The organism is Microbacterium sp. M28 (assembly GCF_025836995.1).
GTDB lineage: Bacteria > Actinomycetota > Actinomycetes > Actinomycetales > Microbacteriaceae > Microbacterium.
Genome location: NZ_CP107546.1, coordinates 2,889,045 through 2,946,715, shown reverse-complemented (window position 1 = coordinate 2,946,715; position 57,671 = coordinate 2,889,045). Strand labels below are relative to the sequence as shown.

Genomic DNA, 57,671 nt, shown 5'->3' with positions numbered 1-57,671 from the left:
TCGATCGCGCTGCCGATGATGGTGCCAGGCATGGTCACGATCTTCCTGCTGCAGTTCGTCGGCATCTGGAACAACTTCCTGCTGCCGTTCATCATGCTCTCGGACGAGCGGATGTACCCGCTCACCGTCGGCCTCTACACGCTGCTCTCGAAGGGCTCGGGCACGCCGTCGCTGTACAGCCTCGCGATCATCGGAGCGGCGGTGTCGATCATCCCGCTGATCATCATGATGCTCGTTCTGCAGCGCTACTGGCGCCTCGACCTCGTGAGTGGAGGGCTCAAAGGATGAGCACCGTATTCGCACCCCGCAGCTTCCTGTTCGGCGGGGACTACAACCCCGAGCAGTGGTCCCGCGATGTCTGGCTCGAAGACATCGAGTTGATGAAGCGCGCACGCGTGAACACCGTGACGCTCGGCGTCTTCTCCTGGGCGATGCTCGAACCCCGCGAGGGCGAGTACGACACGGGGTGGCTCGACGAGATCATCGGTCTGCTCGACCAAGCGGGCATCGGCTTCTTCCTGGCGACCCCGACGGCATCGCCACCGCCGTGGTTCAGCCTCGCGCATCCCGATGCGCTCCCCGTGCGGCCGGATGGTGTCCGTCTGCGACACGGATCGCGCGACACCTATGCGGTGAGCGCGCCCGCTTATCGTGCGGCATCCCGCCGGATCGCACGCTACCTCGCCGACCGGTACGGGGCGCATCCCGGCCTGCGCGGCTGGCATCTGCACAACGAGTACGGCACGCTCGACTACGGCCCGCACGCCGCTGCCGCGTTCCGGCGGTGGCTGCAGAACCGGTATGGGTCGCTCGAAGCGCTGAACGCCGCGTGGTACACCGCGTTCTGGTCGCAGCGCTACGGCTCGTGGGACGAGATCGAGCCGCCGACGGCGACCCAGTATCTGCACAATCCGACCCAGGTGGTGGACTTCCGCCGCTTCTCCTCGGATGAGATGCTGGCCGCCTTCGAGGAGCAGAAGCAGGAGATCCGCGCGTCGGGTTCACCGGCGCCGGTCACCACGAACTTCATGCTGCCGACCTGGAACCACCTCGAGCAGTGGTCCTGGAGCGACGCGCAGGACATCGTGTCGATCGATCACTATCTCGACACGGTCGGACCGGATGCCGAGGCTCATGTCGCGTACGGCTCCGACCTCACCCGGTCCTGGGCCGGCGGGCCGTGGGTGCTGATGGAGCAGAACGCGACCGGTATCCGCGTCGGCGATCGCACGTTCGCGAAGGCGCCGGACCGGATGATCCGCAACTCCCTTGGGTACATCGCGCGAGGGGCGCAGAGCTCGCTGTTCTTCCAGTGGCGGGCCGCAGCGGGTGGGTCGGAGCAGTGGCACGGCGCGCTCGTGCCGCACGGCGGCGGAACGAGCCGAGGGTTCGACACGGTGGTGCAGCTCGGCGCCGCGCTCGAAGCCATCGCCGAGGTCACGCAGCCGCCGGCGAAGGGCCCCCTGGTCGATGCGCAGGTCGGCATCGTGTGGGATGCCGAGGGCTGGTGGGCCCTGGAGACCCCGCATCTGCCGAACGAGTCGATGAACTACTCCGACGAGGTGCGCGCGACTCATCGTTCGTTCTGGCGCTCCGGTATCCCGACCGATTTCGTCCGCCCCGGTGCGGACATCTCGCGGTATCGCCTACTGGTGGTGCCCTGCCTGTATGCCATGGAGGCCGGCGTCGCCGACTGGCTGCGCGCCTATGCCGAAGCGGGCGGTCGCGTGATCGTCTCCTACCTCACCGGTGTGGCGGACGAGAACCAGCATGTGCTCGGCGGTGGATATCCCGGTGTGCTGCGTGATCTGCTCGGCATCCGTGTCGACGAGATCCTGCCGCTCGCGCCAGGGGAGAAGCTCGCCCTGAGCGACGGCCTGACGGCCGAGGAATGGACAGAGCGCGTCGAGACGGCCGGAGCCGCGGTCGTGCACCGCTACGCCGGAGGCCCGCTGGACGGCGCCCCCGCCGTCACCGAGTCCGCCATCGGTCAAGGCGTCGCCGTGTACGTCTCGGCGCGATTGGATCAGTCATCGCGGGACGCTTTCCTTGCGGCGCAGGCCGCTGCCGTCGGCGCGACCGCGACTCTCGTCGGCGCGACGGCGCTCGGCGTCGAGGCGGTGCGACGCAGGGGAGCGGAGGCCGACTACCTCTTCCTCATGCACCACGGCAGCGAGCCGGTGCGCGTGAGCGGCGGGGGAACGGATCTGCTCACGACGAGCGATCTCATCGATGGCCTCGTCATCGCACCCGGTGGTGTCGCCGTCGTGCGGGAGGGTGAGGCGGCGGGCGTCGTCATAGAATCCGTGGCGTGACGATGACCGCACCGAACATCCTCCTGATCCTGTCGGACGATCACGGCTACGCGGACCGCGGCATCCTCGGACTCGACCCTGACGTCCGAACGCCTGCCCTCGATCGGCTGGCGACGGAGGGCATCACGTGCTCGGACGCGTATGTGGCGGCACCCATCTGCAACCCGTCGCGTGCTGCGCTGATCTCGGGCGCGCATCCGGCGCGATGGGGGTCGACGTGGTTCCTGGACACGCGGTTCCCCGACGAGCGGACGACGCTTGCAGAGCGGTTCCGTGAGCACGGGTACCGCACCGGGTACTTCGGCAAGGTGCACTACGGCCAGGACCAACCAGGCGATCGTGCGTGTCCTCCCGAACACGGCTTCGACGTGTCGTACTACGGTCTCGCCGGTCGTCAGCAGGGACGGCTGCACTATCTGCGCCACACAGAGGACGCTGTCGACGAGTACGGCCCTGAGGGCAACTGGCGGATGGCCGTCCAGCCCATGTTCGAGGGGCGCGAAGAGGTCGAGCTGGAGGGCTTCCTCACCGCGGAACTGGGTCGGCGCACTCAGCGCTTCATCGCGGAGGACGATGAAGCGCCCTTCTTCGCCATGCTCGCCTTCAACGCGGTGCACAACTTCTGCTGGCAGCTGCCGCCCGAAGAGCTCGAGCGTCGGGGACTGCCGGTTCGCGAGGATTGGGACGAGTCCGGCGGCGCCACGTACGCCGACTGGTACGACGGGGCCATATCGCCGAATCTCGAGCACGGTCGCGAGTACTACCTCGCCCAACTCGAGCTGATGGATCGCGAGATCGGAGCACTGCTCGAGCAGCTCGACGAGCGAGGAATAGCGGACAACACGATCGTCGTCTATCTGACCGACAACGGTGGCTCGACATGCAACTACGGCAGCAACGGGCCCCTCAGCGGCTCCAAGTACACGCTCGCCGAGGGCGGCATCCGCGTGCCGTTCCTGATCCGCTGGCCGGGAGGCGGCTGGAGCGGGGGCGCCGCACGGGACGGGATCATCAGCTCGATGGACCTCTATCCCACGCTGCTCGCCGCGGCCGGGGTCGACGTGGCGGTGTTCGATGTCGACGGTGTGGACCAGGCGGATCACCTGCGCGCGGGGGCACCGGCGAGGCACGAACTGCATTGGGAGTGCGGTTTCCAGGCGGCGGTGCGCAGTGGTGATCTCAAGCTGCGCGTCACGCACGGGGACGATGCGAACGCACGCGGAATCCGCGTCGTCGAGCACACGGATCCGGGCGACGGCGTGCAGCTCTTCGACGTGCGGCAGGACCCATCCGAGTCGCGCGATCTGCTCGATGCCCGTCCGGACGACGCCGCCCGGCTGTGGGCGCTGCACGCCGCTTGGCTCGACGAGGTCGGTCGAGGCGACCTGGTCGCGCGTCATGCCGAGCGCGTGCGCAGCGCGCTCACCGCATCGGCGCCGCGCGGCGCGCGGGCGCAGGGCTAGGCTGGCGTGGTGTCCGTCTCCTCGTCGGCCGTCGCCATCTGGCCCGGTCTTCCCGACACCGAGCGCCGGGTGCTCCTCGAGCTTCTGCTGCATGGTGAGCAGCCCAGGGTGCGCATCGCCGAGCGCCTCGGTCTGTCGCGCACGAGCCTGACCCGTGTGACGCGCGGTCTGATCGACGGCGGCTTCGTGCTGGAGGGAGCCCTGCACGTCTCGGGGTCACGAGGGCGGCCGGCGGAGATGCTGCGGCTGCGTCCCGATGCGGCCCATTTCGCCGGCGTGAAGCTCACGGCGGACACGATGTACCTCGTCGTGACGGACCTGCAGGCGCGGGTCGTGGCCGAAGCGGAGCATCCGCTGCCCAGTCGCGAGGTGACCGACGTCGTCGACCTGATCGCCCGGTCCGTCCCCGACGTCGAAGGCGGTGAGGTCGTCGCGATCGGGATCGCCGTGGCCGGCGACGTCTCCGAGACGCCGGACGGCGGAGGGATCCTGCATCACTCGAACTTCCTCGGCTGGGATGCGGTCCGACTCGCGGATCTCGTGACGTCGGCCGCGCATCTGCCCGCAGCGATCGTGAACGACGTCCACGCGCTCGCCGGTGCACATCACTGGTTCGGCACGCGCGCACGGCATTCGTCGCTGGTCGTGTACGGCGTGGGAGCCGGCGTCGGCTCGGGGGTCGTCATCGGCGGAGAACTCCACCTCGGGGCCAATGGTCGAGCCGGCCGCGTGGGGCACACCAGGATCGGCGGGCGCGGACGCACGTGCACGAATGGTCACGTCGACTGCGTGCACAGCTTCGTCACGATGCCGGCGATCGCCCATAATGCGGGAGCGGAGCCGGATGACTACGAGCGAGTGCTGGAGCGGGCACGCGGCGGGGACGCCGTGGCGCGGGCGGCGTTCGAGAATGCCGCCCGCGCTCTCGGGGCGGCGATCGCCGAAGCGGTGAACGCGTTCGACCCCGAGGTGGTCGCCGTGATGGGCGAGGGCACGGACATGCTCGAGATCGCGCCTCAGCACGTCCGCTCGGCCCTCGCTGAGTTCCTCGAGGAGGGCTACCCGGACGAGGTGCTCGTGGAGCGCCCCGCTTTCGAGTTCGGGCTGTACGCGCGCGGTGCCGCCGTCGCTGCGATGCGCCGACTGCTCGTCTGACGCGACCGCGGCGTCACTCGGTGCCGCGTCGGTTCGCGTCTTCCGTTCGCCATCGGTATTATGTTTCGTGACATGACAAAATGGGTTCTGTGATCGATCCGCGAGGTGGATTCCGGCCCGCCGAACGGGAGAAGCGATGAAGTTCACCGATGGTTTCTGGCAGCTTCGGCCTGGAGTCACGGCGTTGTACGCGCAGGAGGCGTACGACATCTGGCAGACGGATGCCGCGGCGGACGGCGAGGGGTTGGTCGTCACCGCCCCGACCGCCGTCATCGGTCGCCGTGGTGACACGCTCAACCGTCCGGTGCTGACGGTGACGCTCTCCTCGCCGATGGACGGCGTCATCCGGGTCCGCATCGCGCACCACGAAGGCGGCCGGTGGCACGGAGGGTTCCCGCTCGCCGAGATCGAACCGGGCGCCGAGGCCGAGGTATCCGTCACGGGCGACGGCGGCACACTCACCAGCGGTGCGCTCACCGCTCGCATCACGCCGGGCGCACCGTGGAATCTGGCGTTCGAGGTCGACGGTCGCCGGGTGACCGGCAGCGGGCACAAGGCGCAGGGTTATGTGCGCCTCGCTCCTGACGCGCAGGTCGACCCCGGGATCGTGAGCGTGCCTCGGGCCGACGGCACGATCGCGCGGCCGCACACCTTCGTCCATGAGCAGCTGGACCTCGGAGTCGGCGAGCTCATCTACGGTCTCGGCGAGCGCTTCGGTCCGCTGGTGAAGAACGGGCAGTCCGTCGACGTCTGGAACGCCGACGGCGGCACCTCGAGCGAGCAGGCGTACAAGAACGTCCCCTTCTATCTCTCCGACCGCGGGTACGGCGTCCTCGTCAACGACGCCGGCCATGTCTCCTACGAGATCGGCTCCGAAACGGTGGAGCGGGTGCAGTTCTCGGTGCCCGGCGAGGTGCTGGAGTACTTCGTGATCGCTGGTCCGAACCCGAAGGACGTGCTCACCCGGTACACCGCGCTCACCGGTCGCCCGCCCGTCGTGCCGGCCTGGTCGTACGGCCTGTGGCTCTCCACGAGTTTCACCACCGACTACGACGAGGCGACCGTGACCTCGTTCATCGATGAGATGGCGACGCGCGAACTGCCGGTCTCGGTGTTCCACTTCGACTGCTTCTGGATGCGCGAGTTCAACTGGTGCGATTTCGAGTGGGATCCGCGCACTTTCCCCGACCCGGAGGGGATGCTGTCCCGACTGCATGAGCGGGACCTCCGGGTGTGCGTCTGGATCAATCCCTACATCGGTCAGCGCTCGCCGCTGTTCGCGGAGGCCGCCGCACAGGGATACCTCGTCACCCGGCCGGACGGATCGGTGTGGCAGTGGGATCTGTGGCAGGCCGGCATGGGCCTGGTCGACTTCACCAATCCGGACGCGACGGCCTGGTATCAGGAGCATCTGCGGCGGCTCATGCGACAGGGGGTCGACTGCTTCAAGACCGACTTCGGTGAGCGCATCCCGCTCGAGGTGGACTACTTCGACGGGTCCGACCCCTCTCGCATGCACAACCTCTACGCGCACCTCTACAACAAGGCCGTGCATGAGGTGCTCGTCGAGGAGCGCGGCGAAGGCGAGGCCGTGCTGTTCGCGCGCTCGGGAACCGCGGGCGGACAGACGATGCCCGTGCACTGGGGCGGCGACTCGACCTCGACGTTCCCCTCCATGGCGGAGACGCTCCGAGGCGGGCTGTCGCTGGCGATGAGCGGCTTCGCATTCTGGAGTCACGACATCGGCGGGTTCGAAGGCACACCCGACCCCGGCGTTTTCAAGCGCTGGACCGCGTTCGGGCTGCTCGGCAGCCATTCCCGCTTCCACGGTTCGAAGTCGTACCGTGTGCCGTGGGCGTTCGACGAGGAGGCGGTCGAGGTCACCCGCATCTTCACGCAGCTGAAGATGCGCCTGATGCCCTACCTGTTCCAGGCGGGCCTGGACGCAACCCGCACCGGCGTTCCCCTCATGCGGCCGATGGCGCTCGAGTTCCCGGACGATCCGGCCGTCGCCTATCTCGACCGCCAGTACATGCTCGGCGGCGACCTCCTCGTCGCGCCGGTGTTCACGGCTTCCGGAGAGGTCGAGTTCTACCTTCCGGCCGGGACGTGGACCAGTCTGTTCACGGGCGAGAGCGTGGAGGGCGGCCGCTGGGTGCGTGAGACGCACGGCTTCACCACGTTGCCGCTCTACGCCCGCCCCGGTGCCGTTCTGCCCTGGGGCGCGCGCGCCGACCGGCCGGACTACGACTATCTCGACGGGCTCGTCCTCCGGGTGTTCCCCGGGGGGAGCGGCGTCGCCGAAGTCACCGTCACGGCGCCGGACGGCCGTGCCCAGCAGTTCACGGTCGACCGCGCCGCGGTGACGGGGTGATCCGCCCGCCCGCATGATTCGGGGCTTCGTGCCGAGTACGCTGAGCAGGCACTCGACGAGGAGCGCCATGGCCCATTCTCCAGACCCTGCGCTGGCCATCCACGACGGTTCGATCATGCGCCGCGGACGCCCGCACCGGGTCCTGGCCGGAGCCGTGCACTACTTCCGCGTGCATCCCGACCAGTGGGAAGACCGGTTGCGCCGCCTGGCCGCGATGGGAGCGAACACCGTCGACGCTTATGCCGCGTGGAACTTCCACGAGCGGGCGGAGGGTGATGTGCGCTTCGACGGCTGGCGTGACATCGAGCGGTTCGTGCGGATCGCCGGCGAAGTGGTCTGGACGTCTACATGCGTCCGAGCCCCTACATCTGCGCGGAGTGGTCCAACGGCGGCATCCCGTTCTGGCTGTCGGGTCGGACCAGCGCGCTGCGCAGCAGCGACGCGGCCTATCTCGCCGCGGTCGACCGGTGGTACGACCAGCTGATTCCGCGGCTGGTTCCGCTGCAGGCCGTGCACGGCGGGCCGATCGTCGCCTTCCAGGTCGAGAACGAATACGGCTCGTTCGGCAGCGACGCGGAGTACCTGACTCATCTGCGCGACGGGCTGCGCACGCGGGGAGTCGTCGAGATGCTGATGACGGCCGACGGCACGACCGCGGACATGGTCGCGCACGGCAGTGTTCCGGGTGCGATGACGACGTTCACGTTCGGATCCGGGGTGTCGAAGGCCGTCGAACTGCGCCGTCCGGATGAACCGCTGATGTGCAGCGAGCTGTGGGGCGGCTGGTTCGACCACTGGGGCGAGCGTCATCACGTCCGGTCCGCGGAGAGTGCGGCGGGCGTCGTCCGCGAGCTGCTCGATGCCGGCGGCTCGGTGAACATCTACATGGCGCACGGCGGCACGAACTTCGGGCTGTGGAACGGAGCCAACCACGATGGTGTCCTCCAGCCGACCGTCACCAGCTACGACTCGGACGCCCCGATCGGCGAAGACGGGACGCTGAACGACAAGTTTCATGCGCTGCGCGCGCTGTTCGCGCCGCTCCGCACCGAAGCACTGCCGGAGATCCCCGCCGCCCCTCGGCGGCTGCCGGCGGCATCCGCGGCGCTCACGCCGATCGCATCGTCGCTCGATCACCTGCGCGCTCTGCCGACGGTCGGTGCACGTCCCCCGCTGCCGCAGACGTTCGAGCAACTGGGCGCGGAAGACGGGTTCGTCGTGTACGAGGCCGACGTCTCGTTCGTCGACGGTGCGACGCTCGCCGTCGACGGCCTGCACGACCGTGCTGTCGTCTACCTCGACGACGACCGGCTCGGCACGCTGGAACGCGACGGGGCGACGTCGCTCACCCTCCCGGCGGCCCGTCGGGATGCTCGGCTCGCGATCGTCGTGGAGAGCCTCGGCCGGATCAACTACGGGCCGTACACGGGCGAGGGCAAAGGCATCATGCGCGGCGTGACGATCGGACGTCGCCTTGTCCACGGGTGGCGGCACCGGATCGTGCCGCAGGAGCGGCCGGACACGACGGTCCGCACCCCTGGTCGCGACGGCGTCGCCGTCGCGCACTTCGACATCGCGGAGCCGCTCGACGCGTGGCTCGCCTTTCCCGGCGGGAAGAAGGGCATGGTCTGGCTGAACGGCTTCCTGCTCGGGCGCTACTGGGAGATCGGGCCGCAGGAGACGCTGTACGCCCCTGCGCCGCTCTGGCAGGCAGGGGACAACGAGATCGTCGTGTTCGACGTCGAGCGTCTGGGTGACACGGTCGAGATCCGCGAACGCCCTTCCTTCGGCGATGCCGAGGAGTTCGTCGGATCCTGATCGACTGCTTGCCGCAGGTCGGGTCAGCCGACGATCACTTCGTCACCGACGCGGATGACACCGCCCTGACCGCGATCGTCGACGTCCCCGGAGACACCGGGCAGCAGCAGGAGGCGGCCGAGAGTCGGCTCGCGCTGTCCGACGCGCGTCGTCAGTGTCGTGAGGACTTTCGCGTCGCGGACGCCCGTGTCGGGGTTGGCGTGCGTCGCCAGGCATCGGACGATCGGCCCGGCCGTCAGGAACCGCACCTCGCCGACGCGGACTTCACCGCTCCATTCCAGTTCGTCCCAGGCGTCGACACCGGAGATCACGACGTTCGAACGGAATCGGCGATCATCGATGTCCTGTTCGAGCGCTTCGCCGAGTGCGGCGACACTCCCGGTGCTGTGCACCGATACGTACCCGCGCGGACGGTCCTGGAACCGTGAGCGCTCGCCGTCGCCGACCAGCACGATCGGCAGCTTCCCCGGTCGGTTCAGTCGCCTCGCCTCGGCGGACTGCATCACGAATTCGGTGACGGCGTCGGAGAGCTCGCGTCGTCCTTCGTCGTCCAGCCCAGCCTCCACGAGGAGCGCGCCGGCGTGCATGATCCGTACCCGTCGGCCGGTGTCGTCGTAGGAGAGACGGAGCTCGGCCAGAGTCGGGAACGACTCCAGCGCGAGTCCCTTCGATTTCGGCCAGTACTCCAGCCCGTCGCGATCCTCCGGCGTCGCGGCATCCGCGAACCGGAATGCCAGGACGCGATCGCCGGCCACGCGGCCGTCGGGTTGGATCAGCAGATCATCGCGCGGCTCAGGAGTGAAGCCCTTCACGGGGTGACGGTAGAGGGCGACGACGCGGGGCATCACAGCATCCTGCCATGGGCACGGGTACGACGAAGACCCCGTCGCAGTGCGGCGGGGTCTTCGATTCGCGAACTCAGGGTGTCAAGCCTTTTCGAGTTCGTCCTCGTCTTCGTCTGCGTACTCGTCGGCCCACTTGTCGACGTAGGCGTCTTCGTCCGAGTCGCTCGGGTGAGCCAACTCGCGCTCCAGCGCAGAGTAGTTCACCGAAGGACTGTACGCCTTGAGTTCGCGGGCGATCTTAGTGTGCTTCGCCTTCTGACGGCCACGGCCCATGCGCGAGACCCCCTCACGATCTAAGCTGCGGGCATCTGGGGCCCGCGCATTCACGACACCGGCTGACGGCCGGTAAGAGTAGCATTCAGGATAGCACGGGGGCCAGACTCACTGGCCGCCCGAGACCCGGGGAAGGGAACGATCCGCATGTCAGATGCCGGTTCCACGTCGTCCGAAGAAGCCGTTCAGAACGCCGAGCTGCACAAAGCCGTGATCGTCGGCATGCAGCCGGACCAGAACCCGCGCGTGCTGCAGGAGGCGATCCACTACGCGACGCTCCTGAAGGCGCCGCTCGTGGTCGTCCACGTCGACGTCACGCGATTCGTCACCTACGAGGACCCGGACGGCTACGTGCACTCGGCGCCGATCGACATGAACATCGAGTCCGGTGCGGCCGAGTTCGAGCATGTCACCGAGGCCGCCACGAGGGCGCTCGAGGGCAGTGGGCTGACCTGGACCTCTCGGCAGCTCGTCGGCGACCCCGCCCTGGCGATCAAGCAGCTTGCGGGCAAGCTCGACGCGCAGTTGATCGTCATCGGCACGCGCAAGCGCGGTTTCGGAGAGTCCGTCCGCGAGTTCTTCACGGGTTCCGTGGCGGCTCGGCTCGCACACCGTCAGCCGCGCTCGATCCTGGTCGTCCCGCTCGATGAGCCGGTGCCGGACGACCAGGCCGAGATCTGGACCGAGTAGCGCCTTCCGCTCGTCAGTCGGTGAGCGCGCGGGTCACGGCTTTCGCCGCCGTGTCCAGGGCGTCCTCGAGATCGCCGACGACGGATGCCGGCAGCACCCCGCCGCGAGCCACGTGCGTCCGAAGGTCGCTGCGGATGCGCGCCCGGAAGGCGTTGACCACGGCATCCGCTCGGCCGAGCTGCTCGCGGCTGGCCACTCGTGGGTCATCCGGCCCTGCTCCGCGCGGACGCGACTGGGAGCCTTTCCGCTCCTCGTTCGCGGCGGCGGCCAGATCGGCGCGGAGACTCTTCATCGCCTCCTGCACGCTCTGGCGCACCTCGTTGGCGATCAGCCGGACCGAGTCGGCCAGGTCGTCCTCGATGCCGGCGAGGTCGTCCTCGCGGGAGGCGAGTTCGGCGCGACCGGCATCCGTGATCGCGTAGATGGTGGTGCGGCCGTCGACGGTCTTGGTGACCAGGCCCTCCTCCTCGAGCTTCGCGAGACGCGGGTAGATCGTGCCGGCACTGGGCGTGTACGTCCCCCCGGTACGGTCCGTCAGCGCTTGGATGATGCCGTAGCCGTGCTGCGGGGACTCCGCGAGCAGCGACAGCAGGTACAGGCGCAGGTCTCCGTGGGAGAAGACGGCGGGGCTCATGCTTCCCACTCCTCGTCGTCGGCGACCGTGCGCACGGGCTGGCGCAGCACCGTGATGTCGCCGGAGACCGAGTTGGTGCGTACGTCGACGAAGCTTCCGGCGAGTTCGCCGGCTGAGCCGGTGTAGTTGGTGGGACCGGAGGAGCCGCGGTCGATGCCGTCGATCAGCACGCGGCCGCTCATCGAGCGCATCACGTAGTTGGCGGGGAGCGTCTCCTCGAGTCGGATCGTGCTGTTGCCGGCGACCGTGTTGAGGTTGATCGTGTTGATGTTCCCGGTCGCGTCGGCCCAGATCGCTCCCGAGACGGTGTCGATCGTGATCTTGCGGACCGAACCGGTCACGGCGACGTCACCGGAGACGCTGTTGGCGTTGATCGATCCCGTCAGCTCGCGGATCTGCACGTCGCCGGAGACCGTGTTCACGGACAGGTCGCCGGTGTGGGTGTCGACGATGATGTCGCCGGAGACGGTGTTGAGCTTCGCGTCGTTCGCGAGTCCGGAGACCAGGGCGCCGGCGTTGACGACACCGAGGTTCAGGGCGATGCCGCGCGGCACCGCCACGCTGACTTCGGCCTTGGGGCCGCCGGAGCCGAAGTTGCGGAACACTTCGAGGAAGTTGTCCCAGCCGATCTGCGGATGATCGATCTCGATCTGCGTGCCGTCGGATTCGATCCGCAGGTCCTTGGTCGTGACGCCGTGCACCTCGATGCGGATGCCGGGTTCGTCGTGCGCGACGACATCGACCTGGCCGCCGACCAGGCCGATCTTCAGCTTGGTCGCCTGGGCGATGTCGATGACGCGTTCCTCGCCGGGGGCGATGAGCCACTTCTCGGTCATGTCGGTCTCTCCTGGGTTTCGGCGATATCGAGATATATCGCGTGTGTCGAGCGTAACACGATATATCTCGAGATTGTCAAGAAGATTCTTCTCGGATCGAGTTGACCTTGACGCAACGTCAACTTCTACGGTGGAGATATCGCAACGAGAGGAGGATGCCGTGGGCACACGCGATTGGTCGATCCAGGAGATCGCACGACTGGCCGGAACGACCAGCCGGACGCTCCGTCATTACGACGAGATCGGGCTGCTGGCGCCGACGCGCATCGCGCACAACGGCTACCGGCACTACGACGAGCAGGCGCTCGTGCGCCTGCAGCGCATCCTGCTGCTGCGCGAGCTCGGACTCGGGCTGCCGCAGATCGCCGAGGTGTTGTCGAGGGAACGCGCCGAGGCATCCGCTCTCGAAACCCACCTCGCGCTGCTGCGCGAGGAGCAGACCAGACTGACGCGCCAGATCGCCTCGGTCGAATCCACCATCAACGCATTGAGAGGAGGTGAAGAACTCATGGCAGAGAACATGTTCGACGGCTTCGACCACACCCGTTACAAGGAGGAGGTCGAGGACCGCTGGGGCAAGAAGGCCTACGCCGACAGCGACCGCTGGTGGCGCAGCATGACGGATGCCGAGCGCGCCGACTGGCAGCAGCTGGTGTCCGACCTCGGACGCGACTGGATCGCCGCCGCCGAAAGCGGCATCGACCCGGCCTCGGACGAAGCGCAGGGCATCGCTCGACGTCACGTCGACTGGCTGACCGGCGTCCCCGGCACGCCGGCGGCCGTGCCGGGCGGTGACGTGAAGGGCTACGTGATCGGGCTCGGCGAGATGTACGTCGCCGATCCGCGGTTCGGCGCGAACTACGCGACGTCCGACGGCAGCACCCGTGGTGCCGAGTTCGTCCGTGATGCGCTCCGCATCTACGCGGAGACGAACCTGTAGGCCCGCGAGACGTACTCTGTGCGGTGAGACTCTGCCAGGCTCGGCAGGTCTCACCGCACAGACCAAGTCTCGCGGCGTGCGGTGCGTGACGTGCGCGTCCGCAGTGGCGAGGCCTATGGTCGACTCATGCGCGACAGACGCCTGGTCACACCGCCGCTGTTCGTGCTGGCCGCACTGAGCTACCTGCTCAACTGCGCGCTCGGTACGGCTGTCGCGACGAAGGCCATCGACACGAGCCGGTTCCGCTGGCTGCATCACGCCCTGTTCGTGCTCACCTGCGCCACCACTGCGGTCGCGCTCGGTTCGGGCATCCGGAGCGGTCGCCGCGCGCCGCGTGGCCGCGCGGCGGTCGCCCTGGCGCCGGCGGTCGTGCCACTGGCCGTGATCCCGTTCGCGGGAACCCGTGGGCGACGCCATCCGCTCGTCGCGCTCTCGGCCGCGCCGTTCTTCGCGGCGAGTCTCGTCGTCCTCGCGCTCGATCCGGACAGAAGGAAGTGAGTCGTATGGAACTGCTCGACGCCATCCGTCGCCGCAAGACCACGAACGGGGCGTTCCTGCCCGACCCCGTCTCGGAAGAGCACCAGCGGGTGCTTCTGGAAGCAGCCGGTCGGGCGCCCTCGCAGCTGAACAGTCAGCCGTGGCGGTTCGTCGTGATCGAGAACCGCGACACGATCCGGCAGATCGCCCGCATCTCCGGCGAGAGCATGACCGAGACGATGTCGAACGGGACGTTCTTCGAACGGTACAAGCCCTACTTCCGCTTCAGCCAGGCGGAGATGGACGAGAAGCGCAGCGGGATGCTGTTCGACAAGCTGCCGGCACCGCTACGACCCTTCACCGGTCAGGTCTTCACCCGGCGGGGGCAGACGCTCATGAACGCCCTCGGCGTGCCCAAGACGCTCGGCGCAGAGAATCGTCGACTCGTGGAGGGGTCGCCGCTGCTGCTCGGCGTCATGCTCGATCGCAGCGAGTACCGTCCCGGCGAGCTGTCCTCCTTCTACTCGGTGTTCAGCATGGGAGCCGCGATGGAGAACGTCTGGCTCACCACGGTCGAACTGGGCATGGGTATCCAGTTCATCTCCTTTCCGATGGAGGCGCCTGGGCGCTGGGACGAGATCGTCGAGCTGCTCCGCGTTCCGGACGACCTCGAGCTCATGGCCGTCTACAGGCTGGGGTACCTGCCGCCGGAGCAGCGCCGTCCGGCGATCGACTGGTCGAGCAGTCAGCGTCGGCTCGCCTCCCAGTACGTGTTCCGTGAGACATGCGACACGCCGCAGCGCGGCTGGGACGAGCAGGGGCGGCCGGCCTGAGTCAGTGCTGCGTCGACCGCGGCAGCCGGCGGAGATCACGCAGTGCAGGCCCCTCGATACGGGTGCCGTCCGGTGCGAACCTCGAGGCGTGCAGGGGGCAGTCCCAGGTGCGCTCGGCGTCGTTCCAATCGAGGATGCCGCCCATGTGCGGGCACACCGCGTCGACCGCGCGCGTGACGCCGTCGACCGTCGAGATCGCGACCGGGCATCCGACGCGATTGCCGACCGAACCGGATCCCTCCGCTGGCCGAGGCAGCGGCGTCGACCGTGCTTCGGCGCCGGCCCAGCCCTTGGCGAGTTGTCCGGCGACTTTCGCACCCTCTGCGCCGGCGCGTGCGAGGTCGGCGGGGACGGTCATCCTGGTGCCGAGCGTCGTCATCCATCGTGGCCGCTCCCGCCGAGGGGCGCCGAGGATCTCGGAGGCGAGCCGCAGGGCAGCCGCCGGTCCGTTCGACAGGCCCCACTTGCCGTAGCCGGTGGCGAAGCGGATGCGACCGAGACCGCGCGGCATCGCACCGACGAAGGGGACGAGGTTGTGCGATTCGTAGTCCTGCGCCGACCAGCGATGCGTCTCCTCCGCCCCGGGGAAGTGCTCGCGCGTCCAATCCACGAGGTCGTCGATCTGGGCCGTCTCCGCATCGGAACGGCCGACGGAGTGGCCGTTGCCGCCGACGATCAGCTGCGCGGAGTCCGGTCCATCCGCGGCTGCGACCGGACGGATCGAGCGGGTCGGACCGCCCGCGGAGATGAACATGCCCTCCGGCGCCGGCCCGGGAATCCGGAACGAGACGCAGTACGACCGCAGCCCGCGGACCTTGGCGAAGTACAGGCCGCGATCGATGATCGGCGTCCCCGTCGCGAGCACGATGTGGCGAGCGAACAACGGTCCGGACGTCGTGTCGACGTGCGGAGTCGGCAGCGCGTGCACCCTCGTGACGCGGATGCCGACATGCAGCGTCCCTCCTGCGGCGACCAGTTCGCGGGCTTGGGCCCGCGCGACCTGCACGGGGTCGATGGCGACCTGATCGTCGAGTGCCACAGCGCCGACGAGCGGGAACGGAACCGGTGGAAGCGCGTCCGGCCCCAGCAGTCTCGTCGCCAGCCCGGCCTCCCGTGCGGCCGCGTGCTGATCCCGCACCGCATCCAGTCCGCCCGGGCTCTGCGCGTAGGTGTGGTCGGTGCGTCGTGAGTACGGCACTCCGACGGTGTCCGCGAAATCGGTGAGCCACTGCATCCCCGCGCGGTTCGCATCGACGTAGGCGCGGACGAGCGACGCCGGATGGTCTCGGCGCAGCCGCGCGAGCTGCTGCCCCTGCAGCAACGAGACCTTGCCTGTGTTCGCACCGGTCGTGAGCTGCGCGATCCCGCCGGCCTCGACGACCGCCACGTCCATGCCCGCGCGCGCCAGCATGAAGGCGGTGGAGAGTCCCGTCAGTCCGGCGCCGACGACGATGACGTCGTGTCGTTCCCCGGGTTCGAACGGGGTCGTCGGGAGCGCAGGCTGGTCGACCTTCCAGAGGGGTTTCATAGGCACAGTCAAGGACCTGCGCTTCCGTCGCCGCCAGCGCCTTGACAGGCGAGCGCCCCGCTGCCAGGGGCCTCCGGACTAGAGTGTCGGCGTGAGCCTTCGCCGACTTCTACTCGTCATGATGGGAGGAAGCCTCGGCACGGCCGGCCGTCTCCTGGTCGGGCTGGCCATCCCGCAGGCCGCCGGCGTCGTGGCGACCCTCCTGGTGAACGTGGTCGGGGCGCTGCTCATCGGCATCCTGGCCGCCAGGCTTCCGGCCTCGTCCGACCTGCGCGTCTTCCTGGCGACGGGGATTCTGGGTGGCTTCACGACGTACAGTGCGTTCGCGATCGGCTCGATCGAACTGTGGCACAGCGCTCCGTGGTGGACGATCGCCCTCGTCGTGGCGAGCCTGGGTCTCGGCGCCATCGCCGCCTGGGGCGGCCTGCGCCTGGCGACGCCGCGGAGCATAGAACGATGACACCGTTGCTCTTCCTGCTGGCATCCGTCGCGGGCGGCCTCGGGGCGGGGACGCGGTATCTCGTCGACGTCGGGGTGACCGCCGCGATCGGACCGAGGCGAGGGCCCCGAACGGGTTCCCCAACGCAGCGATTTCCGTGGGGCATCGTGGTCGTGAACATCAGCGGCTCGTTCGCGCTCGGGCTCGTGACGGCGACCCTGCCGGACGCGCTGTTCGTCGTCGGTGCCGGATTCCTCAGCGGGTACACGACGTTCAGCACGGCGATGCTGGACGCCGTCGGTCTCTGGAAGGACGGCGCCCGAGCGTCGGCCGCCCTCCACCTGCTGGGTACCTTCGGCCTCTCGGCGCTCGCCGCCGGTGCGGGGCTCGCTCTCGGTTCTCTCATGTGACCGATCACCCCCGGCTCAGCCGCCGCACAGACAGATCCTGTACATAAGTACATGTACTCGTGTCCAGAAGGGGAGTCATGGATCAGCGCCGCAGACGCGACCCCGAAGCGCGCCGCCGGTCGATCATCGACGCGGCGGCGGAGCTCATCGTCGAGATCGGCGTCGACGCGCTCACGCACCGCAAGGTGGCGGCGAGGGCGGGCGTCCCCCTCGGAGCCACGACGCAGTACTTCGACACCCTCGACGACCTGCGGGATGCCGCCCTCGATGCACTGGCGACCGAGGTCGACCTGCGCCTCGATGCCACCCGTGAGACCGTCGTCGCCGAGGGCGTGACCCCGGAGGCCCTCGCGCGGCTCATCCATCGCGCGCTCGTCGATGCGCGCAGCATCCAGGCCGAACGCGCGGTCGTCACCGCCGCCGTGCACGATCCGCGCGTGCGCGAACTCGCCCGCCACTGGTCCGATGAGGTCGTCGGCTTCATCGCCCCCGTTCACGGAGTGGACAGCGCCAGGGCGGCGGCCGCTTTCATCGACGGCGTACTGTGGCACTCACAGATCCACGACGAGCCGCTCGACGAAGAGCTCATCCGCGACGCCCTCGCCGGGATCCTCCGCTCCCCGGCGTCGGCTCCGTCCACCACAGCATCCGTCTGATCGACCGAGAGAGAACAGCCTTGTCGAAACTCGCCGTCCTGAGTCTGAAGAACCGCGCACTGATCGCCCTCGTGACGATCGTCGCGGCCGTCTTCGGCGGACTCGCGCTCAACAGCCTCAAGCAGGAACTCATCCCCTCGCTCGAGCTGCCGGCCCTGATCGTCATGACCAGCTACCCCGGCGCCTCGCCCGAGGTCGTCGAGAACGACGTCTCCACGCCGATCGAGACGGCGATCCAGGGTGTACCCGGCCTCGAGTCGACCACCGCGACGAGCACGACCAACGCGTCGATCGTCCAGGCGACCTTCGCCTACGGTGAGAACCTCGCAACGGCCGAGCAGAAGATGCAGCAGGCGATCAACCGCATCTCGCAGCAGCTCCCGGAGGAGGTCGAACCGCAGGTGCTGTCGGTGTCGATCGACGACCTGCCCGTGATCCAGATCGCGGTGACCGGCTTCGACGACGCGCAGACCGCACAGGCCGACCTCGAGAACGTCGCGATCCCCGACCTCGAGGACATCGACGGCGTGAACGCCGCCGAGATCGTCGGCGGCATCGGCCAGCGGATCACGATCACGCCCGACCCTGCCGCGCTCGCCGAGCGGGGCGTCGGGACCGACGCGATCGACACGGCGCTGAAGCAGAACGGCACGCTCTTCCCCGGCGGGTCGATCACCGAGGACGGCGAGACGCTCACGGTGCAGACCGGCGCGAAGCTCGGCTCGGTCGACGAGATCGCGACGCTTCCGCTCGTGGGGTCGGATGCGACGATCGCCGATGTCGCGACGGTCGAGCTCGACTCCGACCCTGTCACCTCGGTCTCGCGCGTCAACGGCGAGGACGCGATCACCATCTCGATCACGAAGCTGCCGTCGGCCAACACGGTCGAGGTGTCCTCCGGGGTGCTGGCCGCGCTGGATGACATCTCCGAGGCGTTCCCGGATGCCGAGTTCACGGTCGTGTTCGACCAGGCTCCGTTCATCCAGCAGTCCATCGAGACGCTCGCGACCGAGGGTCTGCTCGGTCTGGTGTTCGCGGTCGTGATCATCCTCGTGTTCCTGCTGTCGATCCGCTCGACGCTGGTGACGGCGATCTCGATCCCGACCAGCGTGCTGATCACGTTCATCGGTCTGCAGGCGTTCGGCTACACGCTCAACATCCTGACGCTCGGCGCTCTGACGATCGCGATCGGGCGCGTGGTGGACGACTCGATCGTGGTGATCGAGAACATCAAGCGGCATTACGTCGGCGACGCGGACAAGATGAGCGCGATCGTGCTCGCCGTCCGCGAGGTGGCGGGGGCCATCACGGCATCCACGATCACGACGGTCGCGGTGTTCCTGCCGATCGTGTTCGTCGGCGACATGGTCGGGGAGCTCTTCCGCCCGTTCGCGATGACGGTGACGATCGCGATGGCGGCGTCGCTGCTCGTGGCGCTGACGATCGTGCCGGTGCTCGCCTACTGGTTCCTCCGCCCCGGCAAGCCGCTGCTCGACGAGCGTGGTGAGCAGATCGACCCTGAGCACCCCGACGCTCCGCCGTCGAAGCTGCAGAAGGCGTATCGCCCGATCCTCACCTGGACGCTCAAGCACTCCGCCGTCACGGTCGTGCTCGCGGTGATCGTGCTCGCAGGCACGCTCGCCGCGGCACCGCTGATGAAGGTCAACTTCCTCAGCGATTCCGGCCAGAACACGATGACCGTGACGCAGGATCTCGGTCCGACCGCGAGCCTGGAGACCCAGGACGAGGCGGCCGCGGTCGTCGAGGACGTCCTCATGGACGTCGACGGCGTGGAGACCGTCCAGGTCTCGATCGGCTCCAGCGGCTCGTCGCTGCGCGACGCCTTCTCGGGCGGCGCCGGCATCAACTACTCGATCCAGACCGATCCGGACGTCGACCAGGAGCAGCTCCGCGCCGACGTGCAGGATGCCGTCGCCGACCTCGAGGACGTCGGTGAGATCACGGTCGCCGCGTCTGCCGGCTTCGGCTCCAGCGACATCGAGGTCGACATCACCGCTCCGAGCGCCGAGGCGTTGCAGGAGGCGACGGATGCCGTGACCGCCGAGCTCGAGGACCGCGACGGCATCGGCACGGTGACCGACAACCTCGCCGCCTCGCTGCCGTACATCGCGGTCGTGGTGGATCGGGATGCCGCGGCGGCGATCGGCCTCAGCGAGGTCGCGGTCGGTTCGATCGTCTCCAGCACGATGCAGCCGCAGCAGGCCGGATCCATCGAACTCGACGGCACCGCACTGACGATCTACATCGCGTCGCCCGAGCCCCCGACCACGGTCGAGGAGCTGCGCGCGCTGTCCATTCCGACGCCCGCGGGCATGATCCCGCTGCAGGACGTCGCGACGGTCGAGGAGCGCGAAGGACCCACCTCGATCACCACCCAGCAGGGACGTCGCACGGCCACGGTGACGGTGCCGCCGGCATCCGACGATCTCGCGGTGGCGACGGCATCCGTGAACACGGCGCTGGAAGAGGTCGACCTGCCCGACGGCGCCAGCGCCGAGGTCGGCGGTGTCGCCTCGCAGCAGGCCGACTCGTTCTCGCAGCTGGGGCTCGCGATGCTCGCGGCGATTCTGATCGTCTACGTCGTGATGGTGGCGACGTTCAAGTCGTTGCGTCAGCCGCTGCTGCTGCTCGTCTCGGTGCCGTTCGCGGCGACGGGTGCGATCCTGCTGCAGATCGTCACCGGCGTGCCGCTCGGCGTCGCTTCGCTGATCGGCGTCCTGATGCTCATCGGCATCGTGGTGACGAACGCGATCGTGCTCGTCGACCTCGTCAACCAGTACCGCGAGAAGGGGCTGTCGGCACGGGATGCCGTGATGGCGGGTGGCGAGAAGCGTCTGCGCCCGATCCTCATGACGGCTCTGGCGACGATCTTCGCGCTCACGCCGATGGCGCTCGGCATCACCGGTCACGGCGGGTTCATCTCGCAGCCGCTGGCGATCGTCGTGATCGGCGGGCTCGTCTCATCGACGATCCTGACGCTGATCGTGCTGCCGACGCTCTACAACCTCGTCGAGGGTGCGAAGGAGCGTCGAGCGGTCAAGCGCTCGGCGCGCGGCGGAGACGACGACGGTCCTGCAGGCCCTGGGCCCGAGGACGGTCCGGATGCACCTGGACCCGCGACGGATGCCGCGACCGACCCGCTCGTGAGCGCACTGACCGTCGTCGGCGCGAACGCCGCAGCGAGCGGGCGCGATGAGCCGCCCGTGTCGGAGCGTCCGGCCGAGCAGGCCCAGGCGGCGCCCGCTCAACCGTCGAGAGAACTGGAGCGGTCGGGTTCGACCCATCACCGGCTGACCCACTACGAGGAGGAGTCCACGTACTCGGCGCACTCGGCGATGGCTGCTGCTGCTTCGGCCGCTGCGGCGGCTGCCGCGGCTGCGGCGGCTGCGGCATCCGCTGTCGCCGCGTCCGTGGACCAGAGCGAGCAGGCGCGCACCCGTCGCGAGTTGCGGGAGCGCCAGAGCGGCCTGCCGCCGGCGAACCCGCTGCACTGAGCCTGTGCCGGCCTCCGGCCGGGGACCAGCTCCCGTGGCTGATCGCCCGTGGCTGATCGCCCGTGGCCGAGTGCCCGTGGCTGAGTGTCTGAGGCACGAGGTGCAAGGCGTGTCCGGGTTCGTGCGGGTCGGCGAGTCTCCAACCCGCACGGATCCGGACATCCCCTGATGGTGTGTCCGGGTTCGTGCGGGTGTTGCGGAAGAACACCTGCAACAACCCGGACACGCCTGGGCGCTCAGTCGAGTTCGATGCCCCAGTGCAGTGTCCAGCTCTCGCCGGGGAGAAGCCGTCGGATGCCGAGGCCGCTGTTCAGCGCGTCCGCCGGCGCTGTCATCGGTTCGATCGCGACGGCGAGCGGCTGGCCGGGGTACGAGGTCGTCGTGTACACCTGCACGAAGTCGAAGCCCTCACCCTGCCAGAGGGTGACGCTGCGCCCGTCCGGTGCGGCGAGGGTGTGGCGAACGCGTCCGTCGGCTTCCCGGGCCAGGTCGGTGAAGCCGGTGTCGAGCACGGTGTCGCCCAGGCGCACGCCGTCGCGCAGCTCGGCGGGGGCGGCTGTCGTCCCGGTCGGGAGCATGCGGTCGTCGACCTCGAACTGCGTCGCCGCCGGCACGGTGAGCACGAGGTCGTGCGGGTCGACATCGTCGATCGTGACGAACGGGTGCGTGCCGACGGCCACGGGGACCGCGGCATCCGACCGGTTCTCGAGCACGTGCTCGACCGAGATGCCGGCGTCGGTGAGGGTGTACGTCACGCTGGTGCCGAGCTCGTACGGCCAGCCGGTCTGCGGCACGATCGTGGCGCGCAGCTTGGCGCACGATTCGCCCTGCGAGGCCTCGTAGGTGGCGAAGCGGAGCAGGCCGTGACTGGCGTTGTTCAGCTTCGGTTCGGTGATGGCGAGCTGCCTGACCGTCCCCTCGTCATCCCATCGGCCGTCGCGGACGCGGTTCGGCCATGGCGCGAGCACCACTCCGGAGCAGGACGGCGTCGGCTCCCCGAGCGGATAGGGCGGCACGAGGCCGACGCCTCCGACGGTCAGTGACCGAAGGGATGCTCCGACCTGCGCGATCTGCGCCGTGACGGCGCCGCGCTGCAGATGGATCTGGGTGCCGGTGGGGGAGAGAGAAGTCACCCCGACATCGTACGGGGGTCTTCTCAGCTAGTCGCGGTACCCTTGAAGGGTCGGCTTCGGACAGCCGCGCATCGGCGCGGGCGTTTTTGTGTGAAGTGTGAGTCCAGGGGCCGATGGTGAGCGTCGATCGACGCGCATGAACCATCACATGAATGGCCCCGGCCGACGGATGTCCGGATCGCTCTGCGCGTGCGCGCGCAGACGGCTGTTCTCGTGCCGAGAACCCACAAGGACACATCATGCCCAAGAACCACAAGCCCAAGGGTGGACGGCCCGCGCGCAACTTCGAGCCGCGATACGCCAAGAAGACTCCGTTCCACGACCGTCACAACGATGCGCGCCCGTCGCGAGCGGATGCCGGAGACGAGCGCTCGGCGCGCCCGACCGGACCCGGGCACAAGAGCCCCAAGCACCGCGGCTATCGTCCCGCCGAGTCCGGAGCGCCCAAGCGCCGCTGGACCGAGCAGGAGCGCGCTGGCCGGGATGAGGCCCGTTCGATCCGCGGTCGAGCGGAATCCGGACGACGCGACGCGCCCCACCACCGTGACGAGCGCGGCGGATCCGACCGTCCGCGCTTCACCGGGGGAGAGCGCCGTTTCGACGGCGAGCGCCCGCGCTACAACAACGATCGCGGCTCCGAACGCCCTCGCTACAACGAGGACCGCCCGCGTCGTGATTTCAACGACGACCGCGGTGCCGAGCGTCCCCGCTTCGAGAACGATCGGGGCGGTGAACGTCCGCGCTACAACAACGACCGTGGTGGAGAGCGTGCGCGTTACAACAGTGATCGTTCGGCTGAGCGTCCGCGTCGTGATGGCGACCGCCCGTCGTACAACAGTGACCGTGGTGGCGACCGCCCCCGGTACAACAACGACCGTGGTGGCGACCGTCCTCGTTACAACAACGATCGTTCGGCTGAGCGTCCGCGTCGTGATGGCGATCGTCCGTCGTATAACAGCGACCGTGGTGGCGAGCGTCCCCGTTACAACAGCGACCGTTCGGCTGAGCGCCCGCGTTACAACAGTGACCGTTCGGCTGAGCGTCCGCGTCGTGATGGCGACCGCCCGTCGTACAACAGCGACCGTGGCGGCGACCGTCCCCGCTACAACAGCGACCGTTCCGCCGAGCGTCCTCGTCGTGATGGCGACCGCCCCTCGTACAACAACGACCGTGCCGCCGAGCGTCCCCGTCGTGACGCCGAGCGTCCGCGCTACAACGCCGACCGTGGCGCCGAGCGCCCGCGCTACAACGGTGACCGCCAGGAGCGTCCGCGCTACAACGAGGACCGCCCGCGTCGCACCGAGCAGCGCCCGACCCGCGACAACTGGAACAAGACCGCCGCTCCGGTCGAGCAGGCGGAGGACGTCGTGCACGAGCGCCTCGAGGCGAAGACCGTGCAGGCGGCCGAAGTCGAGAACGTGACCTTCGGTGATCTGGGCCTCGGCTCGAACATCGTCGAGACCCTCGCGAACATGGGTGCGGTTTCGCCGTTCCCGATCCAGGCCGCCAGCATCCCGGCCGTTCTCGAAGGACGCGACGTCCTCGGCCGCGGCCGCACCGGATCGGGCAAGACGATCGCGTTCGGTGCGCCACTGGTCGAGAGCATCCTGAAATCGCAGGCCGGTAAGAAGCGCGAGTTCGGCCGCTCCCCGCGAGCGATCATCCTCGCGCCGACGCGCGAGCTCGCCCTGCAGATCGACCGGACGATCCAGCCGATCGCGCGCAGCGTCGGCCTCTTCACGACGCAGATCTACGGCGGCGTGCCGCAGGCGCGTCAGGTCGGAGCGCTCAAGAAGGGCGTCGACATCGTGATCGGCACCCCCGGTCGCATCGAGGACCTCATCAACCAGGGCAAGCTCGACCTCTCGGATTGCCGGATCGCCGTGCTCGATGAGGCCGACCACATGTGCGAGCTCGGCTTCGTCGAGCCGGTGCAGCGGATTCTCCGCCACACCGCGGAGGGCAGCCAGAAGCTGCTGTTCTCGGCGACGCTCGACCGCGAGGTCGCCGCCCTCGTCGAGGAGTTCCTCGTGGACCCGGCCGTGTACGAGGTCGCCGGTGAGAACCAGGAGACCAGCACGATCGAGCACCGCGTGCTCGTGATCGATCACCGCGACAAGGCCGAGATCCTCGCGTCGCTCGTCGACCGCGACGGGCAGACGCTCGTGTTCGCACGCACCCGTGCCTACGCCGAGATGCTCGCGGAGCAGTTCGAAGAGGTCGGTATCGCCGCAGTCTCGCTTCACGGCGATCTCAACCAGGCCAAGCGCACGCGCAATCTGGCGCGCCTCACGTCCGGCAAGGTGCAGGTCCTCGTCGCGACCGATGTCGCCGCTCGCGGTATCCACGTCGACGACATCGATCTGGTCGTGCAGGCCGATGCGCCCGACGAGTACAAGACGTACATGCACCGCTCCGGTCGCACCGGTCGCGCGGGACGATCCGGTCGCGTCGTGACGCTGATCACGCGTCAGCGGCAGCGTCGCATGACCGAACTGCTCCAGCGCGCCGAGATCGACGCGCCCTTCGAGCCGGCCCGCGTCGGCGACGAGGTCATCGAGGAGATCGCCGGTCGCGTCCCGACCACGGCGGATCTCACCGCCTGATCCTCACGCGACCTGCTTTGCGGGGTGAGACGTGGTCAGCCTGGCCAGGTTTCACCCCGCAGGCCACGTCTCGCGGGATGTCAGATCCGGTGCTCGTGCACCGTCGACGACAGTGACGTGCCGTTGAGATCCAGATAGAGCTGCGCCTCGGTGACCGTCAGGGTCGCGGTGTTGCGGCGTTCGAGCACACGCGTGCCTGCGTCGATGAAGCCGGGGTCGAAGCTGTAGACGCGGATGCCGTCGGCATCGTGGATGCGCTTGCCCTCCCACGCTGCGATCACCTTGGTGGGGTCGCGGTGCGTGTAGACGACCGTGCGTTCGGCGAGACGGCTGCCGTAGTGCATGCGCTCGGCATCCGGCGCTCCGACCTCGATCCACGCCGTGGTGAGGCCGGTGAGATCGCGGACGACCACGGCCGGCTCCTCGGTGGACGACAGCCCCTCGCTGAACGCGATGCCATCGGTGTGCTCGAGGCAGTACGCGAGCACCCGGGTGAGCATGTAGGCGTCGGTCTCGGACGGATGCTTCGCGACGCGCAGCGTCAGCTCCTCGTAGACCCCGCGGTCCATGTCGGCGAGCTGCACCGTGAACGTGTGGATCATCGCGCCGATAGCCATAGCTCTCGAGCCTACGCGCCCTGCGGCCGCAGGCCCGCCGCAGTGCTCAGAACAACATCGGCTGTGCCGGAGGAGCGGATGCCGGGGCAGCCGCCGCCGGCCGTGGCGGCAGTGTCCGCATGCCGCGGGGGCTCTCCACGAACAGGTCGTCCTCGTCGCGTCCGTCGAGCCGATGCATCCGGATCAGCGGACGGACCCGTTTCGCGAGCCATTGCCGATAGCCCTTCGGCGCCTCGGCGGAGACCCCGGGGTAGAGCCCGCGGTACGACGCGACCAGGTCGGGACGATGCTCGTCGAGCCACTGCAGGAACCAGGGCTTCACGCCGGGGCGAAGATGAAGGGCGCCGTAGATGACGCGCGCGGCCCCGGCCGCCTTGATGCGCGCGAGGGCGCTGTCGATCGCCGCCACCGAGTCGGTCATGTGCGGCATGATCGGCATCAGGAAGACGGTCACGCGGAATCCGGCATCCGTGAGCGCCCGCACCGTGTCCAGGCGCGCCTGAGTCGTCGGCGTCCCCGGTTCGATCGTCTTCTGCAGATCGTCGTCGTACATCGCGATCGACATCTGCACGTCGATCGGTACATGATCGGACGCCTCGACGAGCTGCGGGATGTCGCGTCGGATCAGCGTGCCCTTGGTGAGGATGGACATCGGCGTCCCGGAGTCCGCGAGTGCCCGGATGATTCCCGGCATCAACCGGTAGCGGCCCTCGGCGCGCTGGTAGGGATCCGTGTTCGTGCCGAGCGCGACGGTCTCGTGCTGCCAGCTGCCGCGGCGCAGCTCGCGCTCCAGCACCTCGACGACGTTGGTCTTCACGACGATCTGGGTATCGAAGTCCGCGCCGCCATCGAGGTCGAGATACTGGTGCGTTCCACGGGCGAAGCAGTTGTGGCTGATCACTCCGTTGGCGATGAAGTCGCCGGTGCCGGTAGTGATGTCGACGAGCTCACGTTCACCGGGAAGCGGGCTGATGCTCACGACCCGCAGATCAGAGGATGTTTTCACCGCCGTGCCCTCGATCGACAGCTTCCGCGTGATCGCGGGACGAGTGAGCTCGAAGAAGCGCCGACGAACCGGAAGCCCGCCGATGGTCCTGACGCTGCGCACTCCGCTGGCACGGGCGGCTTCGACGACGTGCGGAATGGCGAGGGCATCGAGGGCGGCAGTGATGAGATCGACGATCTTCTCGTCCTTGTTGGAGATCCGCAGGACCCCTTGGGAGCAACTGCCCTCGGCATCGAAGATGCCGCCGAGAAACCCGGCATGCCAGTCGAGGCTCGGACATTCGGGAACCTCGATCACCTTCTCGATCGTGCTTACATCGCGGCGCACTGCGGTGTGGATCGCCGTCGCCGCGCTGCGCGTCGCCGTCTGTGCAGCGAACGGACGCGAGTAGGTCGGCGCGCCCGCCTCGGAAAGGAACGCTTGCGTTCGGCCGAGCGCCTCCTCGTCGATCAGTGCCAGTCGGAACCTGTGGACCTCGCGGACGCGTTCGGCACTCGGATAGATGCCGTGGAAGATCATTCCGTCGCCTCGGATCATGCCGGCGAGGTATCCGTCGCGATAGTCGGGACCAGGATGATCGATCGAGAGGGCGGAGCCATTGCCGAAGCCGAGCAGCCGGTTGTTCGTGGTGAGGTGCGGGCGCTGCCCCGATTCCGCATCCGTCACATGTTTCCAGCCCCGATCGGTGAGGAATCGATGATCACCGCTCGCGATGATCTCGGTGCCATCGGCCAGATCAACCCGGTAGGCGGGCTTCATCGTCGTCCACTTCGCCTTCACCACCGTGCGGACGTAGCGGCGGTAGGCGCCCTGCACGACGGTTCCGATGATCTCGTCACCGATCTCGAGTTGTGAAAGCGGCCGTTGTCGTCCATCGGCGCACAGGATCAGGGTGTCGGGAGAAAGGCAGTACACGCACGCATGACTGCAGCCACGGTACGGATTGATCGTCCAGGAGAAGGGCATCCGCGACGGGCCGGGGACCTTGTTCAGCGCGGACTTGGCGAGCACCTCGTGGAACGTCATCCCGGCGAACTCGGGAGTCGTCACGGACCGCATGATCCCGCTGCGGTTCTCCAGTCCCGGCAGCGCGGATTCATCCGCGTCGTCGATTCTCTGTCCCTGCCAGCGCATGCATTCATTAGAACAAATGAACGAAGAAATCACAAGGCCCGCCCGACGAGACTCGAACCTCGTCGTCGCAGGCGAAAAGTACTCAGCCGCACAGGGGAGAATGGACCGGTGAGCGAGGCGATGGCACCCCGACATGCCGCGCCGCGACCCCGGACCCTGGCCTTCGCGCTGCCCATCGGTGTTGCGGTGACGGCGCTCGGTTCGCTGTGGGCGCTCGCCGACGTGCCTGCGCTCGAGGTGGTCGAGCAGCCCGCACCAGCCGTGGCCATGCAGCTTCCGCCTGTGGACGTGGAGGCGACGGTCGCCGCAGACCCGTGCGCGGATGCCGCAGTGCAGACAGCCATCGCCGCCGGCGACGACTCGGGAACGATCGCGGCCTTCGGGGGCGGTGAGGCCTTCCGTGCGTCCGTCGCCGCGGGGAATGCTCCGTGCATCTCTCTCAGCGATCCCGATCGGATCTGGGTCGTGGTCAACAAGGCGCGTCCGCTCGCGCCCGAGTTCACGCCCACCGGGCTCGTCTCCACACGGCTGCAGACCACGACGACAGCAGGCTCGTTGCGTGCGGAGCCGGCGGGGGCGATCAACGCGCTCGCAGCGGGGCTGGCGGATGCCGGTGCCGGCGTGCTGGGTGCGAACAACGCCTATCGTTCCTACGGCATGCAGGAGAACACCTACTCGCGGCACGTGAGCGCGACAGGTCAGCAGGCGGCCGAGGAGGTGTCGGCCAGGCCGGGCTACAGCGAGCACCAGACCGGACTCGCACTCGACGTCGTGTCGTGCAGCAGCGGGTGCGGCGGCATCCGCGCCTTCGGCGGGACGGCAGAGAGCGCGTGGGTGAACGCGCACGCGTGGGAGTACGGCTACATCGTCCGGTACGCCGAGGGCGAGACGCCGATCACCGGCTACGCCCCGGAGCCGTGGCACCTGCGCTACATCGGCCCCGAGCTCGCCGCCGCGTATCACGCGGGTGGCTACACCACGCTCGAGGAGTTCTTCGGTCTCCCCGCCGCGCCCGACTACCCTGGCTGATCCGTCTGGCCACTCCCCACAATCGCGGAACCGAGTGCCACCGATTGTGGGAACGCATCCCACAATCGACTCCTCTCGCGCCCGGCATCCGCATAGAATCGCGGCAGTAACGACGACGTTCGGGAGGACGGCATGGAACGCGACATCTACGACGAGGACCACGAGGCATTCCGCGATCTCGTGAAGGACTTCGTGAAGCGGCACGTCTCGAATGAGGCCATCGAGCGGTGGGATGCCGCGGGTGAGATCGACCGCCCCACCATGCTCGCCGCCGGTGAAGCAGGCCTCATCGGGCTGTCCGTCCCCGAGGAGTTCGGCGGCGCGGGGATGCTGCAGGACTACCGGTTCCGCACGATCGTGATGGAAGAGGTCATCGCGGCCGGTGCCGGATCCCTCGCCGGCGCCTTCGGCATCCAGGACGACCTGGCCGTGCCGTACCTCGTGCACATGGGCACGCAGGAGCAGAAGGAGAAGTGGCTGCCGCGGATGGCCACGGGTGAGGTGCTCGGCGCGCTCGCCATGACCGACCCCGGTGCCGGCAGCGACCTGCGCGGCATCAAGACCAACGCGAAGAAGGTCGACGGCGGGTACATCCTCAACGGCGCGAAGACGTTCATCTCGTCCGGAACGACGGCCGATGTCGTCGTCACGTTCGTCAAGACCGGCGAGGGCAACCGCCCCGACGCGTTCAGCCTGCTCCTGGTGGAGAAGGGCATGGAGGGCTTCGATCAGGGCAAGAAGCTGAGCAAGATGGGCTTCCACGGCTGGGACACGGCAGAGCTCAGCTTCACGGACGTCTTCGTCCCCGACGAGAACCTCATCAGCGGCAAGGAGGGGCAGGGCTTCATCCAGCTGATGCTGAACCTGCCGCTCGAGCGCCTGTCGATCGGTGTCGCCGCGGCCGCAGCCGCGCAGGCCGCCCTCGACTGGACCGTCGCGTACACGAAGGACCGCGAAGCGTTCGGCGAGCGCGTCGCCGACTTCCAGAACACCCGCTTCCGCCTGGCTGATATGGCCGCGACCACGGATGCGATGTGGGCGTACATCGACCGGGCGCTTCTCGCGTACAAGAACGGCACGCTGACGGCCGAGGATGCCGCGAAGGTCAAGTTCTGGGCGACCGAGCGCGAGTGGGAGGTGCTCGACAGCGGTGTCCAGCTGCACGGCGGATACGGCTACATCATGGAGTACTCGATCGCGCGCGCCTTCACCGACGCCCGCGTGCACCGCATCTACGGCGGCACGAACGAGATCATGCGCGACCTGGTCGGTCGCCAGATCGTCGGCAAGCGCTGACGCACAACCCCTGACGAGAACGCCTCGAGATCTTCGGATCTCGGGGCGTTCTCGCGTTCGCGGACCCTGCGAAAAGATTTTGCTATTCAGTGTTGCCAAGTACCGGTACTCAGTGTTACTTTGTACTGGTAGTCAGCGACACAGAGTAGATCGGAGGTGATCGCATGGCAAACCAGATGACCGAGATGCTCAAGGGCTCGCTCGAGGGCATCGTGCTCGCGATCCTGGCCGAGCAGGCCGCGTACGGATACGAGATCACGGCGCGGTTGCGGGACCAGGGATTCGCGGACATCGCGGAGGGCACCGTCTACGCGCTGCTCGTCCGCATCGAACAGAAGGGCCTGGTGGACGTGGAGAAGGTCCCGTCCGAGAAGGGCCCGCCGCGCAAGGTGTACTCGATCAACGCGCAGGGTCGAGAGCAGCTCGCCGAGTTCTGGAGGACATGGAGCTTCCTCGCAGAGCGCATCGACCAGCTCCGCCACACGGACATCAGCAACAGCAGTACTGACAAGGGAGTTTGACATGGCAGCCAAGTGGATCGAAACGATCACCGGATCGCTCGAGCAGAAGAAGCAGTACAAGGAGGACAAGGCCCGCATGGAGGCTCTCCCCGAGCCCTATCGCACAGCGGCCAGCGCGATGCACCGGTACTTCATGTACTACGGCGGCATCACCAACGGCGACACCATCACCCAGATGTTCACGGATCTCGTCGACCTCTGGGAGCGCGCCGCCGTCGACGGCACCCCGGTGCAGGACATCATCGGCGACGACCCGGTGGACTTCACCGAGACCTTCGCCAAGTCCTACCAGGGCAAGGAATGGATCGACAAGGAGCGCGCGCGTCTGACCAAGGCGTTCGACGAAGCCATCGGAAAGGCGAACCGCTCATGACCACCGCAGCCATCCAGGTCCGCGGCATCCGCAAGTCCTTCAAGGATCTCGAGGTGCTCCGCGGCGTCGACTTCGACGTCGCGCGGGGCAGCATCTTCGCCCTGCTGGGCTCGAACGGAGCCGGCAAGACGACAGTGGTCCGCATCCTGTCGACGCTGCTGAAGTCGGATGCCGGCACGGCATCCGTCCACGGCTTCGACGTCGCGTCGGCACCGAACGAGGTGCGGGAGTCGATCAGCCTGACCGGGCAGTTCGCCGCGGTCGACGAGGTGCTCACCGGACGGGAGAACCTCGTGCTGATCGCGAAGCTCCGCCACCTGAAGAACGCGGGAGCCATCGCGGACGACATGCTCGCCCGCTTCTCGCTGACGGATGCCGGTGGGCGCAAGGCGGGGGAGTACTCCGGCGGCATGCGCCGTCGGCTCGACATCGCCATGAGCCTCGTGGGCAACCCGCCGATCATCTTCCTCGACGAGCCGACCACGGGTCTTGACCCGCAGTCGCGCATCGAGGTGTGGGACACGGTCCGTCAGCTCGCGAAGAACGGCACGACGGTTCTGCTCACCACCCAGTACCTCGACGAGGCCGAGCAGCTCGCCGACCGCATCGCCATCCTCCACCGGGGGACCATCATCCAGAACGGCACTCTCGACGAACTCAAGCGCCTGCTTCCCGCAGCGAAGGTCGAGTACATCGAGAAGCAGCCCACGCTCGAAGAGGTCTTCCTCGCCCTCGTCGGCGAGGACGCCAACACGGAAGGGACCGCATCATGACCTCGCACGCTCTCGCAGACACCGGTGTGCTCACCGGTCGCTCGCTGCGGCACATCCTGCGCAGCCCGGACACCATCATCACGACGGCGGTCACGCCCGTCGCCCTGATGCTGTTGTTCACGTACGTCTTCGGCGGTGCCATCAACACCGGCACCGACGAGTCCTACATCAACTACATGCTCCCCGGCATCCTGCTGATCACGGTCGCATCCGGCATCGCCTACACGGCGTACCGGCTGTTCCTCGACATGCAGGGCGGCATCTTCGAGCGGTTCCAGTCGATGCCGATCGGGCGGTCCAGCGTGCTCTGGGCGCACGTGTTCACGTCCCTGGTGTCGAACATCGTCTCGATCGCCATCGTCATCGGCGTCGCGCTGCTGATGGGCTTCCGCACCGGCGCCTCGTTCGGGGCGTGGCTGGCCGTCGCAGGCATCCTCATCCTGTTCACCCTGGCACTGACCTGGGTCGCCGTGATCGCCGGACTGTCGGCGAAGACCGTGGACGGGGCGAGCGCGTTCAGCTACCCGCTGATCTTCCTGCCGTTCATCAGTTCGGCGTTCGTGCCGACGGACACGATGCCGGGACCGGTGGCCTGGTTCGCGGAGAACCAGCCGGTCACCTCGATCGTGAACACGATCCGCGCGCTGTTCGCCGAACAGCCGGTCGGATCCGACATCTGGGTCGCGCTGGCCTGGCTCGTGGGCATCCTGGTCGTCGCCTACTTCGGCGCCATCGCGGTCTACCGCAAGAAGCTGCGCTGAGTGCAGTCTTCGTGTCGGATGCTCCACAACGAAGGAAAATGCCGGTTCCGGAACTCCAGGACCGGCATTTCCCTTCTTCCCTCTGAACGGGGAATGCTCAGCGCCGCCGGCCCACGCCGGCGGCCCTCAGCCGGTCGGCGATCAGGATGCCGAGGGCGGTCGCGGCGACGCAGCTCACGATCGTGATGGCGAAGAACGCGATCTGCGCCCAGACCGTCATCGCCCCGAGGTTGAACCAGGCCCACGCGGACACCGGATACGCCACGCCGATGATCAGGGCGCCGATGTAGTGCATCCACGTTCCCCAGTACCGGTACAGCACCAGCAGGAACGGCAGCTCGGCCGGAAGCGCCCACATCACGTTCGTCAGCACCGCGGAGAACCCGTAGCCCGAGAACGGGACGAGCACGAGACCCGCGATCAGCCCCACCAGCAGGCCGACGAACGGACGCTGCAGCAGGCGCAACGCGATGACCGAGGGCAGGATCCACAGGCCCGAGAGCGCCATGCTCGCGAACGGCGCCGGTCCGCTGAGCAGCGTCGACAACCAGTTCGCGGGGGCGAGCAGAAGCCCGCCCGCCACACCCAGCGCCGCGCACGTGAGCAGCAGCGCTGTCGGGAATCTCCTCTTGGCGACGGGAGGAACCGCGTTCCCCGCGCTCATACCAGCGGCTCCGCGGCGGTCTCGCGGGCGGCCTTGGATGCCGGGGACGCGGCTCCGACTTTCCAGTACCCGCAGAAGCTCACCTGGTTCTTGTCGACCCCGCGCTCGGACACGAGCTGCTTGCGCACACCCGACGCGAGCGCCTGCTCTCCGGCACCGTACGCGTGGAACGGCACCTCGGGGAGGTCGGTGTCGCGCAGCCGTGCGAGGGCGAGCGCGCCGGGAAGCGCGTCGTGCGGACGCACGATCCACACCACATCGAGACCAGCCGGATGCGGGAACTCGAGCGCGTCCTCCTCCGACGGCACCTCGATGATCGCCGTGCCGGTCGCCGAAGCCGGCAGCGAGGCGCTGATACCGGCGATCGCGGGCAGCGCGGTCTCGTCGCCGACGAGCACCACGCGGTCGGTTCCGCGCTGCGGGTTGAAGGCGAGGCCCTCATCGATGATCAGCACGTGCTCGCCCGGCCGGCAGGTCTCCGCCCAGCGCGAGGCGGGTCCGGCCGTGCCATCAGCCGCCGAGCCGTGCAGCACGAAGTCGACGTCGAGCTCGGCATCCGACTCGCCCGTCGCGGGGCGGAAGGCGCGGACGGTGTAGTTGCGCATCACGGGGCGCTCGCCGTCCGGGATGCGGAGGAACTTCAGGTACCCCAGCGTCTTGTTGGCCTTCGCGGGGACGCGCTCGAGACCTGCTTCGCCGCCGATCGGCAGGAACAGCCGGAACCATTGGTCGTAGCCCATCGGCTGGAATCGGTCGATCTCGCCGCCGCCGAACGTCACGCGGATCCAGTGCGGGGCGAGTCGTTCGCTGCGCAGCACGGTCAGGTGCGTGAGCTCCGCGGACGCGGGCTTGACCATCTTGGAGTAGGCCATGGGTTCCTCTCAGTTCAGCTGCCAGGGAAAGGTCACGGCGAAGATCGCAGCGGATGCCGCGATGAACGCGATGATGAAGATCGTGTCGCGCACGCGGAACGGCACGATGTGCCGCTCGGTGCGGGTCGGATGCGCGCCGAACGCGCGCGAGTCCATCGCGAGGGCAACGCGCTCGGCGTGCCGGATCGCTCCGGCGAGCAGCGGGACGATGTATCCCCAGCCGCGTGCGATGCGGGCGAAGGGCCCGCGACCGCCGTGGTGCCCGCGCACGCGATGCGCCGCGCGGATGACGGCCAGCTCGTGCCCGAACCGCGGGACGAACCGGTAGGCGGCCAGCGCCGTGTACCCGATCCGGTAGGGGACGTGCAGCTGCTGGATGCTCGCGCGCACGAGATCGGGGCCGGTCGTCGTGAGGCCGCCGATCAGCGCGAGCGCGAGGATGCTTCCGAGCCGAAGCGCCGTCGCGAAGCCGATCTCCAGCGCTCCGGTGTACAGGATCCAGTCGCCGATCCGCAGCACGGGTGCCGTCGCGTCGACCAGTCCCGGATCCACCCAGAGGGAGAACCCCACGCCGATCGCGAGCAGCCCCAGCGGGACGGCGGCGAACAGCAGCAGGACGCTGCGGCGGGTCAGGCGGGCGCCGGTGAGGATGAGGGCGTAGCCGAGGATCAGGAAGGCCGCAGGCGTCGCCAGATCGCGGACGAACACGAGCAGCAGCATCGCCGGCAGCGCGCCCGCGACCTTGGAAAGCGGATTCAGACGGTGCAGGAAGTGCCGAGCGGATGCCGGGGTCGTCGCCGCGTACGGATCGACCGTGCGCGTGGGGGCGGTGATCGTCATCGGACACCCTCGGCGACGAGGCGCCGCAGGTGCGCCGGTAGCGCTCGGTGCAGTGCGGGCAGCCGCAGGCCGGCGGACTCGAAGACGCCGTCGGCCGCGAACAGGTCCGCCGTTCGTCCGGCGGCGTGCACGCGGCCGTCGGCGAGGATCACGGTGTGCGTGGTGCGATCGGCGACGAGCTGCAGATCGTGCGTCACGATGACGATCGTGGTCCCGCGGTCGCGGAGCTCGGCGAGCAGGCCCAGCAGCTCGGCAGCCCGGGCTCTGTCCTGGCCGAACGTCGGCTCATCGAGGGCGAGCACGCGCGGACGCGTGATGAGCGCGGTCCCGACGGAAAGGCGTCGCTTCTCGCCGCCGGAGAGCAGGAACGGATGCACATCCGCCTTGCGCTCGAGGCCGAAGCGTTCGAGCATCTCGCCGACCCGTGCGGAGATCTCGGCTTCGTCGGCACGCTGCAGGCGGAGCCCGTGCGCGAGTTCGTCGAAAACGGTGTGCGCGATGAACTGGTGCTCGGGGTTCTGGAACACGAAGCCGATGCGTCCGGCGAGCTCACGGGGGGATGCCGTCGCCGGGTCGAGCCCGTCGACGTCGACCTGCCGTCTCGGGGGAGGAACGACTCCCGCCAGAGCCTGGATGAGCGTGGTCTTGCCCGCCCCGTTCGCGCCCACGATCGCGGTGAGCGAGCCAGCCGGGATGTCGAGGTCGACGCCGTGCAGGATCTCGGCTCTCCCGCGCCGGACCGTGAGCCCGCGCGCCCGGATGAGCGCGCTCTCGCCCGCCCGCTCCTCGTTCGTTGAGCGAGCGTCCCGCTCCTCGTTCGTTGAGCGAGCACCCGTTCCCTCGTTCGACGGGCGAGGGAGGGCGCCGTCGCCCAGCGCACGGGCGAGCTCCTCCGGGGTCAGCGGCAGGGGCACCTCCTCGAGCAGGATGCCGCGTGCCCGCAGCATCCGCCCCGCCAACGCCGCGGCCGGGAGCCAGACGCCCATCGCGACCAGCTCGTCCGTGTGCTCGCGCAGGATCTCCTGGACCGGGCCGTCGAAGGCCAGTCGGCCGTCGCGGTCCAGGACGAGCACGCGGGTCGCGAAGCGCATCGCGGCGTCCAGATTGTGCTCGACCAGCACGACGGCGCGGTCGCGCTCCGAGACGAGGTCGCCGAGCGCGTCGTACACGTCGTCGATCCCCTGGGGGTCGAGGTTCGCGGTCGGTTCGTCGAGCACGATCAGCTCGGATCCCATCGCGAGCGCGCACGCGATCGCGAGCCGTTGGCGTCCGCCGCCCGAGAGCCGATCGGGGTTCCAGTCGCGGCGACTCCACAGGCCGACGCGGCGCAGCGCGGCCCCTGCCCGCGAGAGGACCTCGGGCACCGGCAGCAGCAGGTTCTCCAGAGCGAAGGCCACCTCGTCGAGCAGGGTTCCGGTGACGAGTTGGGCATCCGGGTCCTGGAACACCATGGCGACGTCCGTGCTGAGCTCGGCCACCGGGGTGCTCGCCGTGCTGCGGCCGTTCACCTCGACGGAGCCGGTGGCGTCGGCCGGGACCGATTGCGGGATGAGGCCGTTCAGCGCGAGCGCGAGGGTCGACTTCCCCGATCCGCTCGGCCCGAGGACCAGAACGACCTCACCCGGCGCGAGGTCGAACGAGAGATCCTGCGGCGAGGCGTGCGCGGCACCGACGTGGGTGAGCGAGAGGTCACGCACGCGAAGCAGGGGTGCGGATGTGCGCACGGATGAACCCCGGGGTAGGCGGTCGGTATTCCTCTAACTTAGCCGAGCCTTACCTGACTTGCACCTCCGTCATCGGGGTCTGGCGATGCCCGCCCGGCGCAGTGCCGTTCCGATCGAGAGGCCCACGGCGGTCCACGCCACCGGGCCCAGCACGCTGATGACGAGATACATGATCTGCGCCCACGGGTCGAGCGAGCCCATATCGGCGGCGAAGAACACGATGACCGCGACGAAGACGCCGATCACTCCGGCGGAGATGAAGAACCGCCAGGCGCCCCACGCCCGATACCGGGTCAGTGCGGCGATGCCCTCCTGGATCGCGCCGAACAGCAGTGCGGTGCCGAGGAAGCGCAGGGTCCACATCGGGGCGAACGCGCTGGAGATCAGTGCCGCGAAGACATGCGTGATGAGGGCGACGAACGGGCGGCGCAGCACCTCCTGCGCGATGATGCCGGGGAGCACGTGCGAGCCGAGGATGAGACCGTACGCCCATGGCGCGGCGATGAGCACCACCGGGGTGATGAGGCCGGCCACTCCGCCGAGGATTCCCGTCGCGACCCCGATCGCGGCGCAGACGAGCAGCACGCGCGTGGGCAGGGGAGGACTCGTCGGCACCGATCCAGCCTATCTGCGCACCGGTCGCCGGGCGCCGCTCGTCGACTCGGCGGCGCCGCTCGTCGCACGGGTGCCTGGTGGGGCGCACGCGTCATCCGCGGTGTTCCTAACGTGGGGTCACGCAAAGACGCGCACCCAGAGGAGAACCATGTCTGCATCCCAGCCGCACACGCGCGGCGCGGGCGTCGTCGACGACGAACCCGACATCATCACCGATCCATCCCTTCCCCCGGTCTCGCTCACCGAGGAGCAGGACGCGAAGACGTCCCGCTGGACCTGGCCCAAGATCGTGCTGTGGTCCGCCATCGCGCTGCTCGGCGGCGTCGCCTGGGTCATGCTCGCGATCGTCCGCGGCGAGACCGTCAACGCGATCTGGTTCGTGTTCGCCGCGGTCTGCACCTACTTCATCGGTTACCGCTTCTACTCGAAGGTCATCGAGCGCTACATCACGCGACCCAACGACAAGCGGGCGACACCGGCCGAGGTGAGGCAGGACGGCAAGGACTACGTCCCCACCGACCGTCGCGTTCTGTACGGACACCACTTCGCCGCGATCGCCGGTGCCGGGCCCCTGGTCGGGCCGGTCCTCGCCGCGCAGATGGGATATCTCCCCGGCACGATCTGGATCATCGTCGGCGTCGTGCTCGCCGGCGCCGTCCAGGACTACACCGTGCTGTTCTTCTCGATGCGCCGCGGTGGACGCACGATCGGCCAGATGGCGCGCCAGGAGCTCGGCAAGATCGGCGGATCGGCCGCCATCATCGCCTCGCTGCTGATCATGCTGATCATCGTCGCGATCCTCGCGCTCGTCGTCGTCAACGCCCTCGGCGAGAGCCCGTGGGGTGTCTTCTCGGTGGCGATGACCATCCCGATCGCCCTGTTCATGGGCGTCTATCTGCGCTTCCTGCGCCCTGGCAAGGTCACAGAGGTGTCGATCATCGGCTTCGTGCTGCTGCTCGGTGCGATCATCGCCGGCGGGTGGGTCGCGAGCACCGACTGGGGCGTCGCGATGTTCCACCTCGACCGCGAGGTGATCGCCTGGGGCATCATCATCTACGGCTTCATCGCCGCGATCCTGCCCGTGTGGCTGCTGCTCGCCCCGCGTGACTACCTGTCGACGTTCATGAAGATCGGTGTGATCGTCATGCTCGCCGGCGCGATCATCCTCGTGCGGCCCGAGATCACGGTCCCCGCGGTGTCGATCTTCGGCGAGAACGGCATGGGGCCGGTGTTCGCGGGTCCCCTGTTCCCGTTCCTCTTCGTCACGATCGCGTGCGGAGCCCTGTCCGGCTTCCATGCGCTGATCTCCTCCGGCACGACGCCGAAGCTCGTGGAGAAGGAGCGGCAGACCCGCTTCATCGGCTACGGCGGGATGCTGATGGAATCCTTCGTCGCGATCATGGCGCTCGTCGCCGCGATCTCGATCGACCAGGGCATCTACTTCGCGATGAACGCCCCGGCCGCGCTGACAGGCGGGACGGTCGAGGGTGCCGTCGCGTTCGTGAACTCGCTCGGCCTCACCGGGGTGAACATCACGCCGGAGGTCCTGACGAACACGGCGGCGGCGGTCGGTGAGGAATCGGTCGTGTCGCGCACCGGTGGGGCGCCCACGCTCGCACTGGGTCTCGCGACGATCATGCAGCAGGCTCTCGGTGGCGAGGCGCTCATGGCGTTCTGGTACCACTTCGCGATCATGTTCGAGGCGCTGTTCATCCTGACGGCGGTGGACGCTGGAACGCGCGTCGCCCGCTTCATGCTGCAGGACACGATCGGCGCCTGGGTCCCGAAGTTCCGTGACGTCTCCTGGCGCCCCGGTGTCTGGATCTGCACGGCGATCATGGTCGCCGGCTGGGGATGGATCCTCATCCTCGGCGTGACCGATCCGCTCGGCGGCATCAACACGTTCTTCCCGCTGTTCGGCATCGCCAACCAGCTCCTGGCGGCGATCGCGCTCGCCGTGGTGCTGGCGATCGTGGCCAAGCGGGGCAAGAGCTACGTGAAGTGGCTGTGGATCATCGCGCTGCCGCTCGCCTTCACCGCTGTGGTCACGATCACGGCGTCGATGTACAAGATCTTCTCGCCGGTCCCGGCGATCGGATACTGGGCGAACCACTTCAAGTACGTCGCCGCGCGCGACGCCGGTGATGACGCGCTCGGAGCTCCGGAGGTCGTGGATGCCGTGATCCGCAACACCGCGGTGCAGGGCACGCTGTCGATCATCTTCGTGGTGCTGACCATCATCGTCATGGTGGTGGCGATCATCACGACGATCAGGGCGATCGTGAACGGCGGAGGCGAGAACACCGAGGACGCCCCGGTGGCATCGCGCCGCTACGCACCGGCCGGGTTCATCCCGACCGCCGCCGAGCGCGAACTCGAGAAGAAGTGGGAGCCGATCCTCGCCGAAGAGCGCGCGAAGGCACGTCACTGACATGGTCGACATGACGACACGAGCGGATGCCGCGACCGGCCCGATGCGCGCGATCATCGCGTTCATCGGCCGGGCCCGGCGCGGCATCCGCTGGTATGTCACGAACCTGATGGGCGACAGCGCCTACGCGACGTACGTCGCCCATCAGCGTCGTCTGCATCCGGACGAGGAGCCGATGTCCGAGCGGCAGTTCTGGCGGCAGAAGATGGACGACCAGGATCGCAATCCAGGAGCCCGCTGCTGCTGACCGGGTCCGGATCTAGGCTGAGGGCATGACCGACGCCGTCGTCCTCGCCGCCCTCCTGGGCGTCGTCGCCGGCATCCTCCTCACGGTGCTGCTCGCGCTGGCCCGGCGGCTCGCCCGCGGCGGCGCGGATCTCGGCAGCGACGCGGATCGCGCCGCGCATGAGGCGCTGCACCAGGCGAGCCTCGCCGCTCGGCATCTGCGCGGAGGGCTGGCCTCTCCGGATGCCGCCCGCGCGGCCCGGCACCTGCGCGTGCTGCTCGGCAGCGCAGCGGTCGCGCTGGTGGACGACACGGACGCCGTGGCGTTCGACGGGCCGTCGGACGGGCTCGAATCCGCCGCCGTGCGGATCGCCCGCCGCGTGCGCGACACAGGTCGCCGTCAGGTGTTCCCCAAACGGGACGACGCCGACGACGACCTCGAGGCGGTGGGCGCTCCCATCGTCGTCGACGGCCGTGTGATCGGCGTCGTGGTCGCCTTCGCCGCACCGGTCCGGGCTGCTCTGGTGCGGGCGGCGGCCGAGGTCGCTGACTGGTGCGCCGCGCAGGTCGAGCTCGGCGGTCTCGATGCGTCGCGCACGGCCCTCGCGGAGGCCGAACTGCGGTCGCTGCGCGCGCAGATCTCGCCGCACTTCATCTACAACGCGCTCACCGCGATCGCATCCTTCATCCACGCCGACCCCGACCGCGCCCGCGACCTCGTGCTCGACTTCGCCGACTTCACGCGGTACTCCTTCCGCAGACAGGGCGAGTTCACGACCGTCGCCGAGGAGCTCGGCAGCATCCACCACTACCTGACGCTCGAGCGGGCGCGGTTCGGCGACCGGCTCGAGGTGACGCTTCGCATCGCGCCGGAGACGCTTGCCACCGTCATCCCGTTCCTGTCCGTCCAGCCGCTCGTGGAGAACGCGGTGCGACACGGGCTGGAGCCGGGGGAGGGCGGCGGCACGATCCGCATCTTCGCCGACGACGCGACGACGCACACCGAGATCACGGTCGAGGACGACGGCGTCGGGATGGATCCGCAGGAGCTGCGAGCGCTCCTGGACTCCGCGGACGACGGCGCTCACGTCGGTCTGCGCAACGTCGACACCCGGCTGCGTCAGCTGTACGGACCGGACGGCGAACTGGTCGTCGAGACCAACATCGGCGCGGGTACCCTGGTGCGGATGCGGATCCCGAAGTCGCAACCCCTGCACGATCTGGAATCGGGGTGAGCCCATGATCGACGTGCTCGTCGCGGACGACGAGCGTCCGGCGCTCGACGAGATCGTGCACCTGCTGCGCGCTGACGTCAGGATCGGCGAGATCCTGACCGCATCGTCCGGCGCGCAGGCCCTCGCTCTGCTGTCGGAGCGCGCCGTCGCGATCGCCTTCCTCGACATCCACATGCCCGGCCTCGGTGGGATGGATCTGGCCCGCGCTGTGTCGGCGCTCGCCGAGCCGCCGGCGATCGTCTTCGTCACCGCTGACGACGCCCGCGCGGTGGACGCCTTCGACCTGCGCGCCGCCGACTACCTGCTCAAGCCGCTGCGCACCGAGCGGCTGCGCCGGGCCATCGACCGCGTGATCGAGCTGGGCGGCACAGCGGCCCGAGCCGACGACGAAGTGCTGCCGGTGACCGTCGGTGCGTCCGTCCGCTTCGTGAACCGCTCGGATGTCCGCTGGGTGCAGGCACAGGGCGACTATTCGCGCCTGCACACCGGCGACGGCACCGGACACCTCGTCCGCGTCCCGATCTCCGAGCTGGAACAGCGCTGGGCGGATGCCGGGTTCCTGCGCGTGCACCGCTCGTACCTGGTCGCCGGCGCTGCCGTCACTGAGGCTCGGCTCTCCGGGGCCGAGCCCTCGGTCTCCGTCGGCGCGATCGTGCTGCCCGTGTCCCGGCGGCTGCTGGCCGCGGTCAGGGAGGCGCTGGTGCGTCAGGGGCCGACGCGGTGAATGAGACGGATCAGCCGCGGCGCGTGCGCGTCACCGGAAGCGCCCCGTCGCGCCAGGCCCGCTGGACGACATCGACCCGTGGCATCGCGCTGCCGGGTTCGACGGCCGACGACGCGGATGCCGTGTACGCCCGTGCGCTGCGGCGCAGCCAGCTGCGACTCGCGCTCGGCACCGTCGCCGGGTTCGTGGTGGTGGCAACCGCGCTCACGCTCGTGCTCGCGCTGATTCCCGAGATCGATGAGATCGTGTTCTTCGGATTGCCGCTGTCGTGGCTGCTGCACGCGTTCGCGTTCTATCCGATCATCGTGGTCTTCGGCATCCTGTACGCCAGAGGCGCGGCACGCAACGAGCACCGCTATCGCACCCTGCGGGACCACGGATGAACCCGGTCCTGGACCTCGTCGGCGTCGCCTTCATCGTGATCGCGACGCTGCTGATCGGCGTGTACGGGCTGCGGGTGTCGCGCACGACGAGCGACTTCTTCGTGGCGTCGCGCACGGTGCGACCCGTGTGGAACGCGTCGGCGATCAGCGGCGAGTACCTCTCCGCAGGGACGTTCCTCGGGCTGTCCGGGCTGGTGCTGCTCGACGGCTCCCGCGGGTTCTGGTTCCCGATCGGCTACGCGGCCGGCTACCTGCTCGTGCTCGTCTTCGCCGCGGCGCCGCTGCGCCGGAGCGGCGCCTACACGATCCCGGACTTCGTCGAGGCGCGGCTGGAATCGCGGCGGGCGCGGCGCGTCACGAGTCTCGCCGTCCTGATCATCGGCTGGCTCTACATCGTGCCGCAGCTGCACGGCGCCGGCATCACGCTGGTCGTCGTCGCCGGGCTTCCGCAGTGGGTCGGCGAAGTGGCGATCGCGGTGCTGGTCGCGGCATCCGTCGCCGCCGGCGGCATGCGCGCGATCACGTACGTGCAGGCGTTCCAGTACTGGCTCAAACTCGCGGCTCTCCTCATCCCGGTGTTCGTGATCGCCTTCGCCCTGACCGGCGGGCCGCACGAGATCGACCCGGCGACGATCTTCCCCGCCGAGGACGGCCCCGCCGGGCTGGATGCCTATGAGACCGTGTCGCTGATGGTCGCGCTGCTGCTGGGAACGATGGGGCTGCCGCACGTGCTGGTGCGCTTCTACACGAGCCCGACCGGTGTCTCGGCGCGGCAGACGACCGTCCTCGTGATCATGATGGTGAGCGCGTTCTACGCGGTCTCCAGCGCCATGGGGCTGCTGGCGCGGATCGCCGCACCCGACCTGGCGCGCCCTGGTGTCGCCGACACCGTCGCGCTCGTGCTGCCTTCGCGGGTGCTGCCGGGCATCGTCGGAGAGCTGCTCACCGCGCTCATCGTCGCCGGGGCTTTCGCGGCGTTCCTCGCGACGTCGGCCGGTCTGGTCGTGTCGTTGGCCGGCGTCGTGAGCCAGGACCTCTTCTCCGGATCCGTGCGCTCGTTCCGGCTCTCGGCGGTGCTGTGCAGCGCGGTGCCGCTGGTGTTCGCGCTGATGACGATCCCCGCCGGGCTCGGCTCCAGCGTCGGAGTCGTGTTCGTGTTCGCGGCGTCGTGCCTGTCTCCGATCGTGCTCCTGGGCGTGTGGTGGCGACGGCTGACGGCACGCGGGGCGATCGCCGGCATGGTCACCGGCGGAGTGTCGTGCGCTCTGGCCTTCCTCGTGCACGGCGCGGTGAACGGCGTCGGCGCAGCGGCGCCCTTCCTCGCGCAGCCCGCGGCGTGGACGATCCCGCTCGCGACCGCCGTCGCCGTGACCGTCTCGCTGCTCGATCCGAGGGGCGCCCCGCCGCGGGCCGACCGGTACCTGGACCGGTTGCACACGCCGGAGCGAGTGTAGACATTCGTCTCTGTTGCGCCGTCCCCGGTTCGCACTACCGTGAGCGACGGTGCGGCATCGAGGTCGCACCGTCGACCACCAGGAGAGACCCATGGGACGAACCCCTCTCCGACTGGCAGCGGCCGCAACCCTGGCCGTGTTGTTCGTCGGATCAACCGCAACCGCAGGCTTCGCGGCAGAGGGGGTGACACATCCCGCCCCCGTCGAGGGAACCCCCGGCCACTACATCGTGGTCATGAAGGGCGATCCGCTGGCCACCTACACCGGTGACATCAGCGGACTGCGCGCCACCAAGCCCGAGAAGGGCACGCAGCTCGACGCGCAGTCCGGCAACTCGCAGAAGTACATCGCGCACCTCAAGAACGAGCAGCGCAAGCTCGCCAAGGACACCGGCGTCGCCCCCGACACGACCTACCAGGTCACCCTCAACGGCTTCAGCGCCGACCTCACCGGCGAGCAGGTCGACGAGCTCCGGTCCTCGAAGGACGTGCTCGGCGTGTACCCCGATGAGATCCGGCATCCGGATGCCGTGTCCTCGACGGACTTCCTCGGACTCGGCGACGACAGCACCGGTGCGGGCGGCCTGTGGGAGCAGACCGGTGGCGTCGACAGCGCGGGCGAGGGTGTCGTCGTGGGCGTCATCGACACCGGCATCGCGCCGGAGAACCCGGCTTTCGCGGGCGACAAGCTCAAGAAGAAGGACCACAAGAAGAGTGCGGGGCAGCCATACAGCGACAAGACCCACGTCTACTACGAGAAGTCCGACGGCGGCACGTTCCGCAGCCCGATCGTGACGGGCCAGGAGTGGGACAAGCAGGCGTACTCGACGAAGCTCATCGGTGCGCAGTACTTCTCCTCCGGTGCCGAGGCGGCCGGTTTCGACTTCCAATACGACTACCTCTCGCCGCGTGACGGCGACGGGCACGGTTCGCACACCGCCAGCACGGCGGCCGGCAACTTCGGCGTCCCGGCATCCGTGTCGGGTGTCGACTTCGGCACGATCTCCGGCGTCGCCCCCGCGGCCAAGGTGGCCGCGTACAAGGCCTGCTACGTCGGTCCTGACGTGACGGTCACCACCGACGACATCTGCGCGCTGAGCGACCTGATCGCGGCGATCGACCAGGCCGTCGCGGATGGCGTCGACGTGATCAACTACTCGATCGGCGGCGGCGCGGCCACCACCGTGCTCGCACCGGACGACATCTCGTTCTTCAACGCGGCAGCGGCCGGTGTGTTCGTCTCGGTGAGCGCGGGCAACGACGGCCCTGACGCGGCCACCGCCGACCACGCTTCGCCCTGGTACACGACCGTCGCGGCATCCACCATCCCGACCTGGGAGGGCACCGTCACGTTCGACGGGTTCGCCGAGGCCGGCGCCAGCGTCTCGGTTCCGTTCGGCGAGACCGTCACCGGTCCGTCGATCTACGCCGGCGACGCCGCCGCAGCCGAGGGCGCGGCGCTGTGCCTCCCCGGCAGCCTCGACCCCGCGAAGGTCGCCGGACACATCGTGGTCTGCGACCGCGGGGAGAACGCGCGTGCCGAGAAGTCGCAGGTCGTGAAGGATGCCGGGGGCATCGGCGTCGTCCTCGTGAACGTCCCTGGTGGGGCGGACTCGCTCGACAACGACTTCCACGTCGTGCCGACCGTGCACCTCGGATCCGTGCACCGTGCCGCGGTCCTCGCCTACGTGCAGGGCGGCGCCGATCGACCCATCACGCTGGTCGGTGAGAACACCACGGGTGAGGAGACTCCGACGCCGCAGATCGCCGGCTTCTCGAGCCGTGGCCCGACTTACGCCGATGGCACGGACGTCATGAAGCCCGACATCGCCGCACCGGGTGTCGCGATCCTCGCGGCGACCCACAACGCGGCCGGGGCGGAGCCGACCTTCGGCATCCTGTCCGGAACGTCGATGGCTGCACCGCACATCGCCGGTCTCGGCGCCCTGTACCTGTCGGAGCGACCGAACGCCGCTCCGTCGGAGATCAAGTCCGCGATGATGACGACCGCGTCGAACACCGTGAAGGGCGATGGATCGGAGAACACCGACCCGTTCGAGCAGGGCGCAGGCCAGGTCGAACCGACCCGCTTCTTCGAGCCGGGGATGCTGTACCTCAACGGCCCGGCCGACTGGGCGGCGTTCCTCGAGGGGAAGCAGCTCGCGGAGTTCGACGGCATCGACCCGATCGACGGCAGCAACCTCAACCTCGCGTCCATCTCGATCGGCACGCTGACCAGCGCGCAGACCGTGACACGGACCGTCACCTCGACCGCCGCCGGAACCTACACGGCGTCCGCTGACGTCCCCGGTCTGGACGTCACGATCGAGCCGTCCACGCTCACCTTCGGCGGCGCGGGGGAGACCGCGACCTTCACGGTCACGGTCGACAACGCCGGCGCTCCTGTCGAGCAGTGGGCGACAGGTTCGCTCACCTGGTCGGGCGAGGGCCGCGATGTCCGTTCGCCGATCGCGGTGTTCCCGGTGACGGCTGACGCTCCGGCCGAGGTCGTCGGCACCGGAGTCGACGGCAGTGCCACGGTCGAGGTCACGCCCGGTCTGACCGGCGACCTGCCGCTCGCGCTGTCGGGTCTCACGCCGTTCGAGCTGCTGGTCGACGAGGCCAACCCCGTCGAGGGGCACTCGGGCGACGAGAACTCCGGCGACGCGAACAAGAACGTGTCCTGGATCGTCGACGTCCCCGAGGGCACCACGCTCTCGCGCTTCGACCTGGACTCGTCGGATGACGCGGGCAGCGACCTCGACCTCACGGTCTACCGTGTCGTCAGCCCGGACGACCTGCGCTACTACCAGTCATGGCAGTCGGCGTCGGGCTCGGCGGACGAGCGGGTCACGATCGCGGCTCCCACCGCTGGCACGTACCGCGTGGTCGCGAACGTGTACTCCACCACCGGCCCGATGACGTGGGACATGACCTACGCCAACGTGCAGCCGGAGGGTGAGGGCGCCTTCACGGCGACCCCGAACCCGCTGGATGCGGTACGCGGCGAGAAGACCAGCTACGACGTGTCGTGGTCGGGTCTGACCGCCGGGATGCGCTACCTCGGCGTCGTGCAGTACGGCGACTCCGACGTGCGCTCGGTCGTCACGGTCGACGCGCAGTAGGCGAACAGGACGGGGCGGATGCTGCGGCATCCGCCCCGTTCCGCTGCCTGGGGCGTTCGTGAGCGAGCGTCTCCTCTTCCTCGTTGAGCGAGCGGAGCGAGCCGAACGCCCGCATCCCGGTTGTCCACATCCCCGCCCACACCTCTTGTTACTCTTCGTACATATGTTCTAAACTGAAGCATGGCATTCATCACGGGGACGCGGGCCGATCGCGAGGCCGAGTTGCTGGATGCGTTCGAGTCGGTGAATGCGCAGATCGCATCGTTGCAGGCAGAGCGGGCGCGGTTGCTGGCGGAGCGGTTCGACATCCTGCTGGAGGAGGATCCGTTCGGCACGCCGCATCACGAGATTGCGGTGCGTTCGCTGACGGCCGAGCTCGCCGCCGCATCGCGCCTGTCGACCGGGACGGTGACCGGGATGCTGCATCGTGCGCACACTCTCACCCGCGAGTTCCCAGAGGTGTGGCGGGCTCTGCGGGATGGGGCGATCACGTCCCGGCATGCGGACGCGATCCTGCAGGGCGCCTCGGCCCTGTCCACACGGTCGGGTGCGGAGCTGGCCGAGTATCAGGGGCGGGCGCTCGAGATCGCGGTCTCCGAGAGCCCCGGCCGCACCCTGACCATGGTGAAGGCAATCGCCGCGTCCATCGCGCCGACCACGGTCGCCGAACGGTACCGGCAGGCGCTGTCGTCCCGGCAGGCCCGAACGTATCCGCTCGACGACGGCATCTCCCAGCTCGTGCTCTCCGGCCCGGAGTACCTCATCCAGGCCGCCTACGACCGCGCGACCGAGACCGCCACGCAGATCATCGCCCAACGCCCCACGATCGGGCCGGCCGAGAACGACGACCGCACCCTCGACCAGATCCGCGCCGACGTCATGCTCGAACTGCTCCTCGCGAGCGAACTCGGCAGTGCCACCGGCGCCCCGGCCGAAGCGATCCGCGCAACCATCCAGGTCACGATCGCCGCCACCACCCTCGCCGGCGACGACGACAAGATGGCCCACCTCGACGGATTCGGGCCGATGCTCCCCGAACACGTCCGCCCCCTCGCCGCACGCGCCCCGCAGTGGACACGCTTGTTCCTCGACCCGGCCGGAATGCTCACCATCACCGACACGTACACCCCCTCCGCATCGATGAAACGCTACCTCCGCGCCCGCGATCAGCGCTGCCGGTTCCCCGGCTGCCAACGCACCGCACGACGCTGCCAGATCGACCACAACCACGACCACGCCAAAGGCGGGGCCACCGAACTCTGCAACCTGTGCTGCTTCTGCGTCAACCACCACACCCTGAAACACCCCGACCTGCCCGACCGACACCGATGGTCCGTCACCCAGCTCCCCAACGGCGTCATCGCCTGGACAAGCCCGATGGGATGCACTTACATCGACGAACCCCCACCACGCGTCATGTTCACCTGAAGATCAGTGCGCCCAGGCGCCAAAGCGATCGCGCCCGGGACCCGGCGCAGCCGGCAGGCGATCCAGGCTTCCGACCACATCGAAGGTCGCCGCGTACGCATGGCACATGCGGCGGTGCGTGCACAGGACGTACGTGCGCAGGACGCAGGACCCGACCCGCCGACCCGCCGAACGTCAGATGCGCCGGCGTCGCGGCATCAGCCGGACGTGCGGCAGCTCGGGCGCGGGAATCCGCTCGTCGTCGTGCGTCACGACGTGCCCGAACCGCGGCGATCCCGCCTCCCAGTCGTCCCGTGCATCGGCGATCTCCTCGTGCGTGCGAGCGGCGAAGTTCCACCACATCACGAGATCCTCTTCGAAGGGCTCGCCGCCGAGGACGAACAGCAGAGCGCCGGTCTCGCTGACCACGGTCGCGTCGTCCCGGGAGTCGCCGAGATAGAGCATCAGGTTGCGCTCCATCACGACGCCCTCGACCGTCGCGTCACCCTCGACGAGCACGACCGCATGCTCCCACTCCCGGTTCAGGGGAAGCGCGATCGTGCTTCCTGCCGTCACCGACACCTCGGCCCCCACGATCGGCGTGTGGACGGTCGCGGGGGAGCGCACCCCGGCGAACTCGCCGAGCACGACCGTGGCCACGGCACCGTGATCCAGGGAAGCCGTGGGCAGAGCGGTGTGCTGCTCGAAGCCGCCGGCGCCGTGGCGCGCCGACTCGGGCAGCACCACCCAGAACTGGAGGGCGTCGAGCGGGATCGGATGCTCGCCGATCGAGTACTCGGAGTGCGAGATCCCGTTTCCGGCCGTCATGAGGTTCAGCTGTCCGCGACGGAGCGTCACGTCGCTGTCGACCGAATCGCGATGTCGCATGTCGCCGACCAGCGGCCACGTCACCGTCTGCAGCCCGATATGCGGATGCGGCTCGACGCGCATGCGCACAGGCCCCGGCCCGAAGCGGTCGAGGAAGCACCAGGCGCCGACCGTTGGCAGGTCCTTGCTCGGCAGCGTCCGCAGCACGTTCATCGCACGGACCCCGCCGAGCGGCACCTCGCGCGGCTCGAGCGGGATGCTGCGCCGGCCGATCATTCGCCCGGAACCTGGGGCCAGCGGATCTCGGCTCCCTCGACGTCGTGCTTCTTGAGATACGCAGCGATGTACGGGCAGTAGGGCACGATGCGGTCACCGGATGCCGCAGCATCCGCCAGGGCGTCGGCGGCGAGGATTCCCGCGAGCCCTCTGCCCTGGAACGCCGGATCGACCTCGGTATGCGTGAAGAGGATCTCCCCTGGGCGACGCTCGTAGTCCGCGAAGCCGGCGAGCGTGTCGCCGATGCGGATCTCGTAACGGGAGCCGTCGTCGTTGCGGGTGACAGTGGCGTCTTCGGTCATGGCTGCTCCTTCGCGTCTGCCTCCACCCTAGGACGCCTGTGGACGGCTCGGGCGGGTGTCGGTTCGGCCGGTTACGCTGGAGGGATGCCGCAGACTCCCCGTGACCCGTACGAGGACCTGACGTTCGCAGACGAGCCATGGGACAACGCGTATCCGCCTGAGCCCATGGACTGGGAGCCCCAGGCGGAGGGCTGGGAGCCGCCCCTGGACTGGGGGCCGGGTCCGTCGACGCCCGTGGCTACGGCATCCGCCGCTGCCGTCGCGCCGGCCGCGACGCCCTCGCGGTATCCGACCGCACTCGAAGCTCTGCACACCGTCTTCGGCTACGACGCGTTCCGCGGCGACCAGGCGGCGATCGTCGATCAGGTGATCTCAGGCGGAGACGCGGTCGTTCTGATGCCGACGGGCGGGGGCAAATCGGTCACGTACCAGGTGCCGGCGCTCGTCCGCGAGGGAACCGGCCTCGTGATCAGTCCGCTGATCGCGCTCATGCACGATCAGGTCGATGCGCTCCGTGCCAACGGCGTGCGCGCGGCGTATCTCAACTCGACGCAGGCCCCGTCCGAGCGGGCGCAGGTCGAGCGCGACTACCTCGCCGGCCAGCTGGATCTCATCTACGTCGCCCCCGAGCGACTGTCGAGTCCGGCGACGACCGCGCTGCTGCAGCGCGGCACTCTCAGTGTCATCGCGATCGACGAGGCCCACTGTGTCTCGCAGTGGGGTCACGACTTCCGGCCCGACTATCTCGCGCTCGGCGATCTGGGCGAGAGGTTCCCCGGGGTCCCGCGGATGGCGCTCACGGCCACGGCGACGCACGCCACGCACAAGGAGATCACCGAGCGGCTGCACCTCGGCCGGGCGAAGCACTTCGTGGCGAGCTTCGATCGACCCAACATCCAGTACCGGATCGTCCCGAAGGTCGACCCGCGAAAGCAGCTCGTGGCGTTCATCCGCGACCAGCCGGACAATGCGGCCGGCATCGTGTACGCGCTCAGCCGCAAGTCGGTGGAGCAGACGGCTGACCACCTCGCGGCGCAGGGCTTCGACGCGCTGCCCTACCACGCGGGCCTTCCGGCCGAGGTGCGAGCGGCGAATCAGGCACGCTTCCTCCGCGAGGACGGCGTCGTCATGGTCGCCACGATCGCGTTCGGCATGGGCATCGACAAGCCAGACGTCCGCTTCGTCGCGCACATCGACCTGCCCAAGTCCGTGGAGGGCTACTACCAGGAGACCGGTCGCGCCGGTCGAGACGGCGAGGCCTCCGTCGCGTGGATGGCCTACGGGTTGGGTGACGTCGTCCAGCAGCGACGGATGATCGACCAGAGCCCCGGCGATCGCACGTTCAAGATGCGGCTCGGGCAGCACCTCGACGCCATGCTCGCCCTGTGCGAGACCGTCGAATGCCGCCGCCAGAACCTGCTCGGTTACTTCGGGCAGGACTCCCAGCCGTGCGGCAACTGCGACACCTGCCTCGAGCATCCCGAGACCTTCGACGGGCTGATCCCCGCGCAGAAGCTGCTGTCGACGATCGTGCGCCTCAAGCGCGAGCGCAACCAGGCGTTCGGCGCGGGCCACCTGATCGACATCCTCCGCGGCGCGTCGAACGACCGCATCCGCAAGTTCGGTCACGACCAGCTCGCGACCTACGGCATCGGCGCCGACCTGTCCGATCAGGACTGGCGCAGCGTCGTCCGCCAGCTGCTCGCGCGGGGCATTCTGGTCGCGCAGGGCGACTACGGCACGCTGGCGCCGGGGGATGCCGCGGCGGGCGTCCTCAAAGGCGAGACGCCGGTTCCGCTCCGCAAGGACACGATCGGGCGCGTCAGTGCCGCAAGGGTGCGCAAGAGCTCGGCCGGCGCGGCTGTCGCAGAGGGCGACCAGGGCGTGTTCGAGGCGCTGCGCGCCTGGCGTGCCGAGACGGCGCGAGAGCAGGGCGTGCCCGCCTACATCGTCTTCGGCGACGCGACGCTGCGGGCCCTCGCCGAACGTCGCCCCGCGTCGCTCGCCGCGCTCGATGGCATCACCGGCATCGGAGCGAAGAAGCGCGAAGCCTATGGCGATGCGGTGCTCGCCGTGATCGCTGGGGCCTGACCCCTGCTGCACGGGCTCGTCTCAGCGTCGCGCTTTGTAACAATCCGGTATGCGGGCGCGCTTCGCGATTCGTTCTCTGTGTGTTCGCTGGACAGCATGCCGGTATACCGCAATACTGACCGGTACACGAGCTCTGTCGACGAGGGGTCGACTCCTGGGGAGGGTCTTGTGGCGCGGCACCGTCCGCATCACGGGAGGGCAGTAAATGAAAACCAAGGGGATACCTCTGCGCAGGCGCAGAGCGGTGGGAGGACTGGCCGGCATCACTGTCGCGGCAGTCGCCCTGGGGGGCGGACTGGCGCCGATGGCGGCCGTCGCGGCTCCCACGGACGATTCCGAGGCACTCGGGCAGGTGATCCGCACCGAATTGCTCGGCGGAGACATCCTCGACGTGTCTCAGGCCGTCAGCGGCAACCCGAGCGACGTCGGTCCGGATGTCACCCCGCTCGACGTGAGTCTGCTGGGCGCACTGACCGTCGACCTCGGCGGTGGACTGCAGCTGCCTCTGATCTCAGGGCCTGGCGGCGCAGGCCTGCTCGACCTGGGTGATCTCGGCGCGACGAGCTCGTACGCTGCGTCGCCGGCCGCGACATCGTCCACCGCGAGCTCGGGCGTCATCGGCGCCGACGGAGCGATCGCAGTCGACCCCGACAACCCGGGTGCGTTCGACAACGCGACCGTGAACCTCACCGATCTGCTCACGCAGCTCGGGCTCGCCGGCGTCACCGACGAGATCGTCGACAACCTCGGTCTCGAGGTCGGCGCACTCGCGTCGACCGCGACGGCCACCGGCGTTCCGGGCGACGTGGAGTTCGCCTCCGAGTACGCGGTCGCCGATCTCGGCTTCAACGTCTCGAGCCCGCTGGTCGGCGGTATCGCGACCTCGCTGGATGGTGTGCTGAACGGCGTCGGGGACACGCTGAACGCTGCTGTCGGTGCTGGTGGCGTCATCGACACCGTCGTGGGTGCTGTCGATCTCTCGCTCGGCGTTCCCGCCGTGCTGGCCGTCGAGATCGGTGGCGGTTCGGCTGCGCTCGTCGGGCTGGACGCGGCGATTGCAGCCGCGAGCGAGTCGCTCCTCCTGGACCCGCTCGTCGACCCGAACGGCATCGTCTCGATCGACCTCGGCACGGGTGTCGTCTCGATCGACCTCGCGAGGGTCGCAAACGGCCCGGGGGCGACGGACCTCAACGGTCTCGATCCGGACACGGTCGTCCTCGACGACGCGGCGATCCTGAGCATCACGACCGCCGTTTCGCAGGCGCTCGGGACTCTCGGCGCCAAGGTCGATGAGGTCGTGACCGACCTCGTCAACAACCTGGGCATCCACATCGAACTGCCCGCCTCGGTCACCGCTCTGTTGCTGAATGCGGACGTCGACATCACCGTCGACGCGACGCTCGGACAGCTGACCGGCGATCTGCCGGGTGAGCCCGTCGTGGACGTCGACGGCGATCTCGCGGGCATCCCGCTCGGCGGGGTCCTCGAACTCGTGACGGCCCCGGTGATCAGCCTGCTGACCACCGGCCTCGCCCCCGTCATCGACACTCTGCTGGACGGCATCACGTCCGGCCTCGGCACCACGGTCGACGGCATCGTCAACCCGGTCGTCACCGGAATCGATCCGGTGCTGGAAGCTCTCAACGAGGTCGTGGAGATCACGATCAACGAGCAGGAGCAGCCGGGCGTTCTCGGCGCGGAGTCGTTCACGGTGAACGCGCTCAGCTTGGAGCTGTTGCCCGGTCTCGCCGCACTGAACCTCGACCTCGGGTCGTCGACCGTGCGCGCGGCGCCTGCTGCTGTTGCGGCGATCGATGCTACGGCGACGGTTCCGGCCGGTGGCAGTCTTCCGGTCACCGGTACGGGCTGGCCCGCGAGCACGACGGTCACGGTGCAGCTGACGGACCCGGAGGGTGCTCCGGTCGGTACGGCAGTGACGGTGGACACGGATGCCGATGGTGCGTTCAGCACGACCTATCCGGTTCCGGCGGACACCACGCCCGGTACGGGCTTCACGGTCACGGGTACTGCCGGTGATGTGACGGCGACGGACACGGTCGAGGTCACGGCGCCTGCTGCTGTCGCGGCGATCGATGCTGCGGCGACGGTTCCGGCCGGTGGCAGTCTTCCGGTCACCGGTACGGGCTGGCCCGCCAGCAGCACCGTCTCGCTCCAGCTGACGGACCCGGAGGGTGCTCCGGTCGGCACGCCCGTCGACGTTCTGACGGACGCGAGCGGCGCTTTCGCCACGACCTACCCCGTTCCCGCGGACACCACCCCCGGTGCGGGCTTCACGATCACCGGTACTGCCGGTGATGTGACGGCGACGGACACGGTCGAGGTCACGGCCGCCGACCCGGCCGACGTGAACACCAACGCGGCGGCTTCGGCATCCGCATCGGCGGATGCGACGGCCGACGGCGACCCGTCCGCGCAGGCCGCGGCTGAGGCTGCGGCACTCGCGGACGCGACGTCCGCAGCATCGGCGGCGGCGACAGCCGACGCCACTGCAGCAGCGGAGTCGGCAGCCACCACCGACGCATCGACCACCGCCTCGGCGGACTCGGTCTCGGAGGCCAACGCCCAGGCTGCGGTCGCGGCACAGGCGGCAGCCCAGGCGGATGCCTCGGATGACGTCAGCGCGGCGGCGACGGCCGAGGCGGACGCCAACTCCGCGGTTGCGGCTCAGGCGGCAGCGACGGCCGACTCCTCGACGGACGCCTCCTCCGAGGCTTCGACGAACGCGAACGCGGCTGCCTCGGCATCCGCTTCCGCGAACGCCGATGCGACGACGGATGCTGTGGCAGATGCTGCGGCTGTGGCAGCGGCATACGCCGACGCCACGTCGGAGGCGAGCGCCGCGGCGGACGCCACCGCTGAGGCAGCGGCATCGGCCGCGGCGACGGCCGATTCCTCGACCACCGCGACGGCAGACGCCACCTCGGAAGCGAACGCGAACGCCGCTGTCGCAGCTCAGGCTGCCGCACTGGCCGACGCATCGTCGGACACGGCGGCGGAGGCATCCGCGGCCACGAACGCCAACGCATCGTCGGCGGCTGAGGCGGCGGCGATCGCCGACTCCTCGACCGACGCATCGGTTGCCGCCACGGCGGACGCCGACGCGGACGCCGACCCGGCGGCTGCGGCTGAGGTCAACACCAACGCCACGGCTTCGGCGGCGGCTTCCGCTCAGGCGGATGCCGACAACGATGCGGCAGCGCAGGCTGCTGCCGTTGCAGCCGCCCTGGCTGATGCCTCGACCGCTGCCGACGCGGCTGCGACGCCCGACGCGGAGGCCGCTGCGGCTTCCGCCGCGACGGCGACCGCGACCACGGCTGCTTCGGCCGACGCGACCACCGACGCCAACGCCTCTGCGGCTGTCGCCGCTCAGGCTGCCGCGCAGGCGGACAACTCGGCGAGCACGACGGCTGACGCCACTGCTGCGGCAGAGGCGGACACGGATGCCGCTGCGGCGGTCGCTGCGACGGCCACGTCGTCCAACGACGCATCGGCGACGGCTGCGGCCGACGCCGTGGGCGCGGTGGACGCGGACGCCGAGGTCAACACCAACGCGACGGCTTCGGCGTCGGCTTCCGCTCAGGCGGATGCCGACAACGATCCGGCGGCTCAGGCCGCTGCGGTCGCTGCCGCGCTGGCTGATGCCTCGACGGCTGCCGACGCTGCTGCGACGGCGGACGCGGAGGCGGCTGCGGCTTCCGCCGCGACGGCCACCGCGACCAGTGCCGCTTCGGCTGACGCGACCTCTGCTGCCAACGCTTCGGCGGCTGTCGCCGCTCAGGCTTCGGCTCAGGCGGACAACTCGTCGAGCACCACGGCGGACACGTCGGCTGCGGCCGATGCGAACGCCGCGGCTGCGGCATCCGCCGCCTCCACGGCGACGTCCTCGGCTTCGGCTTCGGCCGACGCGGCTGCGGACGTCGACGGTGCTGCGGCAGCGGATCCGGCGGCGAGTGCTGCGGCGAATGCCGACCCGGAGGGCCAGCTCGGCATCACGGTCAAGGTTCCCAAGCTCGAGCGCGGAGACCAGCAGACGGCCATCGGTACCGGATTCAAGCCCGGTGAGGTCGTCACCGGTGTGATGAGCTCCGCGCCCGTCGCGCTCGGCGCCCAGGTGGCCGACGCCGAGGGAACGGTGACCTTCACCTGGGAGATCCCGGCCGGAACCGATCTGGGCACGCACACCGTGACCCTGACCGGCGCCGAATCCGGTAGCGTCGCCGGCACCTTCGAGGTCGTCGCCGACGGTCTCGCGGGCACCGGATCGGACGTCCCGACCGGCTGGATCGTGCTGGGAGTCATGCTCCTCATGCTCGGTCTCGGCACGGCACTGGTCGCCCGGTCGCGACGCGCAGTCGCCGTGGCGGAGTAACAGCACGACACTGTAAAGGTCGGGGTCGTCCGGTGGACGGCCCCGACCTTCAGTGATGGAACGGATGAGGCATGAGCACGAAGACCGATGAGACGAACGACGCGCCGGCGACCCCGGTGGCCGTCGCCGTGGCCGCGCCACGCCCGCGTCCGAAATGGTGGGTGAGACTGATCGCGTTCGCGGCATGTCTGCTCACGCTCTGGCACATCTTCGCGTCCTTCCTCTGGATCGCGCCCTATTCGGCGCTGCGCGAGGTTCCGACCCAGGAGGTCCTGGCCGGATACATGCTCCCGCTGTTCGGACAGTCCTGGAGCGTGTTCGCGCCGGAGCCGATCAACGGCGACTATCACTTCAACGTCCGCGCGGTGATCGAGAAAGACGGCGAGGAGATCGAGACCGGCTGGGTCAGCGCGACCGATGTCGAGCTCTCCATGATCCGTTACAACCTGTTCCCGCCGCGCGCCGGCATCCAGTCCAGCGAGGTCGCGAGCGGACAGATGAACGCGTACAACAAGCTCGACGACAAGCAGAAGGCGGTCGCCGCCCTCGACTTCGCCGCCGAGGACTGGGAGGCGTGGATGGTGCGCTCCTTCGACGAGCTCGACGTGGAGACCGACACGACGGCCTACATGCGCGAGGAGCATCTGGCGACCGCATATGCGACGCAGGTGGCCTACGCGATCTGGGGCGACGACGTCGTCCGCGTGCAGTATCGCGTGAGCCGCCAGAACGTCGTCCCCTACGCCGAGCGCAACGACGCCGGCGCGCAGCGACCCGACCCGACGTTCTCGACCACCGGGTGGCGGGGCCCCGTCGAGGAGGAAGGGCAGAGCCGAGACGACTTCGGCGACGTCTTCCGGCACCAGTTCGAGAGCACGCAGAAATGAGCGCCTCCATGCCCACCCGCGTGCTGACCTTCGCCGGCTCGATGATCTCCGGATTCTGGGCGATGGTGATCTCCGCCATCGACCGGATCTCGGCATTCATCGACGACTGGCTGTTCAACGGCAAGAAGGCCCTGTACGGTCTCGCTGTCACCCGCATCCTCTTCGGCATCACCGCTCTCGGTCTGCTGATCTCCAACTTCAGCACCCGTCTGTACACATTCGGCCCCGGCTCGGCCTGGAACGGCGAACTGGCGGCGCCGGTGAGCGACTTCCCGAAGATCTGGATCTTCAGCGCGTTCCACGCGGTGATGGGCGACGCCGTGCTCTACACGCTCCTCTACCTGGCGCTGGTGGCCGTCGCGGTGCTGTTCACGATCGGCTGGCGCTTCCGCATCGTCCTGCCGGTCTTCTTCTGCCTGTGGGTCGGCTTCATCGAGGCCAACGACATGGTCGGCGACCAGGGCGACAACATGTTCCGCATCGCCCTGGTGATGTTGTTCTTCGCCGACCCGGCCGCCCGCTGGTCTCTGGACGCGCGGCGCAGGGCCAAGCGCGGCGAATGGTTCGCGCCGGGCAGTCAGCCTGCCCTGATCGGAACGATGCTGCACAACCTCGCTCTCGTCGCCCTCACGGCACAGGTGTGCTTCGTGTACGCGTCCGGCGCGCTCTACAAGGCCGGCGGCGACCCATGGGCGAAGGGCTGGGCCGTCTACGACCCGCTGCAGACCGCACGGTTCGGCACATGGCCC

General features: G+C 68.9%; 48 protein-coding genes and 1 pseudogene (2 of these 49 cut by a window edge). 34 read left to right on the top strand and 15 right to left on the bottom strand.

Annotated elements, in window-relative coordinates; genetic code table 11:
• The 7 genes and pseudogenes from OED01_RS14245 to OED01_RS16475 form a co-directional block, all read left to right on the top strand.
• On the top strand, positions 1–288 hold the 3' portion of the coding sequence (locus tag OED01_RS14245) for a carbohydrate ABC transporter permease (RefSeq protein ID WP_264155942.1). It extends 633 nt beyond the left edge of the window; 288 of the gene's 921 nt are visible here — the last part of the coding sequence; its start codon lies beyond the left edge, outside the window; the stop codon is at positions 286–288.
• Positions 285–2,315 (top strand): beta-galactosidase, encoded by a 2,031-nt coding sequence (locus OED01_RS14240; RefSeq protein ID WP_264155941.1) that lies wholly within the window; start codon positions 285–287, stop codon positions 2,313–2,315. Before OED01_RS14245 ends, OED01_RS14240 begins: the two co-directional genes overlap by 4 nt.
• Positions 2,316–2,317: 2 nt before the next feature.
• Positions 2,318–3,778, top strand: a complete 1,461-nt coding sequence (locus OED01_RS14235; protein ID WP_264157976.1) for a sulfatase-like hydrolase/transferase — start codon at positions 2,318–2,320, stop codon at positions 3,776–3,778.
• Between the two features lie 9 nt (positions 3,779–3,787).
• Positions 3,788–4,933, top strand: coding sequence for an ROK family protein (locus tag OED01_RS14230; RefSeq protein ID WP_264155940.1), 1,146 nt, complete (start codon positions 3,788–3,790; stop codon positions 4,931–4,933).
• A 136-nt stretch (positions 4,934–5,069) separates the two neighbouring features.
• Positions 5,070–7,307 (top strand): alpha-xylosidase, encoded by a 2,238-nt coding sequence (gene yicI / locus OED01_RS14225; RefSeq protein ID WP_264155939.1) that lies wholly within the window; start codon positions 5,070–5,072, stop codon positions 7,305–7,307.
• A 13-nt stretch (positions 7,308–7,320) separates the two neighbouring features.
• Positions 7,321–8,741 (top strand): annotated as a pseudogene (locus OED01_RS16480) (glycoside hydrolase family 35 protein); the annotation flags it as partial.
• A 12-nt stretch (positions 8,742–8,753) separates the two neighbouring features.
• Complete coding sequence (locus OED01_RS16475; protein WP_413231630.1) at positions 8,754–9,125, top strand: hypothetical protein; 372 nt, start codon at positions 8,754–8,756, stop codon at positions 9,123–9,125.
• Between the two features lie 23 nt (positions 9,126–9,148).
• Here the strand turns inward: OED01_RS16475 and OED01_RS14210 are convergent, their stop codons facing one another.
• Complete coding sequence (locus tag OED01_RS14210) at positions 9,149–9,970, bottom strand: MOSC domain-containing protein (protein ID WP_264155937.1); 822 nt, start codon at positions 9,968–9,970, stop codon at positions 9,149–9,151.
• Between the two features lie 81 nt (positions 9,971–10,051).
• Complete coding sequence (locus tag OED01_RS14205) at positions 10,052–10,243, bottom strand: DUF3073 domain-containing protein (RefSeq protein ID WP_264155936.1); 192 nt, start codon at positions 10,241–10,243, stop codon at positions 10,052–10,054.
• A gap of 147 nt (positions 10,244–10,390) precedes the next feature.
• On the opposite strand from OED01_RS14205, the gene OED01_RS14200 reads away from it, so the two are divergent.
• Positions 10,391–10,933 carry a universal stress protein gene (locus tag OED01_RS14200; protein ID WP_264155935.1) on the top strand — a complete coding sequence of 181 codons (543 nt, stop codon included), beginning with the start codon at positions 10,391–10,393 and terminating at the stop codon, positions 10,931–10,933.
• 13 nt (positions 10,934–10,946) lie between these two features.
• Here the strand turns inward: OED01_RS14200 and OED01_RS14195 are convergent, their stop codons facing one another.
• Complete coding sequence (locus OED01_RS14195) at positions 10,947–11,567, bottom strand: PadR family transcriptional regulator (protein WP_264155934.1); 621 nt, start codon at positions 11,565–11,567, stop codon at positions 10,947–10,949.
• The gene (locus OED01_RS14190) at positions 11,564–12,403 is read right to left on the bottom strand and encodes a DUF4097 family beta strand repeat-containing protein (RefSeq protein ID WP_264155933.1); all 840 of its coding nucleotides are present in this window, start codon (positions 12,401–12,403) and stop codon (positions 11,564–11,566) included. Before OED01_RS14190 ends, OED01_RS14195 begins: the two co-directional genes overlap by 4 nt.
• A gap of 160 nt (positions 12,404–12,563) precedes the next feature.
• Here OED01_RS14190 and OED01_RS14185 point away from each other — a divergent pair, with 160 nt between their 5' ends.
• The 3 genes from OED01_RS14185 (at position 12,564) to OED01_RS14175 (ending at position 14,653) form a co-directional block, all read left to right on the top strand.
• Positions 12,564–13,343 carry a MerR family transcriptional regulator gene (locus OED01_RS14185; protein WP_264155932.1) on the top strand — a complete coding sequence of 260 codons (780 nt, stop codon included), beginning with the start codon at positions 12,564–12,566 and terminating at the stop codon, positions 13,341–13,343.
• Positions 13,344–13,469: 126 nt separating this feature from the next.
• Positions 13,470–13,841, top strand: a complete 372-nt coding sequence (locus tag OED01_RS14180) for a hypothetical protein (RefSeq protein ID WP_264155931.1) — start codon at positions 13,470–13,472, stop codon at positions 13,839–13,841.
• A 5-nt stretch (positions 13,842–13,846) separates the two neighbouring features.
• On the top strand, positions 13,847–14,653 hold the full coding sequence (locus tag OED01_RS14175; protein WP_264155930.1) for a nitroreductase family protein: 807 nt from the start codon (positions 13,847–13,849) through the stop codon (positions 14,651–14,653).
• A 1-nt stretch (position 14,654) separates the two neighbouring features.
• Here the strand turns inward: OED01_RS14175 and OED01_RS14170 are convergent, their stop codons facing one another.
• Positions 14,655–16,181, bottom strand: coding sequence for an FAD-dependent oxidoreductase (locus tag OED01_RS14170; protein WP_264155929.1), 1,527 nt, complete (start codon positions 16,179–16,181; stop codon positions 14,655–14,657).
• Between the two features lie 91 nt (positions 16,182–16,272).
• Between OED01_RS14170 and OED01_RS14165 the strand changes: the two genes are divergently transcribed.
• From OED01_RS14165 to OED01_RS14150, 4 genes are all read left to right on the top strand, one after another.
• Positions 16,273–16,641 (top strand): fluoride efflux transporter FluC, encoded by a 369-nt coding sequence (locus tag OED01_RS14165; protein WP_264155928.1) that lies wholly within the window; start codon positions 16,273–16,275, stop codon positions 16,639–16,641.
• A complete protein-coding gene (locus tag OED01_RS14160) occupies positions 16,638–17,030 on the top strand; it encodes a fluoride efflux transporter FluC (protein WP_264155927.1) in 393 nt (130 codons plus the stop codon). Before OED01_RS14165 ends, OED01_RS14160 begins: the two co-directional genes overlap by 4 nt.
• 77 nt (positions 17,031–17,107) lie before the next feature.
• Positions 17,108–17,686, top strand: coding sequence for a TetR/AcrR family transcriptional regulator (locus OED01_RS14155; RefSeq protein WP_264155926.1), 579 nt, complete (start codon positions 17,108–17,110; stop codon positions 17,684–17,686).
• Between the two features lie 20 nt (positions 17,687–17,706).
• The gene (locus tag OED01_RS14150; protein WP_264155925.1) at positions 17,707–21,201 is read left to right on the top strand and encodes an efflux RND transporter permease subunit; all 3,495 of its coding nucleotides are present in this window, start codon (positions 17,707–17,709) and stop codon (positions 21,199–21,201) included.
• 236 nt (positions 21,202–21,437) lie between these two features.
• On the opposite strand, the gene OED01_RS14145 is transcribed toward OED01_RS14150, so the two are convergent.
• Complete coding sequence (locus tag OED01_RS14145) at positions 21,438–22,334, bottom strand: aldose 1-epimerase family protein (protein ID WP_264155924.1); 897 nt, start codon at positions 22,332–22,334, stop codon at positions 21,438–21,440.
• A gap of 239 nt (positions 22,335–22,573) precedes the next feature.
• Between OED01_RS14145 and OED01_RS14140 the strand changes: the two genes are divergently transcribed.
• Positions 22,574–24,940: a DEAD/DEAH box helicase gene (locus tag OED01_RS14140; RefSeq protein WP_264155923.1), complete on the top strand. Its 2,367-nt coding sequence runs from the start codon at positions 22,574–22,576 to the stop codon at positions 24,938–24,940.
• An 80-nt stretch (positions 24,941–25,020) separates the two neighbouring features.
• On the opposite strand, the gene OED01_RS14135 is transcribed toward OED01_RS14140, so the two are convergent.
• Both OED01_RS14135 and OED01_RS14130 read right to left on the bottom strand, forming a co-directional pair.
• On the bottom strand, positions 25,021–25,557 hold the full coding sequence (locus OED01_RS14135) for a YaeQ family protein (protein WP_264155922.1): 537 nt from the start codon (positions 25,555–25,557) through the stop codon (positions 25,021–25,023).
• Positions 25,558–25,603: 46 nt separating this feature from the next.
• On the bottom strand, positions 25,604–27,697 hold the full coding sequence (locus OED01_RS14130) for an intein-containing Rv2578c family radical SAM protein (RefSeq protein ID WP_264155921.1): 2,094 nt from the start codon (positions 27,695–27,697) through the stop codon (positions 25,604–25,606).
• A 108-nt stretch (positions 27,698–27,805) separates the two neighbouring features.
• Here OED01_RS14130 and OED01_RS14125 point away from each other — a divergent pair, with 108 nt between their 5' ends.
• The 6 genes from OED01_RS14125 to OED01_RS14100 all read left to right on the top strand — a co-directional run bounded on the left by OED01_RS14125 (position 27,806) and on the right by OED01_RS14100 (position 32,450).
• A complete protein-coding gene (locus tag OED01_RS14125) occupies positions 27,806–28,726 on the top strand; it encodes a M15 family metallopeptidase (RefSeq protein WP_264155920.1) in 921 nt (306 codons plus the stop codon).
• Between the two features lie 132 nt (positions 28,727–28,858).
• Positions 28,859–30,022, top strand: coding sequence for an acyl-CoA dehydrogenase family protein (locus OED01_RS14120; RefSeq protein ID WP_264155919.1), 1,164 nt, complete (start codon positions 28,859–28,861; stop codon positions 30,020–30,022).
• Positions 30,023–30,186: 164 nt separating this feature from the next.
• On the top strand, positions 30,187–30,543 hold the full coding sequence (locus tag OED01_RS14115) for a PadR family transcriptional regulator (protein WP_264155918.1): 357 nt from the start codon (positions 30,187–30,189) through the stop codon (positions 30,541–30,543).
• Between the two features lies 1 nt (position 30,544).
• Entirely contained in the window at positions 30,545–30,916 is a 372-nt protein-coding gene (locus OED01_RS14110; RefSeq protein ID WP_264155917.1) for a DUF1048 domain-containing protein, read from the top strand.
• Positions 30,913–31,689 carry an ABC transporter ATP-binding protein gene (locus tag OED01_RS14105; RefSeq protein WP_264155916.1) on the top strand — a complete coding sequence of 259 codons (777 nt, stop codon included), beginning with the start codon at positions 30,913–30,915 and terminating at the stop codon, positions 31,687–31,689. Before OED01_RS14110 ends, OED01_RS14105 begins: the two co-directional genes overlap by 4 nt.
• Positions 31,686–32,450 (top strand): ABC transporter permease, encoded by a 765-nt coding sequence (locus tag OED01_RS14100; protein ID WP_264155915.1) that lies wholly within the window; start codon positions 31,686–31,688, stop codon positions 32,448–32,450. The genes OED01_RS14105 and OED01_RS14100 overlap by 4 nt, the downstream gene beginning before the upstream one ends.
• Before the next feature lie 97 nt (positions 32,451–32,547).
• Here the strand turns inward: OED01_RS14100 and OED01_RS14095 are convergent, their stop codons facing one another.
• The 5 genes from OED01_RS14095 to OED01_RS14075 form a co-directional block, all read right to left on the bottom strand.
• Positions 32,548–33,114, bottom strand: coding sequence for an ECF transporter S component (locus OED01_RS14095; protein WP_264155914.1), 567 nt, complete (start codon positions 33,112–33,114; stop codon positions 32,548–32,550).
• Positions 33,111–33,986 carry a siderophore-interacting protein gene (locus OED01_RS14090; protein ID WP_264155913.1) on the bottom strand — a complete coding sequence of 292 codons (876 nt, stop codon included), beginning with the start codon at positions 33,984–33,986 and terminating at the stop codon, positions 33,111–33,113. The genes OED01_RS14095 and OED01_RS14090 overlap by 4 nt, the downstream gene beginning before the upstream one ends.
• Positions 33,987–33,995: 9 nt before the next feature.
• Positions 33,996–34,826 (bottom strand): energy-coupling factor transporter transmembrane component T family protein, encoded by an 831-nt coding sequence (locus tag OED01_RS14085; RefSeq protein ID WP_264155912.1) that lies wholly within the window; start codon positions 34,824–34,826, stop codon positions 33,996–33,998.
• Entirely contained in the window at positions 34,823–36,550 is a 1,728-nt protein-coding gene (locus OED01_RS14080) for an ABC transporter ATP-binding protein (RefSeq protein WP_264155911.1), read from the bottom strand. The genes OED01_RS14085 and OED01_RS14080 overlap by 4 nt, the downstream gene beginning before the upstream one ends.
• 69 nt (positions 36,551–36,619) lie before the next feature.
• Positions 36,620–37,165 (bottom strand): ECF transporter S component, encoded by a 546-nt coding sequence (locus tag OED01_RS14075; RefSeq protein WP_264155910.1) that lies wholly within the window; start codon positions 37,163–37,165, stop codon positions 36,620–36,622.
• Between the two features lie 148 nt (positions 37,166–37,313).
• Here OED01_RS14075 and OED01_RS14070 point away from each other — a divergent pair, with 148 nt between their 5' ends.
• From OED01_RS14070 to OED01_RS14035, 8 genes are all read left to right on the top strand, one after another.
• Positions 37,314–39,596, top strand: a complete 2,283-nt coding sequence (locus tag OED01_RS14070) for a carbon starvation CstA family protein (protein ID WP_264155909.1) — start codon at positions 37,314–37,316, stop codon at positions 39,594–39,596.
• A gap of 10 nt (positions 39,597–39,606) precedes the next feature.
• On the top strand, positions 39,607–39,843 hold the full coding sequence (locus tag OED01_RS14065; RefSeq protein ID WP_264155908.1) for a YbdD/YjiX family protein: 237 nt from the start codon (positions 39,607–39,609) through the stop codon (positions 39,841–39,843).
• 25 nt (positions 39,844–39,868) lie between these two features.
• Positions 39,869–41,056, top strand: coding sequence for a sensor histidine kinase (locus OED01_RS14060; protein ID WP_264155907.1), 1,188 nt, complete (start codon positions 39,869–39,871; stop codon positions 41,054–41,056).
• A gap of 4 nt (positions 41,057–41,060) precedes the next feature.
• Positions 41,061–41,780: a LytR/AlgR family response regulator transcription factor gene (locus tag OED01_RS14055; RefSeq protein ID WP_264155906.1), complete on the top strand. Its 720-nt coding sequence runs from the start codon at positions 41,061–41,063 to the stop codon at positions 41,778–41,780.
• Positions 41,777–42,163 (top strand): heavy metal transporter, encoded by a 387-nt coding sequence (locus tag OED01_RS14050; RefSeq protein WP_264155905.1) that lies wholly within the window; start codon positions 41,777–41,779, stop codon positions 42,161–42,163. Before OED01_RS14055 ends, OED01_RS14050 begins: the two co-directional genes overlap by 4 nt.
• Entirely contained in the window at positions 42,160–43,617 is a 1,458-nt protein-coding gene (locus tag OED01_RS14045) for a sodium/solute symporter (protein ID WP_264155904.1), read from the top strand. Before OED01_RS14050 ends, OED01_RS14045 begins: the two co-directional genes overlap by 4 nt.
• 91 nt (positions 43,618–43,708) lie before the next feature.
• On the top strand, positions 43,709–46,741 hold the full coding sequence (locus OED01_RS14040) for a S8 family peptidase (protein ID WP_264155903.1): 3,033 nt from the start codon (positions 43,709–43,711) through the stop codon (positions 46,739–46,741).
• Between the two features lie 180 nt (positions 46,742–46,921).
• Complete coding sequence (locus OED01_RS14035; protein ID WP_264155902.1) at positions 46,922–48,169, top strand: HNH endonuclease signature motif containing protein; 1,248 nt, start codon at positions 46,922–46,924, stop codon at positions 48,167–48,169.
• Between the two features lie 174 nt (positions 48,170–48,343).
• Here the strand turns inward: OED01_RS14035 and OED01_RS14030 are convergent, their stop codons facing one another.
• Together OED01_RS14030 and OED01_RS14025 are read right to left on the bottom strand one after the other, a co-directional pair.
• Positions 48,344–49,252, bottom strand: coding sequence for a pirin family protein (locus OED01_RS14030; protein WP_264155901.1), 909 nt, complete (start codon positions 49,250–49,252; stop codon positions 48,344–48,346).
• Positions 49,249–49,554, bottom strand: coding sequence for a GNAT family N-acetyltransferase (locus tag OED01_RS14025; protein WP_264155900.1), 306 nt, complete (start codon positions 49,552–49,554; stop codon positions 49,249–49,251). The genes OED01_RS14030 and OED01_RS14025 overlap by 4 nt, the downstream gene beginning before the upstream one ends.
• 84 nt (positions 49,555–49,638) lie before the next feature.
• Between OED01_RS14025 and recQ the strand changes: the two genes are divergently transcribed.
• The 4 genes from recQ to OED01_RS14005 all read left to right on the top strand — a co-directional run.
• Complete coding sequence (recQ, locus tag OED01_RS14020; protein ID WP_264155899.1) at positions 49,639–51,645, top strand: DNA helicase RecQ; 2,007 nt, start codon at positions 49,639–49,641, stop codon at positions 51,643–51,645.
• Between the two features lie 244 nt (positions 51,646–51,889).
• A complete protein-coding gene (locus OED01_RS14015; protein ID WP_264155898.1) occupies positions 51,890–56,035 on the top strand; it encodes a choice-of-anchor G family protein in 4,146 nt (1,381 codons plus the stop codon).
• A gap of 71 nt (positions 56,036–56,106) precedes the next feature.
• Positions 56,107–56,922 (top strand): DUF5819 family protein, encoded by an 816-nt coding sequence (locus OED01_RS14010; protein WP_264155897.1) that lies wholly within the window; start codon positions 56,107–56,109, stop codon positions 56,920–56,922.
• Positions 56,919–57,671, top strand: partial view of an HTTM domain-containing protein gene (locus OED01_RS14005; RefSeq protein WP_264155896.1) — the 5' portion only. Its footprint extends 309 nt past the window's final position; the window shows 753 of its 1,062 coding nt (coding positions 1–753); it begins with the start codon at positions 56,919–56,921; the stop codon falls past the right edge of the window. The genes OED01_RS14010 and OED01_RS14005 overlap by 4 nt, the downstream gene beginning before the upstream one ends.

What these genes read in the sequence shown, in the direction of transcription:
- OED01_RS14030 (WP_264155901.1), bottom strand. Translation starts at nt 49,252, where the DNA reads ATGATCGGCCGGCGCAGCATCCCGCTCGAGCCGCGCGAGGTGCCGCTC.
- OED01_RS14205 (WP_264155936.1), bottom strand. Translation starts at nt 10,243, where the DNA reads ATGGGCCGTGGCCGTCAGAAGGCGAAGCACACTAAGATCGCCCGCGAA.
- OED01_RS14110 (WP_264155917.1), top strand. Translation starts at nt 30,545, where the DNA reads ATGGCAGCCAAGTGGATCGAAACGATCACCGGATCGCTCGAGCAGAAG.
- OED01_RS14210 (WP_264155937.1), bottom strand. Translation starts at nt 9,970, where the DNA reads ATGCCCCGCGTCGTCGCCCTCTACCGTCACCCCGTGAAGGGCTTCACT.
- OED01_RS14180 (WP_264155931.1), top strand. Translation starts at nt 13,470, where the DNA reads ATGCGCGACAGACGCCTGGTCACACCGCCGCTGTTCGTGCTGGCCGCA.
- OED01_RS14175 (WP_264155930.1), top strand. Translation starts at nt 13,847, where the DNA reads ATGGAACTGCTCGACGCCATCCGTCGCCGCAAGACCACGAACGGGGCG.
- OED01_RS14135 (WP_264155922.1), bottom strand. Translation starts at nt 25,557, where the DNA reads ATGGCTATCGGCGCGATGATCCACACGTTCACGGTGCAGCTCGCCGAC.
- OED01_RS14170 (WP_264155929.1), bottom strand. Translation starts at nt 16,181, where the DNA reads ATGAAACCCCTCTGGAAGGTCGACCAGCCTGCGCTCCCGACGACCCCG.
- recQ (WP_264155899.1), top strand. Translation starts at nt 49,639, where the DNA reads ATGCCGCAGACTCCCCGTGACCCGTACGAGGACCTGACGTTCGCAGAC.
- OED01_RS16475 (WP_413231630.1), top strand. Translation starts at nt 8,754, where the DNA reads ATGCGCGGCGTGACGATCGGACGTCGCCTTGTCCACGGGTGGCGGCAC.
- OED01_RS14130 (WP_264155921.1), bottom strand. Translation starts at nt 27,697, where the DNA reads ATGCGCTGGCAGGGACAGAGAATCGACGACGCGGATGAATCCGCGCTG.
- OED01_RS14155 (WP_264155926.1), top strand. Translation starts at nt 17,108, where the DNA reads ATGGATCAGCGCCGCAGACGCGACCCCGAAGCGCGCCGCCGGTCGATC.
- OED01_RS14035 (WP_264155902.1), top strand. Translation starts at nt 46,922, where the DNA reads ATGGCATTCATCACGGGGACGCGGGCCGATCGCGAGGCCGAGTTGCTG.
- OED01_RS14085 (WP_264155912.1), bottom strand. Translation starts at nt 34,826, where the DNA reads ATGACGATCACCGCCCCCACGCGCACGGTCGATCCGTACGCGGCGACG.
- OED01_RS14040 (WP_264155903.1), top strand. Translation starts at nt 43,709, where the DNA reads ATGGGACGAACCCCTCTCCGACTGGCAGCGGCCGCAACCCTGGCCGTG.
- OED01_RS14060 (WP_264155907.1), top strand. Translation starts at nt 39,869, where the DNA reads ATGACCGACGCCGTCGTCCTCGCCGCCCTCCTGGGCGTCGTCGCCGGC.
- OED01_RS14070 (WP_264155909.1), top strand. Translation starts at nt 37,314, where the DNA reads ATGTCTGCATCCCAGCCGCACACGCGCGGCGCGGGCGTCGTCGACGAC.
- OED01_RS14115 (WP_264155918.1), top strand. Translation starts at nt 30,187, where the DNA reads ATGGCAAACCAGATGACCGAGATGCTCAAGGGCTCGCTCGAGGGCATC.
- OED01_RS14190 (WP_264155933.1), bottom strand. Translation starts at nt 12,403, where the DNA reads ATGACCGAGAAGTGGCTCATCGCCCCCGGCGAGGAACGCGTCATCGAC.
- OED01_RS14055 (WP_264155906.1), top strand. Translation starts at nt 41,061, where the DNA reads ATGATCGACGTGCTCGTCGCGGACGACGAGCGTCCGGCGCTCGACGAG.
- OED01_RS14160 (WP_264155927.1), top strand. Translation starts at nt 16,638, where the DNA reads ATGACACCGTTGCTCTTCCTGCTGGCATCCGTCGCGGGCGGCCTCGGG.
- OED01_RS14105 (WP_264155916.1), top strand. Translation starts at nt 30,913, where the DNA reads ATGACCACCGCAGCCATCCAGGTCCGCGGCATCCGCAAGTCCTTCAAG.
- OED01_RS14195 (WP_264155934.1), bottom strand. Translation starts at nt 11,567, where the DNA reads ATGAGCCCCGCCGTCTTCTCCCACGGAGACCTGCGCCTGTACCTGCTG.
- OED01_RS14090 (WP_264155913.1), bottom strand. Translation starts at nt 33,986, where the DNA reads ATGGCCTACTCCAAGATGGTCAAGCCCGCGTCCGCGGAGCTCACGCAC.
- OED01_RS14045 (WP_264155904.1), top strand. Translation starts at nt 42,160, where the DNA reads ATGAACCCGGTCCTGGACCTCGTCGGCGTCGCCTTCATCGTGATCGCG.
- OED01_RS14140 (WP_264155923.1), top strand. Translation starts at nt 22,574, where the DNA reads ATGCCCAAGAACCACAAGCCCAAGGGTGGACGGCCCGCGCGCAACTTC.
- OED01_RS14025 (WP_264155900.1), bottom strand. Translation starts at nt 49,554, where the DNA reads ATGACCGAAGACGCCACTGTCACCCGCAACGACGACGGCTCCCGTTAC.
- OED01_RS14095 (WP_264155914.1), bottom strand. Translation starts at nt 33,114, where the DNA reads ATGAGCGCGGGGAACGCGGTTCCTCCCGTCGCCAAGAGGAGATTCCCG.
- OED01_RS14010 (WP_264155897.1), top strand. Translation starts at nt 56,107, where the DNA reads ATGAGCACGAAGACCGATGAGACGAACGACGCGCCGGCGACCCCGGTG.
- yicI (WP_264155939.1), top strand. Translation starts at nt 5,070, where the DNA reads ATGAAGTTCACCGATGGTTTCTGGCAGCTTCGGCCTGGAGTCACGGCG.
- OED01_RS14235 (WP_264157976.1), top strand. Translation starts at nt 2,318, where the DNA reads ATGACCGCACCGAACATCCTCCTGATCCTGTCGGACGATCACGGCTAC.
- OED01_RS14200 (WP_264155935.1), top strand. Translation starts at nt 10,391, where the DNA reads ATGTCAGATGCCGGTTCCACGTCGTCCGAAGAAGCCGTTCAGAACGCC.
- OED01_RS14240 (WP_264155941.1), top strand. Translation starts at nt 285, where the DNA reads ATGAGCACCGTATTCGCACCCCGCAGCTTCCTGTTCGGCGGGGACTAC.
- OED01_RS14100 (WP_264155915.1), top strand. Translation starts at nt 31,686, where the DNA reads ATGACCTCGCACGCTCTCGCAGACACCGGTGTGCTCACCGGTCGCTCG.
- OED01_RS14065 (WP_264155908.1), top strand. Translation starts at nt 39,607, where the DNA reads ATGACGACACGAGCGGATGCCGCGACCGGCCCGATGCGCGCGATCATC.
- OED01_RS14120 (WP_264155919.1), top strand. Translation starts at nt 28,859, where the DNA reads ATGGAACGCGACATCTACGACGAGGACCACGAGGCATTCCGCGATCTC.